The organism is Shewanella sp. UCD-FRSSP16_17 (assembly GCF_001675935.1).
GTDB lineage: Bacteria > Pseudomonadota > Gammaproteobacteria > Enterobacterales > Shewanellaceae > Shewanella > Shewanella japonica.
This window is the reverse complement of record NZ_LZFV01000049.1, coordinates 57,672-115,342: the sequence shown is the minus strand read 5'-3', so window position 1 is coordinate 115,342 and position 57,671 is coordinate 57,672. Positions and strand designations below refer to the sequence as shown.

The window sequence follows — 57,671 nt, the reverse complement described above, 5'->3', positions numbered from 1 at the left end:
CCATGCAGATATTGTATTTGAAGGTTCACAATTTACGAGTATGGCCTCATTAGCCTATGAAAATAGCTTAACAATTATTGGTTCACCCGCTAAAAACTTTGGCTTAAATAGTATTTCTAACGGATATATTTATAGTGATAATCCGTCGTTACGTGAAATAATTAAAGCAACATCAGCTTCAATGTCTCTTGATCATGGCAATGCGTTTACCACCCATGCGACGATTGCAGCTTATCAGCATGGCAAAGATTGGTTTGATGCTTTTCTTACTTATACACAAACGACCCGTAATTGGATTGTTGATTTTATGGCCACAGAGCTGCCGCAAGTTATCACCTTTGTGCCAGAAGGCACTAACCAGATTTGGTTTGATTTTACCGGGTTAAATCTAACCGCTGAGCAATTAAAAGCGTTATTGACTAAACAAGCTAAAATGGCACTAACCCCTGGCACTTGGTTTGGTGAAAAGGATGAAAACTTTTATCGAATGAATTTTGCCTCACCATTAGAGCAAGTACAGGCTTCATTTGAGCAGCTTAAAAAAGGTATAGCAGATAGTAAACCTGCTAAATGATTAAAACCTCAAGAGTTAATCTACAAAAAAGCACTGCCTAAGCAGTGCTTTTTTTGTTTAAGCATTAACACAATCTGTGTTTACTGCTCATTCTGTGCCGCTTGAATAGCTGTTAAAGCAATGGTGTAGACAATGTCATCAACGAGTGCGCCACGAGATAAATCGTTGACTGGCTTGCGCATACCTTGAAGCATTGGGCCAATACTGATTAAGTCTGCACTACGTTGAACTGCTTTATATGTCGTGTTACCCGTGTTCAAGTCTGGGAATACGAATACTGTCGCTTTACCGGCAACAGGGCTATCTGGTGCTTTAGAGCGTGCTACATTTTCCATGACTGCAGCATCGTATTGCAGTGGTCCATCAATCACCAGATCTGGGCGTTTTTCTTTGGCGATTTTGGTCGCTTCACGCACTTTATCAACATCGGAACCTGTACCAGATGTACCTGTTGAGTAACTGATCATAGCCACACGAGGCTCAATACCAAAAGCAGCGGCAGATTCAGCTGATTGAATGGCAATATCTGCTAATTGTTCAGGATTTGGATCTGGGTTAATCGCACAATCACCGTAGACTAAAACCTGATCTGGCATCAACATAAAGAAGATAGAAGATACTAAGCTTGACCCTGGCGCAGTCTTAATTAACTGCAGTGGAGGACGAATGGTGTTAGCTGTAGTATTGACTGCCCCAGATACAATACCATCGACTTCATCTTGAGCAAGCATCATGGTACCTAATACCATATTGTCTTCAAGTTGCTCTTTAGCCACGACTTCAGTCAGCCCTTTGTGACGACGTAAATCTAGCATGCCTTCAACATAGCGCTCACGAGCTTGTAGAGGATCAATAATTTGAACACCTTCGCCTAGTACCACATCTTGTGATGAAGCAATACGCAGAATTTCTTCTTCGTTGCCTAAGAGTACGCAGCGAGCAATACCACGTTCAGCACAAATGGCGGCTGCCTTAATGGTTCTTGGCTCTTCACCTTCAGGCAGTACGATGGTTTTCTTAGCCGCACGAGCAAGTTCAGTTAATTTGTATCTGAATGCTGGTGGCGATAAACGATGCTCACGAGGTGAGTTTTGCGTTACGCTTTCAATCCAGCTTTGATCGATATGACTGGCGACATACTCTTGTACTCGGTCAATTCGTACAGCATCATCAACAGGGACTTCATGGTCAAAACGTTGAATATTTAACGAGGTTTGCCATGTATTTGTATTAATCAAAAATACTGGCAAGCCTGTTTCAAAAGCACGTTCACACAGTGCCATGATTTCAGGTTCTGGCTCGTATCCACCCGTCAGCAATAGGGCACCAATCTTGACCCCATTCATTGCCGCTAAACAAGCAGACACAATCACATCAGAGCGATCGCCCGATGTCACTAGCAATGAGTTGGTTCGGATATGAGTAACCATGTTAGGAATACTGCGGGCACAGAAAGTAACTTTACGTAAGCGTCGCGTATTCATTTCACCAGCATTGATGATTTTAGCATTGAGGTGTTTTGCTAAATCAGAAGCTCGAGGTGAAACAAGGTCTAAGTTATATGGCACACTACCTAAGATGCGCAGCGGGCTTTTACCCGGTAGCTGGAACATTGCTGAGGTATCCGTTGTTGATACTTCTGCATGGTCAAAGACTTCAGATAAATCAGGGCGTGCACGACCTTCATCGTCCACTGGAGCGCCAATTTTATTGATGATTGAGCCGATAAGACGTTTGTTTTTAACGCCGCCCCAAGAATTATAAGCAATCTCTAGGCGATTCATTAAGCCATTGGGTGTGTCATTTCCTGGTGTTGCAATGAAAATCACATCAGCATCTAATGCTTTAGCAATTTCAAAGTTAATGTCATCAGAAAATGGGTGATTACGAGTTGGTACTAGACCTTCAATCACGATCGTTTCGGTATTGTCGGCACATTCGCTGGCTCGAGCAATAATTTGCTCCATAAGCACATCGATTTGTTCTGAACGAATTAAGTTTTCAGCATGTTCCATAGTGAATGGTTCAAGCGGGTTAACAGTCGGCGAATGACTTAAAATGGTGGTTGAACGTTCTGGACCATTGTCGCCATTACGGATTTGTGCAATTGGCTTGAAGAATTGAACTTTAACACCTTTGCGCTCTAGCGCACGAACCATCCCAAGGCTTAGTGACGTTAGACCTACACCTGTACCAATCGGGATTAACATAATATTACGAGACATATTTACCTCTAAACTGAGCGTGAATAAAGCCTGAGTTAACAGGCTTCATATCGGGCAAGGGGATTAAGCGCTAATGAGTTTGATAGCGTCTTCTGCGATGACCCACTCTTCGTTAGTCGGGATAACCATTGCCACAGTGCTGTTTTCTTCGGTAATGATGCCATCTTTACCAAAACGCGCGGCTAGGTTTTTCTCTTCGTTTACTTTGAAATTAAAGATAGCCAGCATTTCAAGCACTTTTGCTCGGATAATATCTGAGTTTTCACCGATACCACCAGTAAATACAACGGCATCTAAACGGCCTAATGGCACAGTGTAAGAGGCAATGTATTTCGCTAAACGGTAGCAGAAAATTTCCAGTGCTAAGGTTGCGCCTTTATGGCCATCTTTGTAACCGTCTTCAATGCCACGACAATCGTTGGTTAACTCAGAAATACCTAATAAGCCGCTTTGCTTATTCAATAAGTTATTGACTTCATCAATGGTATAACCAAGTTGGTTAACTAAATGGTAAATGATTGATGGGTCCATATCTCCGCAACGTGTGCCCATAACTAAACCTTCTAGTGGTGTTAATCCCATTGAAGTGTCGACACTTTTGCCGCCTTTTATGGCCGTAACTGAAGCGCCGTTACCTAAATGTGCAACAATCACATTCGTATCAGTGGTGTCTTTATTTAACACTTTTGCCGCTTCACGGCTTACAAATAAGTGGCTGGTGCCATGCATGCCGTAGCGGCGGATACCATGTTCACGATACAACTTATAAGGAAGGGCATAGATATAAGCTTGCTCAGGCATGGTTTGGTGGAATGCGGTATCAAAAACAGCAACTTGTGGCAGAGCAGGGAATGAAGCCATAGCAGCTCGGATACCAATTAAATGTGCTGGGTTATGAAGTGGCGCTAGTGAAGCACAATCTTCAATACCACTGATCACATCTTCATTAATGATCACTGAGCGAGAATATTTTTCGCCACCATGAACGATACGATGACCGATAGCTTGAATTTGAGCGGCAAGCTCTGGCTGATCAGCAAGGATATTATTAACGATAAATTCAACTGCTTCACGGTGAGCAGTAAATGCGCCTAATTTAGCTTCATTTTTAGCGCCGTTAACTTTCCACTTTATGCGTGAATCTTCTAAACCGAAGCATTCAGCAAGTCCTGATATGTGATCATCACCTGAAACAGCATCAATAACAGCAAATTTTAAAGAAGAGCTACCGCAGTTGAGTACCAGTACGAGTTTTTCTGACATGTTGAGACCTTATTAGTCTGATCGAGCAAAATTAAAATTGATGTGAAATGTGTTATTTCAACTATCAATCATAGTTAATGATTTACTAAACAGCCGATAAATTTACCGTAAATTTGGGGCTCAATATCGCTGTGTGCTATGGTGCATATATATTTCTAACTTGTAGGGCATACCGTTGAACGTAAACGTGTTCAAAATCATAGGTGACGGTCGACGTTACATGAAGACGTGGCCTATGGTTCGGCAACTTGGGTTTTATTTCCCTGAATATCGTGTTGTCAGAGCAACCCATCTTGGCATTTTATTGATGCCGTTATTTGCTATCTTGGCTGCTTGTAGCCAAGTGTATGTTAATGGCTGGGCGTTTTTACCCCAAGCTATTGCCTTAATGCTATTTTTTATCAGTTTGCCTATCCAAGGTTTACTCTGGCTGGGCTGGCGTGCCCGACACCCTTTGCCGATAACCTTATTTGATTGGACAAATCAGTTAACCGCCAAAATGAGTTCAATGGGCATATCTTGCCAACCCCTTGGGGCTAAAGCGTGTTATTTAGATATGGCGTTGATACTCAAAATGGCATTTGAACGTTTAGATAAAAGTTATTGGGAGCAACTGTAAGTCTTTGCTCGCCAACGATTAATAATCTGCTTTAATTCCACGCTCAGTAAAGACGGCTTTTATGGCTTCCATAGTCTCTTTGCTGGGTGGCTTAATGTCTGTTAACGAATAGCTTTCACCAAATGCTTCCCACTTGTGCGTGCCAAGTTGGTGATAAGGCAATAATTCTACCTTTTCAACATTTTCCATAGGCTGTATGAAGTCTGCCAAAGCTTTAGCTGAGTCAATATCCTCAGTAAAACCATCAACTACCACATATCTCACCCAGGTTTTTTGATTGCGCTTCGCTAAATGTTTTGCAAACTGTAATGTTCGTTGATTACTCACCTTGGTTAAATCGATGTGCTTAGCATCATCCATTTGTTTTATATCAAGTAACACTAAGTCGGTATTGTCGAGTAATTCATCAATGACGGGCGTGTATTTACGCACAAAACCATTGGTATCAAGACAGGTATGCAGATCATTAGCTTTGCATGCTTTGAAAAGTTCGTTAACGAATTCAGCTTGAAGGATAGCTTCACCACCAGTGGCAGTTACTCCACCAGATTGTAGGAAAGGTTTGTAACTAATGATTTGGCTCATTAGTTCATCAACAGTGACTTCTTTGCCGCCGTCTAAATCCCACGTATCGCGATTGTGACAGTATTGGCATTTCATTAGGCAGCCTTGCATAAAGGCGACATAACGAATGCCTGGACCATCAACGGTACCAAATGATTCTATAGAGTGGATACGACCTGTGGTCATGATGTCTCCAAACAAGCAAAAAAAGAGGTTGTACTCGTTTTTATTAATGAAACACTAATAAAGTTAAGTACAACCAATTTTAAGAATTATTACAAGCCTTTAGTGAAAGTACGTGTAATTACATCTTGCTGTTGTTCAGGTGTTAGAGCGTTAAAGCGAACAGCGTAGCCTGAAACTCGAATAGTTAATTGAGGGTATTTCTCAGGGTTAACGATGGCATCTTCTAACATTTCACGGTTCATCACGTTAACGTTTAAATGCTGACCACCTTCGCTATTGGCGTTACTCATAAAGTAGCCGTCCATTAATGATGCTAAGTTGGCGCGGCGACCTAATTCATCTTTACCTAACGCATTTGGTACGATAGAGAAAGTATAAGAAATACCGTCTTGTGCATGAGCAAAAGGCAGTTTCGCTACTGATGTAAGTGATGCAATCGCACCGTTTTCATCACGGCCATGCATAGGGTTTGCACCTGGAGCAAATGGCGCGCCAGCAGGACGTCCATCAGGTGTCGTACCTGTTTTCTTACCATAAACCACGTTAGAGGTAATGGTTAAGATTGATTGCGTTGGAATAGCGTTACGGTACATTTTCTTAGTACGGATTTTCGCCATGAAACGTTCAACTAAATCACAAGCTATGTCATCTACGCGTGGGTCGTTGTTACCAAACTTCGGATATTCACCAGAAATATCAAAGTCGATAGCAATTCCATCTTCATCACGAATAGGCTTAACAGTGCCAAACTTAATTGCAGATAAAGAATCCGCTGCAATAGAAAGACCTGCAATACCACATGCCATAGTACGACGTACATCACGGTCATGAAGCGCCATTAATGCAGACTCGTAAGAGTATTTGTCGTGCATGTAATGTATAGAATTAAGCGCTGTCACGTATTGTGTTGCTAACCAATCCATTAAGCCGTCTAAACGGTTCATTACATCATCAAAGTCAAGTACATCTGAAGTGATGGCATCTGCTTTAGGTGCAACTTGGATTTTTAACTTTTCATCCACGCCGCCATTGATGGCGTAAAGCATGGTTTTTGCTAAGTTAGCGCGAGCACCAAAGAACTGCATGTGTTTACCCACAATCATCGGGCTAACACAACATGCAATAGCATAATCGTCAGATTCAAAATCTGGACGCATTAGGTCGTCATTTTCGTACTGGATAGAGCTAGTATCGATAGATACTTTTGCACAGTAGTTTTTAAACCCTTGTGGTAACGCATTCGACCATAAAACAGTAATGTTTGGTTCAGGGCTTGGGCCCATGTTGTATAGGGTATGTAAGAAACGGAAGCTGTTCTTAGTGACTAAAGTGCGGCCGTCTAGACCCATACCTGCAACTGATTCAGTTGCCCAAATTGGGTCGCCTGAGAATAATTCATCATATTCTGGAGTACGTAAGAAACGCACCATACGCAATTTCATCACAAAATGGTCAACCATTTCTTGCGCTTGTTCTTCAGTTAATACGCCGTTAGCAATATCGCGCTCAATGAAGATATCAAGGAATGAAGAAGTACGGCCTAAAGACATTGCTGCGCCATTTTGGCTTTTCACTGCGGCAAGGTAACCAAAGTAAGTCCATTGGATGGCCTCTTTAGCATTGGTCGCAGGTAATGAAATATCACAGCCGTATTTTGCAGCCATTTTTTTCATTTGGCCTAAGGCGCGGTGTTGCTCTGCAATTTCTTCACGTAATTGCATCGTGTTTGATAAATCCTCACCCGCTTCAAAACCAGCTTGAAGTGAAGAGAATTGAGCAAACTTATCTTGCATTAGGTAGTCGATACCGTAAAGCGCGATACGACGGTAATCACCAATGATACGACCACGGCCGTATGCATCTGGCAAGCCAGTCAATACACCTGATTTACGACATGCCATGATTTCTGGCGTGTAAATATCGAAAACACCTTGGTTATGTGTTTTACGTAGTTCTGAATAGGTGTACTTGATGTCTTCGTTTAGTACGCGGTCATAAGCTTTGCAAGAACCTTCAACCATACGAATACCACCGTTAGGTAGCATGGCACGCTTTAAAGGAGCATCAGTTTGCAAACCAACAATGGTTTCTAACTCTTTGTTAATGTAACCAGCGTCATGAGAGGTAATGGTTGATACCATTTCAGTATCGAAATCAACAGGGGCATGTGTGCTGTTCTCTTGCTTGATCCCTTCCATCACTTTGTCCCAAAGTGTGGTAGTTGCTTGAGTAGCACCAGCTAGAAAAGACTCGTCGCCTTCATAAGGAGTGTAGTTTTTCTGAATAAAATCGCGAACGTTAACTTCAGTTTTCCAATCACCAGCTTCAAAACCTTGCCAAGCGTTTGCAAATAATTCTGTTTTATCGGTCATGGTATTTTACCTTCTCGTCAATTAACTGTTGATCTGCCATTTAATGGTAATGGGTAACTGTTACAACCAAGCTGGCAGTTCAAAAAATTGAGACCCCTATTAATGGATAATTGCAAGGGCATCTAATCTGTGTGCTAGCACCATAATATTTTTACAATGTCAGCGAAAATTTGTTAAACTATAAATTGGTAAGACCAATTTACCTAATGAATATTATCATAGCTTCTATGCAACATCACTTAATTAAATCAAAATTGAGTAAGATATCGACAAAAATGTTAGCTGGGTAACACTTTTTGAGCAAACAGTTTTCTATTTAGCCAAGAGTGACTACCCTTGCGACACTCCAAATGCACACTTTGTCATGCTTTCTTGTTGTGATGATGATTTGCTATACTGATATATAGCATTTTTTAGATAAGCTGATAGTTTATTAGCGATGTTTAATTGTAAATTTGTCAAAAGTGATTGAGTTTTGATACTGGTAATCTTGGTCTTACCAATTTACTTTTGTGTATCTTGTTAAGAGTGATGCGTGTTTGTTTTTGGTTTCAATAATGGTTATCACAACACTCGTTGCTTGATATTGATACGCTTAAAGTGTGCATGGTAAGTGTTGTTTATTTTTAAAAAGCGATTTGAGGTTTTTATGCAAAAATTAACTGGGCAAGATCAACAGCAAGACGCTGAAATTGCCGATGAGATAACCCCAACATCGCATGAGCAGGTTAATTGCCCGCCGAAAACAGTGAATACCTCCCCAGCGCCGTCAAATTCGACCTATCAGCAAGCTGAATCATTTGGCTTAGCCAAAATAGCCAAAAGCCCTTGGCAATCTTTTACTTTATCGATTTTTGCTGGTGCTTTTATTGCCATTGCCTTTGTATTTTATGTCACGGTGACGACAGGAAGCACCAGTGATTGGGGAATGACTCGTTTTATTGGCGGTCTGGCTTTCAGCTTAGGGCTAATTTTAGTAGTAGTGTGTGGAGCTGAGTTGTTCACCAGTACGGTATTAACCTCAATTCCTTGGGCACAAAAACAAGTGAAAACATCAACCCAATTGCAATGCTGGGCGAGAGTTTATGCAGGCAACTTAGTTGGCGCCTTATTGATGGTGCTTCTGATTATGATGTCACGCATGTTCGAGTTAAATGGCGGGCAATGGGGGCTAAATGCACTTAATATTGCCCAACATAAAATACACCATACTTGGGTACAAGCTTTCACTTTAGGCATTTTATGTAACATGCTTGTATGTCTAGCGGTTTGGATGACTTTTGCGACAAAAGATTTACTGACCAAATCATTATTAATGATGCTGCCTGTTGCAATGTTTGTCAGTAGTGGTTTTGAACATAGCATTGCGAATATGTTTATGGTGCCATTAGGGGTTGCGATTCATGCTTTTGCTCCTGAAAGTTTTTATGTTGCGCTTAATATCAGCCCAGAACAATATGCTGACTTAACTTTATTAAGCTTTGTGTTTAATAACCTTATCCCTGTGACACTAGGTAATATTGTTGGTGGTGGGGTCTTTATTGGACTTGGTTTTTGGTTAGTACAACAAGGGCAGTTAACTATTGGTTCGCAGGGCGCGAGTCATGGGTCCTTAGTGACTAAAGCGGAACAAAAAGATTCGCTAAGATAAACGTTATCAAATAACCCTCTTTTAAAAAGCTCAGCAAATGCTGGGCTTTTTGTATTGATTCATTCAAAACCAATTTAAATCAGCTAAGAGTGATCGATGTTAGCATCGCCAGTTACAACGCTATTTACAGCTAAGTGATTTACATTTAGACAATTTATAATTAGGCGATCTACCATTAATCCTCTTACAAACTTATGGCACATTAATTAATCGCTTGCTGCTTTACTGCCTGTTTAACAGTGCTTTTTAGATGATGCATAAAGTTTTTAAAATGTGGCATAAACTCGGCGAATAGTGGATGCTTGCGGTTTTGCATCATTATCGGGCCCAATAATCTTAATCCCAATGCCACTTTAGTGGCTTCTTGAGGCTCAAGGCCGCTACCTTTTTGCAGTTTTTCAACGACATTCAGTACATCTTCTCTATCTTGAAATTCAAAATCTAACGTTTGACCGGTTTGGTTATCAGCGAGATTGATTTCTTCAATCGTAATACGGTACTGATGACCTTTGTGTAAAATCGTATTCATAATTAATACCTTTATATGTAGTGTGATACTGGATTTATCACGATAAAAAATGACTGATGATGTTTTGAATAACCTGGCTAAAATCAAGGTTAGCTTTTAAGAATGGCTTCGACTTTAGGCTTTATCGTTAATGAGACGGTTATCATCATGACAAGAGCAACGGGTAAGGCTGCCAGCACGGTTTGCGACCATGCAGAAAGCAGGATAGACATATCATTGATTCCGATACTGTTAATGACAGTTGATAAGGCAATGCCCGATTCCATAAGACAGGCCATCGTGAGACCGATTAATACATTGCGTACTTTTTCACTTGCATGAGGCAGGTATTTCTCGGTGAGTTTGGTCAGTACCACCATTAATGTAAAACCGATTGGCATGATAGTGACCGCAGCTAAAGCAAAAGCAGAAAACTAGTCTGCAAAAAAGGTGTCACTCAAGCCAAGATTCATATAAGTCATGAAGCCTGTTAATGTGCCGCCCATAAGTGACATCATTCCCATAACCGTAAGTATTTTTACGATAATCGAGGCTTTTTGTTGACCCACTTTAGGCTCATTAATTTGTTCAATTTGCGAAGAGGTCATTACGGCTTGTGGATTCATTGTTATCCTCTTGTCTTGTGATTTGGTTTAACTTGGTTGATAATGTCAACTATATTCCTTTTTGGTTGACAATGTCAACTAGTTTTTGGTGAGGGTGAATTATGCAAGATCGAAAATCCTTAGAAGGTTTGTTTCAATTAGTACATGTATTGAAAAGGCAACTACATGATAATATTGAACAACTTGATATAGATGTGGCGCCAATGCATGTCAGAGTGCTTAAAATAATTAATAAAAAATCACCGTGTACAGCGATAGACATTGCTAACTTTTTAAATCGAGATAAAGCCCAGGTAACAAGGTTACTGAACACGTTAATCACTCAGGGCTTGATTGTGAAAGAGCCGAACCCAGAAGATAAGCGCAGTCAATGTTTGCGTTTAACCGAAGAAAGTCAGCTTATCATGGGTAAGATTAATCAGATTGATAAACAGATATATCAACAAATGACGCAAGGGCTAGCTGATGATGAATTAACTCTTTTTCAAACAGTGGCGCAAAAAATGGTGGTTAATTTAAATACAAAGTGAATATGAATCGCTGCTTAAATCTCACTGAAAAACAGACTGTCACTCGACAGCTAATGCTGTGGTTCAATAACTCAATTACGGTTTATTTTCGGTGCGATTTCAAAGCATATGGGAATTTTTTATTAGCTATTGTAGTATGCCAGTGTCATAAAAATGCCTAATGCGTTGGCATTAATCCATATAACAATAACTTAAAAATGGACTGTAAATGAATTCGCCACATCAAGAACCAGTAACTTCCGACTCATCCCAAGGCAATTCGCCTCAAGCACATTCCACCAACTTGACAGGTAACACCACAAGGCAGATGCCAGATACCTTGGTGATTATCTTTTTTGTTGCTCTTGCTGCTGCGTTGCTGACCTATATTATCCCTATCGGTTCTTTTTCAACTCTAGATGCTCATTATGTTATCGACGGAGCAGAAAAAACACGCACGGTAATCGACCCTAATTCGTTTCAATATGCTTTAGATGACGCTGGCGAGCCTAAAGTTGAGCCTATCTCGTTGTTTAAAGGCCATGGCGAGGTTGGCTTTTTTAATTTTGCCTTTGAAGGTATGGTGTCTGGCTCTAAATGGGGCAGCGCCATCGGGGTGATTATGTTCATGCTCGTCATTGGAGGCTCCTTTGGTGTCGTGATGGCAACGGGCACCATAGATAACGGTATTTTGCGGTTAATTGATAAAACTCAAGGCAATGAAAAACTCTTTATTCCGGTGATATTCAGTTTGTTTTCATTGGGCGGCGCAGTATTTGGAATGGGCGAGGAGGCCATTGCATTTGCGATTATTATTTGCCCGTTAATGATTCGATTAGGTTACGACTCCACCTGTACTGTGATGGTGACTTATGTTGCAACTCAAATTGGTTTTGCCAGCTCTTGGATGAACCCATTTAGTGTGGCAATTGCACAAGGCATTGCTGGGGTGCCTGTACTTTCTGGTGCAGGTGTTCGTGCCATAATGTGGTTTGGTTTCACGCTAATTGGTATTGCTTTTACCATGCGTTATGCCAGTAAAATTCAACAAACGCCAACAGCATCTTTTAGTTACGAGTCGGATCAATTTTTCCGTGATAACCAGCAAGGTCATGTCAAAGACAGTCGTTTTAATCTTGGTGATATTTTAGTGCTACTGACTATAGTTGGCACAATTGCCTGGGTGATATGGGGCGTGATTGCACATGCTTGGTTTATTCCAGAAATTGCTAGCCAGTTCTTTACGATGGGAATTATCGTGGGGGTGATTGGGGTTGTATTTAACCTAAATGGTTTAAATATGAATAAGGTTGCAGTGAGTTTTAAGCAAGGTGCAGGCACGATGCTTGAGCCTGCAGTATTGGTAGGTTGTGCTTCTGGTATCTTGTTATTACTCGGCGGTGCTGGCGCAGCTGAACCGAGTGTGCTGAACACTATTTTGCACAGTGCAGGGAATGTCATTGGCCAATTACCTACAGCACTTTCAGCTTGGTTTATGTTGTTGTTTCAGTCGGTGTTTAATTTCTTTGTGACTTCAGGCTCTGGTCAAGCTGCGTTAACTATGCCCTTAATGGCGCCTCTTGCTGATCTTGTCGGAGTGACCCGTCAAGTTGCGGTGTTAGCGTTTCAATTAGGTGATGGCTTTACCAATGTATTGGTGCCAACGTCTGCTTCTTTAATGGCGACGTTAGGGGTATGTCGTGTGGATTGGGGCAATTGGTTTAAGTTTATTTGGCGCTTTATGGTGGGCTTATTTGTATTATCTAGTATGACGGTTGTTGCTGCTCATTACTTTGGGTTTAGTTAATCTTTTAGCTAATCTTTTAGCTAATCTTTTTATCTAATCTTAAACATAAAAAAACGGCATCAGATACTTTTGATGCCGTTAGAGTCGGGAGACACTTAAAGTTGTATTACATTAACGCTAGAACTTAACTTCACCTTCAACAAACCATTCACGTCCGCGAGCGTTGTAGACGCTACGAGGGTAGTGAGGCCATGATGTGTTGGTTGGGTCAAAGTTAGGACCTACGTCAAATAGGTTGACGATACCAGCCGTTAACTTCATGTTATCTGTGAAGTTATAAGCCGATGTTAGATTCCACTTAGTCTGTGATGCGACTTCTAAATCTTCTTCGCTGAACTCGTCATCATCAATGAATGAGCTGTAAGACACACCGTGCATACGTGCTGTATGGTAAGCACCTAGCGTGGTTTCAAAGTCATTAATGAAGTAGGTGAAGATCATGTTGGCACGGTACTGAGGTAATCCGCCGTCTTCAATGTCGTCATCAACATCTGAAGTTGGGTTTAACTGACCTTCAGATAACAAAATGTAAGTACCATTAAAGTTAACTCGTAATTCACCCATATCATTGAAGTCCCAGCTGTAACCAGCTGTTAAATCAATACCACGCACTTTTTGATACGCTAAGTTTTGAGCCACAGTGTTGATGTGAGTGATTGTGCCACTTGCATCACGAGTGATCATATCTTCATAGGTGTCGTATTCTTGAGCGGCAGTCGAAGCGCTAATATCGCTTACCATGTCGTCAAGTTTCCATTCCCATAAGTCAATCGATGCTTCTAAGCTATCGCCACCCCAAACTGCACCGATGTTAGCTGTGTAGCCTGTTTCTGCTTCTAGATCTTTGTTTGCACCCGTTGTGGTGTCAATGTGAAGCTCATTACAGATTTCATTGATGGTTGGATCTGGGTTAGTAACGCCAGGTTGTCCGCCCATTGCTTGACACTGTTTAAAGTCGATAACTGTAGTGAAGCCGTTTGTCGCATCACCATATACACGGTGCATATCAGGGGCTCGGAATACGCTACTCCAAGAACCACGAACCAATAACTCGTCAACAGGACGGTATTCTACGGTTACTTGTGGTGATAAATTACCACCAAAGTCGCTGTAGTGATCGTAACGAAGCGCCGCAGCGATTGTTAATTCGTCCATTAATGGGACACTTAATTCTGCATAAGTTGCCCAGAAATCACGTTCGCCAGCACCAGATGAACCACCTGTTGTTAGCACTGAACCATTTTGGGTTTCAGAATCAGATTCTGTTTCATAGTCTTGTTCTGTGTATTCAGCACCAAATGCAAACATGGCATCGCCATCAGGCATTTCAAACGCCATACCAGTGATGTTTGCTTGAACGTTCTTTTGAGTTGACTGAGCACGCTCAAATGGAGAGTAAGACGCTGCTTCAACATCTTCGTCAGACATATTTTCAAGTAATGAATTACCGTTTTCACCTGCAGTGATGTAATCGAACATGCCACCAACAGTTGCAAAACCGCTGCGGTAAACATCGACGTTGGTACGGCCGTAGTTTACAGACATATCCCAGTCGTACTCATCAGCTAAAACGCCTTGAAGACCTGCTGAGAAAAAGTAGTTATTGGTGTTCGTTTCGCCACTACGGTTATCAAATTCGTGTAGACGTCGAACATAGTAGTAATCGCCATCAGTAGCATTAGCGAAGTCACCACCAAGCCCGGTTGATTTGCTGAATGTCTTGCTCATCAAATCGCCGTAGCTCACGGTTAAGTCATCACCTGAAACATTGATATCGTAATCATCAATTGCCATTGGTTCAAAGTTGGTGGTTGATTTAGCGTTAGCAAAATCAAGACGACCTAAGAAAGTGATATCGTCAGATAGTTCATAGTTAAAGTTAGTTGTACTGATAAAGCGATAGCTTTCTGGCTCTAAGTCACGCCATTCTGAGCGGTCAAAACCACAAATGCTGCGTGCATCATCCCAGAAGAAGCCGCCATCAGTACATTCTTGAGGCGACAGTGAACGAGCCCCTGTGCCTGTACCAGCAATACGCGCACCATAAGAGCTGTATTGTGAGTAGTCACTGTGTGGCACTTTATCTGTGTGTAGACCGAAGTTTTCACGATCTGTGGCTTGTAATGCTTCATTGCTACTGAATTCAATGAAGGTTGATACGTTGCCTTTCTCGTTTGAAGAACCTAATGAAAGCGCGATACGATCATTCATTCCGCCGCCTTCCATAGTATCGCCATGACGATATTTAAGGGCTGCACCGTCAAAATCTTTTTTCAAGATAATGTTAATTACACCGCCAACAGCATCTGCGCCGTAAACTGCAGAACCACCAGATTGAAGAACCTCAATTCTTTCAACTGCTTCCATTGGTAAATTAGCTGTATCTACGAAGTTATCCGTTCCGCCTGCTGGTTTTGGGTACTGATTTAAGCGCTTACCATCAATAAGCGTTAATGTACGGCTTGCACCTGCGTTACGTAAACTGATTGAAGATGCAGCAGGCGTGAAACCATGGACTTCTTGAGTTGTCATGGCTCCTGTGGTCGACGTTAAGTTTTGCAGTGCATCTTGGATAGTGGTAAAGCCTTGCTTTGCCATATCGTCTGCACTAAGAACAGTGACAGGCGTCGCTGTTTCTAAGTCGGTACGTTTAATACGTGAACCAGTAATTTGAATGCGTTCTACATCTGCACCTTCTTCAGCAGCTAGCACTACTGGAGAACTTATCGCTGCGGTGAATGCTCCGCCAACCAATGCTATGCGAATTGCATTGGCTACTTTTGAATTAAGCTGCATCTCATCTCTTCCTATATTGATTTTATCAAAGCCGCGTTTTTAATTAGTAAATCTCTTTGTTGACTTGTAAATGGGGTTAACAGGTCTTTGCGGAAGATGGATAAAATCATACTTAAATAACATTGGCAACATGACTGTTACAGGGGTAAGTTGTTATTTTTGTTATAATTATGTCTTGTTTTTGTTTTTAAAATTAACATAGACTTTTGGTGTCACATATTGTTACGAACGCTAAGAGGGTGTAACTGAATAGATAAAGCTTGGATGGGTTGTTTTTTGAGCGCAAATGTGGATTTTTTGTGTAACTACGGTAAAGAAATGTCGTGCATGATTAGCTTCAACTAAAGTGGTGACGTTTGAAGATGTTGCAAAATGTATTAGCAAAAAGGCGTTAATTTTAATGTTGCTAAATTGATTTTGTGAGGTTAATCACGATTTAACAAGTGCTGTATGGCAGATGTTTACTGGATTTGTAGGCAATACCGCTTGAATGTAAATGTTAAATTTAATTCAAGCGCTTGCCAATATGGAGAGATTTTAACGTAATTACTCAATGGTGTTACAGTTTGATAAGTGTAAACAATGAGGAGTTTTAGCCTATGGTTTTACCTTACAGCGTAATAAGGTGTGCCCTAAGCCAATATTGTCGATGTCTTCATCAACGTAAAGACCTGCTTCACTGATCATCTTTAACATATCTTTACTGTGATACATGCGGCTATAGCCATTCGCTATTGCGGTAAAATAAAGTGATGTGGCGTTTACGCAATATGCTCCCGCCTCGTAAGGTTGCCTGTCCCAGTAGGTTTCTAAAATACACAGTTCACTGTTAGGTTTCATTGCGGCAACTGTGCGTTTTAAAATGGTGATAATTTGCTGCTTTGAAAAACAGTCCAAGAACTGACTCATCCAGTATAAATCACCGCCTTCAAAAAATGGTTTGTTTGGGTCTAATAGGTCTGTTTCAAATGGAAACACTCTATCATCGACCATATTGTTGCGTGCGTTTTCCATCGCTACGGCTAGTTGCCCTGGTAGATCCATGATGGTGACGTTGACGTTTGCATCATAGCCAGTACAAGCGAATGCCCATTTACCAGTATTGCCACCGACATCGACTATATGTTGTGGCTGAGATTTGAAAATCATCGGCAGTAAACTGTCAAATGCGTGGTCTGAATAATAATGGTCAAATTCAAACCAACTACGTTTTGTCTGTTCTGGCAGTTGGCTTAATCCTGGGTAAATGGTGTCCCATTCTCCTAAGTGTTTTAATCCCGCTGCGTTGCCTTGTTTAAGCGATGCTTCTAGCTCAAATAAACCTTGATAACAAACATCATGGATAAAATTCAGGTTCTTGGATGCCATATCGTCATGCAGTAAGAAATATCCTGTTTTATCTAATCGATATAACTCATCTTTACACCAAAATATCCCCATGCTTAATCCCATATCCAGTAACACGTGAATGGCATATTCAGAAAGGTCATTGTTGTTAGTTAATTCCGTAAGGCTGATACCCGTTTCTCCAGCATTATCGATTTGTGCAAGTAAGCCAAACTGGCTTAAACAACGGGCCACTTGGAAACTAACAGGAGCGAAGGCAATTTTTTGGGCTTCAAACTTAGCGTCATAAGCGGATATAGATTTAGGGGATTGGTAAAAAGACATATAAGGAGACAATCTGGAGTGAATGTTAAAGTGCGCCAATGTTAACAAACGATATTAGATAAGAATTTGATCCAGCTCTATTCCTTCAACTATATTTACTTTAGTTAGCACTAAATAATAGTGTATTTTTCAATGATTAAGTGTTGCATAGATAATTGATATTCGATTGTTTGGTGATTGTTAGTTATTGCCCAGTAAGTGTTATTTAAATGGCTTTAAAGAATTAAAAGGAGAGATTTTTATGAATCTAACATTGAGGTTTCTAACTGTTCTTATGCTAAGCATGTTGGCGAGTAGCTTTTCTACAGCACAAGATTATGATTTAGTGATCACAAATGGACGAGTGATGGATCCTGAAACTCAGTTTGACGCTGTTGCGAATGTAGGTATTAAAGGCAATAAAATTATAATCATTACAGATAAAGCCATAAAAGGTCATGAGGAAATCGATGCTAAAGGTTTAGTTGTTGCTCCAGGTTTTATCGATACTCATTTTCATTGGACACGTCCTATTGGTTATAAATTGGCTTTGCGAGATGGTGTCACTACTGCAATGGATTTAGAAGCTGGCGTTTATGGCCCTAGAGTAAGTGATTGGTATCAGATGCACGAAAATAATAGTCAAGTCAATTATGGCACGGGATCAGGCCATGAATTTGCCCGTACTAAAGTGATGCAAAATTTACCCGATGAGGATTTATTAGATGCATCATGGTCAGTGGTCAAAGGAAGGTCCTCAGGTACTGCTTGGTTTGAAAAGGTAGCTAACCTTGATGAAGGTAATCATATGTTGACCATCATTGATGAAGGGCTGAGACAGGGTGCCCTTGGTGTAGCATCAACAGTTGGTTACATGCCTGGCGCCACAGCAAGAGAAATGTTTGAGATTCAGCGAGTTGGTGCTAATTACGGCCGCCCAACAGCTGTGCATCTAAGGTATACACCCGGAACAGTCACTACTGAAGCAAATGGTGCTCAAGAAATTCTAACCAATGCGATTGCATTAAACTCGCCAGCTATTATCAATCACTATAACAATCCAGGTTGGGAGTTAGTACAAGAACTGTTGGTAAAATTAAGAGCGCAAGGACATAACGTGTGGGGTGAGATTTATCCATACGCTGCAGGGCAAACCACCATAAATGCAGCATTTATCAAACCCGAAACCTGGGTTGAAAAACTTGGTAATAAATATGAAAACACCATGCAAGACCCATTAACTGGTGATTTTTATACTATGGAAACATACCAAGAAGTATTAGCAAAGGCGCCAGCTACACAAGTAGTACTTTATAAAATGGATCCTAAAGCGATACCTGATTGGTGCCGCCTTCCTGGCGTAACATTCGCCAGTGATGCAATGATGTTACCTGGTGGGTGGGATGAAGAACCTGTATGGGAAACCCCTTATGAAGACATTCCGAATACTCATCCCAGATTAGCTGGTACGCATGGGACTTGTTTACGTATTGCACGTGAAGAGGGCATACCATTAATGCAAATTTTAGCTGCGTCGAGTTATAACCAAGCTAAATACCTAGGTAAAACAGGTCTTGAAGCAATGAAGGTTAGAGGGCGTATGCAGCAAGGAATGATTGCAGATATCACCATCCTTGATCCAAAAACAGTCAAAGACAATGCGACTTATGCAAAAGGTACTTTGCCAACCACAGGCATTCCTTTCGTTATTGTAAATGGCACCATCGTGGTTAAAGATTCAAAGGTGTTGAAAGGAGTTAACCCTGGTCAACCTATTCGGTTCCCAATAGAAGATAAAGGACGATTTGAGCCATTATCGATCGAAAACTGGAAAAATGATTATTTAGTCGGTGATGAGTTTCTTCAAGGAGGCTTAGATCATGGTCATGTTCATTAACGATGAATGGTTTGAATCATGAAGCTTTGAGTGGAACAACATCCCTTGCCATATAACTGGATATAGTTGAGATTCACTTTGTATTTTAATGACTAAATTGATTTGTATTAATTTAGACTGTTCTATCTTTGAAGTTTGTTCATATGATTTCTGTTAGAAACAACAAATAGAGATTGTTTAATCATTCACATAATGCGATTGGCTTTTAGAGGCTTTATTTCATTGTTATCTCAACATGTGGCTAAAGACTATGTATTAGATTTAGCGAAAACGCTAATGAATTAGCTTAGTCATTTTTAGTGCCAATTATAAGAATTACAAATCTCAATGATTCAGTGTCAATTAGTATATTTTAATGTTGGGTTGAGTGGGGCAACAATCCATTTTTGTAGACAGAATTGCAGTAATTAAAACTGTTTCCGAGTAGCCGATAATAAACCAAGTTTTGGTTGATTCTATTTGTTAAATCTTATTTTGAGTATAAAAAAGCCCAGCAATTGCTGGGCTTTTATTAAAACAATCTTTGACTGTGTATTACTGTACGTTTTCGCTGTCACCAAATGCGCCAGCAAATAGTGCAGATGACAGGTAACGTTCTGCTGCTGATGGCAGGATTACAACAATGTTCTTACCTGCAAATTCTGGCTTTTCAGCAATGCGGTTTGCAGCTACAACGGCAGCACCTGAAGAAATACCCACTAAGATACCTTCTTCTTCCATTAGGCGACGAGCCATAGCAATAGCATCTTCGTTGCTGACGGCTTCTACTAAATCAACCATCTCTAAATCTAGGTTACCAGGGATAAAACCTGCGCCAATACCTTGGATTTTATGTGGTCCAGGTTGAAGTGGTTGGCCTGCTTTTGCTTGTGCGATAACAGGAGAGTCAACAGGCTCTACTGCAACAGAAACAATATCTTTGTTCTGTGCTTTAAGGTAACGACTTACACCTGTAATAGTACCACCAGTACCAACACCTGCTACAAATGCTGCAACGTCACCGTCAGTATCGTTCCAGATCTCTGGACCCGTTGTTTTCTCGTGGATCTCTGGGTTAGCTGGGTTACTGAATTGACCAAGAATTAAGTACTTAGCAGGATCTGATTGACGAATTTCTTCGGCTTTATCAATCGCACCTTTCATACCTTTAGCGCCTTCAGTTAACACAAGGTTAGCACCAAGTGCTTTAAGCAACTTACGACGCTCAAGACTCATTGTGTTTGGCATAGTAAGGGTAAGTTTGTAACCACGAGCAGCTGCAACATATGCAAGTGCAATACCTGTGTTACCAGAAGTTGGCTCTACTAATTCTACTTCTTTTGTTAGGGTGCCTTTTTTCTCAGCATCCCAAATCATGTTCGCACCAATACGGCACTTAACACTGAAACTTGGATTACGTGCTTCAACTTTGGCTAACACTTTACCATTGCTTACTCGATTAAGGCGCACTAGTGGGGTATTACCTAGCGTATATGAATTGTCTTCGTAAATGTTGCTCATGGTTTGCTCCTATGTTGGCATTGTCTAATGATAATCGGTTTAAGAGGCTTTAACAGTGATACTTTGTTATTCGTTATTCCTTTTAGTTATTAAAGTTAACTCAATTATAATAATAAAGCATCTGCTTATATAACAATGTCTTAGTTAAGCACGCTTCAATGAGCTCGATGGTCTGACCATCGCTAAATCAGCATTTTGTGCTTAGCGATTACTAAAGATAGTAATAGACTGACATTACAAAAGCGCAATTCATCCTTTCTTATTGGGCGTAATGAACAAAGTCATTACTTGTTCAACACGTAAGCTTCAGCTCAAGGTTCAACACCGAGATGAATTGTTGTTTTCACCAAATTGATACGGCAGATCTAATATGAACAAAGTGGTTATTTCAGGTAGCGGCCTTTACACACCGCCATTTAGCGTAAGTAACGAAGAGTTAGTGTTAAGTTTTAATACCTATGTAGACGAATTTAATGCGCAGCACAGTACCGAAATTGAATCTGGTGAGCTTGCCGCTTTATCACATTCTTCAGCTGAGTTTATTGAAAAAGCATCAGGGATTAAAAGCCGCTATGTGATGGTCAAAGATGGGATTTTAGATCCTAAAGTGATGATGCCATTAATTGCCGATAAACCATCAGATGCGCTTTCAATGCAGGCTGAAATTGGCATTAAAGCTGCTCAACAAGCATTAGAGCAAGCTCAGCTTAATGCAGAAGATATTGATTTGGTGATTGTGGCATGCGCTTACACGCAACGTTCTTATCCTGCTATTGCGATTGAAATTCAACAAGCTATGGGCACTAAAGGTTTTGCCTATGACATGCTGGTGGCGTGTTCATCGGCGACCTTTGCGATTGTTAATGCTGTAAATGCAGTCCAATCAGGTACTGCATCAAGAGTATTAGTCATTAATCCTGAGATTTGCTCACCGCAAGTGAATTATCGGGATAGGGACAGCCACTTCATTTTTGGCGACGTGGCAACAGCTGTTGTGGTTGAACGTGCATCGCTTGCTCAATCTGAACATGCATTTAATGTACTTTCTAGCCAATGTTTTACCGACTTTTCTAATAATATCCGCAGTAATTTTGGCCATATTAACCGCTGCGATCCGAACAATGCTGAAAAACCAGATAAATTATTCCATCAGCAAGGTCGAAAAGTATTCAAAGAATTATTGCCAATGATCTACCAACATTTAGATAAACAGCTGGCAGAAGAGCAGATCCAAGCCAATGAATTTAAGAGGTTATGGCTCCACCAAGCAAATATTAATATGAATATGTTTGTAGTTCGTAAACTTCTCGGTGATAATGTTACAAAATTGAAAGCCCCAGTGGTGTTGGATGAATATGCTAATACTGCTTCAGCCGGGTCGATTATTGCATTTCATAAATATAATCAAGATTTTACGACTGGTGATTTAGGGCTGCTTTGTTCATTTGGTGCTGGCTATTCTATTGGGAGCATCATTTTAGAAAAGACCTAATAATAAATAGGTGAATTAATTGCGTATATTGATTGTTGAAGATAACGAAGCTGTATCTAAAGTACTTCGGCATTTGTTAATGCAAGAGCTGCATTGTGAAGTTGATATTGCGGCAGATGTTTCATCAGCGAATGCCTTACTAGAACAACATTCCTATTTTGTTGTGGTTGCCGAATTGAACCTACCAGATGCACCAGATGGCGAAATTGCCCAGCTGGTGCTGATGTCTTATCAAACTCCTTGTATTGTTTTATCTTCAAACCTTGATGCTCGTCAGCGTAAAAAATTGCTTAAATTGGGTATTGCTGACTACGTGTTAAAAGAAAATCGATTCAGTTATGAGTACGTGGTTAAGCTTGTGGCGAGGTTGGATCAAAATCAACATGTCAAAGTGTTGGTGGCAGACGACTCAGTAGTGAGTCGTAAGTTCGTTAAGGTTTTACTTGAGCAGCAACTTTTTACTGTGCTAGAAGCCTGTGATGGCGCAGAGGCAATCACGGTATTAAATGAAACTCCTGATATTCAATTGCTGATCACTGATTACAACATGCCTAATGTTGATGGCTTCGAGTTAATTCTAAAAGTACGCGAAAAGTTTAGCCGTGAAGATTTAGCCATTATTGGTCTTTCAAATGATACGGATGAAAGTCTGTCTGCACGTTTCATCAAGAATGGCGCTAATGACTTTTTGCAAAAGCCGTTTGTCCACGAAGAGTTTCATTGCCGTGTGTTAAATACGCTTGACTCGTTAGACATGATCCGTAGCTTATGGGAACAAGCTAACCGTGATTATTTAACTAAGGCCTATACTCGACGTTACTTTTTTACCCAACATGAAAAAGATGTCTCTGATTCTGGTCAATTTGCATTGGGCTTAATTGATATCGACTTTTTTAAAAAGGTCAATGACACTCACGGACATGATGTGGGCGATCAAGTGTTGTTTGAGTTTGCTAAACGACTTAAAAATGCTTTCGGACAACACTTTACTGTTGCAAGGTTTGGCGGTGAAGAGTTTGTCGTGGCTTTTAAAGGACTTGATGGTGACCGTGCATTCACAGTGATGGATAAATTTAGACAACAAGTTAATTCTCAGCCTTTTATCACTGACGCGGGTGAGCTAACGATTAGCTTTAGTTGCGGTATTGCCAAAGCGGAGTCGACCGATACTAACTTAGATACTTTATTACATCGTGCTGATTTGTGTTTGTATGAAGCAAAAGAAGCTGGACGAAATAAAGTGGTGTTATAAGCTCGCTTTATTGTTTATATGGTTATAAAAAAGGACTGCTTCGGCAGTCCTTTTTGATTCATTAACCTAAGGTTTGACTAGAGCAACCAAGCGTAACTGACTTTCATAAAGTAGGTTTTATCTTTTTGAGTTAATGAGTCAATGTCATCGGTAGAAATTAATCCATCAGAGTAACCTAAATAGAATACCGACTGAGGATTGAGTTTATAGCCGTATAAAATCTCGTTGCCTAAATTTTGATATTGTTCATTGGGTGATTGATATTGATATAAGTCTGGGTCGCGCTCAATATCAGTATAAACACTCGATAAACGTAAGAAACTGTTTAAGGTTATTTGCCAATTTAAGCGTAAATCAGTTAGGTTAGCGGTAAATAATCGACCTTCATCCACATCAAGCGCTTGGTATTTATGGTCTATATCTAAAATAATTGAATCGGTAATTTTCCATTCAAACGCAGGGTTGAACATCGTCACTGTTGCAGGGCGATCATTGGCGTAATCAATATCGTCACCATAGTTGCTATCGAACTCAATTTTTAACGAGTCGAATGGCACAAAGTTAGTGTAAAACCACATTAGGTCGATGGTATACATGCTTGTATTGCCATCAATAGCAAGTGAAGAACTATCAAGACGACGACCAACACGATCTTTGTGGACAATACCTGTAGCAATATAACTTTGCCAACCACCTTCAAAGCTCACTGATAGTTCGGCTTCTTGTTCAATTTTTTCATTATTTTGATTATGAGTAATATCCCAATCACCACCAAACTGGATCTTGCTAAAGAAGTTGTCCGTTGGGTACCAATAGTAATTGCCACCTGCAACAAACTTACTGGCGTCAATGCGTTCAATAAAACCTAAGTCAGCTCGAAAGTCTTCGCCAGTGGATTCATAGCGTGAAAATGCACGCCAATTTCGGCGTTCATGGTCATAACTGATGCGATACATGCTGTCAGAAAAGTTACCTTGCTTTTTGGTTCGCAGTACGCGTTCGTTATAATCACAATTGCCAATTTCACAGCCTTGTGGGGGAGTTGAGCAGTCATCGCCGTTACAAAACTGCTGAAAGAAATCTTCAGGATATTCGGTATCAGAAAAGACATATTGTGCAGTAAATGTATCTTGTTTTGTCGGTTGCCATTTGGTGTCAACACTGGCGACATAGTTATGGTAGTTATCTGATTGTTTTGCGGTAACTAAGCCACCAAAAGAAAGCTCACTGCTTGGATCAAAGCGATATCGTGCTGCAAGGTTATAGCTTTCTTCATCTATGGTGGCGACGTCTGAGCTTAAGTTTCCAGGTACTAGAAACTGGGTTTGTTCATCGTTTGCCGCTAATACAGCAATGGTATGGTCGTCAGTTTTACTCGTTAATTTAAGTCCATAATCTGGCGAACTAATATTTCGAGTGTGTAATAAGCTTAATTGAGTATCGAAATAGTCTTTGTTATCTAAAAAAAATGCCCGTTTTTCAGGGTAAAACAATGCGAAATTATTATTCACATCGAGTTGACCTGAATCTGCCTCGACTTGAGAAAAATCAGGATTAATTGTGGCATTAAGCAAGGTTGTCGGGGTAATACCCCAACGTAAATCTAATCCAACCTCAATATCATCTTCATCTTGCCATGGCTGATTTGGATTCAATTCTCGTTGGCTATTTCTCGCTGCAACAATAGATGGGGTAATTTGAATATCTTGGCCTTGCTGCGCGCCAGCTAATCCTGTTGCAGTGCCTAATTGACATAGTTGACATGATACGTTTCTATCAATTTTGTTGGTTGATAAACGGTGAGTTTCATTGCGAGGGTAAAATCTGACTAATTCTATTCCCCAAGTTTGAATGTCTTTTTTATCATCAAAGTTAAATAATCTAAGAGGCAGTTCGATTTCTACTTGGTAGCCTTGCTCGGTTAATTTACCCGCGCTATACCAAATCCCATCCCATGCATCACTTTCTTGGCCAGTGAGCTCATTTTCAATAGAGTCATTTTGAACGCCATAGGGGTTGACGAAAAATTGATAAGCCAGACGGGCATTATTGAATGTATCTAGCTTAATCCCGACTTGATCATCACCCCATGAATTATCACGATCACGTAAATTAGCGCGAATTTGAGAAGGGTTATTGTCATGGGCTGTAAAGGCAACAAATAGGCTGGTTTCAGTTGCGAATATTTTGGCATCTGTTGTTACTAATGCGGCAATGTTCTCACCCGGAGAGGTTTCGTATTTAAGTTGAATATTGGCGGCTTGTTGCCACTGTGGCTCATTGAATTCACCATCTATCTCAGCGTGTTGAGTTAATGTCGGAATCGTGACATTGAATTGCTGAGGATCGCCAGCATTTACTGGGGCACTTAAACTGAGGGATGTGGCAAAGAAGCCTGATAAAAGAGTATGAAAATAAACAGTTTTATTCACAATATACGTAAGAATTATGATGAGTTTGAGCAATTGTCGCAAAATCCATCGATAAGGTCGTTAACTATTTGTGTTTAAATGGTTTCAAATTGTAACTAAAATGTTTTGGTTGGGTGTGGGTCGTTGTCGTGTTGCTAGATTAGGTAAGTTTTAGCGTTGTTTGTTTTGTATCGATTCGTTTGATTAAGGGGGATTAATCAAGCTTAGACTTTAGACCTGTATATATTAGTCCTGTAAATAAAAATGCCCTAAGCAAGCTTGGGCATTTTTATTAGGATAGGGGGCGAATAGGTTATTCGGGAGCGATTTCTGGATGTTTATACGCTTCACGGTATTTATCGACCCACATGGCTGTTGCACCACAAATCGCCACAGGCATCACGATAAAGTTAACGATAGGTATCATTGAAAATAAAGTCACCGCTGCGCCAAAACTGTAGCTGGTACCTTTAGTTTGAGCTAAAGCAAATTTCATATCATTAAAAGGGACTTTGTGATTATCAAAAGGAAAATCACAATATTGAATCGCCATCATCCAAGCACTAAACAAGAACCAAAGGATAGGCGCTGCAGTTTGACCAACAACAGGTACAATAAATAGCACTAAAAAAAGTAATGCTCTGGGTAGATAGTATTTAAGCTTAATCCATTCTCGCCCTAGGATCCGCGGTAAGTCTTTTATAAGATCAACTGTGGTCCCAGAATTGAGTGGTTTACCCGTTAGATGCATTTCAACTTTTTCGGCAAGCAGTCCATTAAAAGGGGCTGCAATCCAGTTCATCACAGAGCTAAATACAAATGACATCACCACTAATAAGCTGACGATTGCGAGCGGCCACAAGAAAAAGTTAAGCCAAGTCAGGTATTCAGGTATTTGGCTGTTCATCCAACCAAATAATTCATCTAGTTTGCCGACAGCAAAATAAATTGCTGTTGAAAATAAGACTAAGTTGACCATTAAGGGAATAAACACAAAAGTACGTAGCCCTGGCTGTTTTATCAGCTTAAAGCCATCAATAAAATAATTTACACCACTTTTAACGGGTTTGATTGCCATTCATTACATCCTTGAAAAAACTACTTATTACTGATTGTGGTGACGCATTGCTCGGAAAACAAGCCTTAAAGTGTGTTTAAGTCATAAAAATCGTTACAAAATGCAGCGCGATTGGTAAAGTTAGCTGTATATCTGATTCATACTTTTATATCACTTACTTATCCTAACGGAACGACGACTTAAGCAACATGCGATTAAAACAAATAAAACTTGCTGGCTTTAAGTCGTTCGTTGACGCAACCAAAATTCCTTTTAATCAACCATTGACTGCCATTATTGGTCCAAACGGCTGTGGTAAATCCAATGTGATTGATGCTGTACGTTGGGTGCTGGGTGAAAGTAGCGCCAAGCATTTACGTGGCGACTCGATGATGGACGTTATATTTAACGGTTCAAGCGCCCGTAAACCTGTATCAGTGGCCAGTATTGAGCTGAGTTTTGAAAATATAGATGGCCGACTTGCAGGTCAATATGCCAGTTATCAAGAGATCACTGTTAAACGTCAGGTGAGCCGTGATGGCGACTCTAATTATTTCCTTAATGGTCAAAAGTGTCGCCGTAAAGATATTACTGACTTATTTATGGGTACAGGTCTTGGTCCCCGCAGTTACGCCATTATTGAGCAAGGCACCATTTCACGGCTTATTGAATCAAAACCCCAAGAGCTTAGAGTATTTATTGAAGAAGCGGCGGGAATATCTCGTTACAAAGAGCGTCGCCGTGAAACTGAAAATCGGATCCGCCATACCCGTGAAAATCTTGAGCGGCTGAGCGATATTCGCTTAGAGCTTGGCACTCAGTTAGAAAAACTTGACCAACAGGCTCAAGCGGCCAAACAATATCGTGAACTTAAGCAGCAGGAGCGTGACTTTCATGCTCAATTGCTGGTGATGCGATATCAAGAACTGCAAAGCCAAAGTGATAATATTGCGACTGAAATTAATCAGCTTGAGTTATCTATTGCGGCAGAAAAAGCCCAAGGTGAAACCACCGAACTTACGCTAACTCAGCTAAAGGCCCAACTCACTGACTTATCAGATAGTGAACAAAAGCTCGTTGAGCAGTATTATCAAGCGGGGACAGAAATTGCCAAGCTTGAGCAGCAATTGAAGCATCAACAGCAACAAGACTCCCAGCTTGAGCAGCAATTAGCTGATGTGACGAAACAACATCAAGAAGCCAGCAATGAGTTGCGAACATTATCAGTACAAGAACAGCAACTGACATCAGAAATTGAGTCTTTAACGCCACAGCTTAGTAGTGCAAATGAAGAATTAGCTATCATTGATGAACAACTGCAAGAAGTTGATGAAAAAGCTGCAGGGCTGCAGCAGCACCTGAGTATTCTGTCTGATACGGTGTCAAATGCCAAAATGGAAGCGGCGTTAACTCAAAACAAATTGCAGCATCAGCAGCAAAGTTTATCTGTGTTGCAGCAACAGCTGATTTCGTTAAAAGCTGAGCAACAACACAACACTGATGAAAATAATCATGCAGAGCTAGCGGCGTTAGATGAACAGATTACATCACTAACCCAAGAGTTAGCACTAGAAGATGACATAAAACATCAGTTAACTGAACAGCTAGAAGATAAGCAACAATCACTGCAGCAAGTATCTGAACAGTATCAGCAAAATAAGCAACATTTAACCTCGCTGACTGCTCGCCATGAGTTGATTGATCAATGGTTGAGTAACAATCAGCCTGAGCATCAACAAGCCTTATGGCAGGTGATTAATGTCACTCCAGGTTGGGAGCAAGCAGTAGACTTGCTTTTGCAGGGCATTTTACAGACAGAAGTCAACACGCTTGATAATTGGGATGAACGAGGGTTTGTCAGCTGCGATAAAGGTTGGAGTCAGACGCAAATTCAAGCGCCGGTGAATCTTGCTCCTTGGCTTGAACAGGTGGTTTGGGTTGATTCCATTGCCGAGGCAAAGTTAATACTCGAACACCCAAATACTAATACTGAGTTTGGTGACAACTCTTTATCTCGTGGCAATTCTGTATCTCGTGAGAATAGAATGTCCCGTAACACCATTATTGCTACCAAAGACGGCTATCTCGTCGGTCAAGGTTTTGTGATTAGTAAATCAGAAGGTCAGCAATCTGAGCTTGCACTTAAAAATGAAGCTGTGCAACTCGACACAGAAATAACTGAACTGCAGCAAACGCTGCTCGCTGAACAAATTGCAGTGAGCGAGCTTACTCAGCAAGTGGCGGATGTTCACGGACAAATGGCAGCGTCTCAAGCTAAGTGCCATCAGTTGCAGCTTCATTGCAGTAAATTTGAGGCACAGAGTCTTAGCTTACAAAAACAGCAAAAAGAAACACAGCGACGCAAAAGCAATTTAGATCAGCAAGTCGTCAATTGTCAGCAACAAATAGAGCAAGGGCAGTTAACTGTCGCACAGCTATCCAGTGAAGTTGAACAGTTAACCGGTCAGCACCAGCAGCAGTTGGCTCATCAGCAACAAGCAAATCAAGACTGGCAGACAGCGAATCATCAATTGCGTGAATGCAAATCGAAACGTAGCCAGCAGGAACGTGAAGTTAATCAGTTACAACAAAAGTCACAGGCGTTACAAACTCAATCAGCGGTGACTTCTGCGCAATTAAGCAAGCAACAGCAAGTTTGCCAAGGACTTGCTAAAAAAACGGAACAGTTGCGATTGCTGCAAAAACAAACAAATGAAACCTTGGGCGATCAGCAGTTAGCCCAGTTACAAAATCAACTATCGCAGCAATTAGATAGCCAACAAACAAAGCAACAATTGTTAAATTCCAACAGGACGCAACAAGCTGAGTTGCAAACACGTGTCGATAGTGCGGTATTGATTCAAAAACAACAGCTTGGTGCACTTCAAAACTTGACTCAATCGCTCAGCGGGTTAAAGTTACGGCGTGAAGGTTTAAAAGGTCAAGCTAACGGTCAATACCAATTACTCGAAGAGCAACAAATTACTATTCAGGCGGTACTCAAAGAGATACCTGAAGGGGCTAAAGTTGGCGCTTGGCAAAAGAGTTTAGATAAAGTCAGGGCGCGAATAAGTCACTTAGGGGCAATTAACTTAGCCGCTATTGAAGAGTTTGAGCAGCAAAGCGAGCGAAAAGCCTACTTAGATAATCAAGATAATGATTTAAACAAAGGCTTAGCCAGTCTTGAAGAAGCAATAAGAAAAATTGATAAAGAAACACGTAGTCGTTTTAAAGTGACATTTGATGCGGTGAATGCGGATTTATCGAGGTTGTTTCCTAAAGTTTTTGGTGGTGGTAAAGCGTATTTAGCATTGACCGACGATGACTTACTTGAAACTGGAGTGACCATTATGGCGCAACCTCCAGGTAAGAAGAATAGTACGATTCACCTTCTTAGTGGTGGAGAAAAAGCGTTAACCGCTTTATCATTAGTATTTGCCATATTTAGACTTAATCCTGCACCATTTTGTATGCTCGATGAAGTCGATGCACCACTTGATGACGCCAATGTTGAGCGATTTTGTCGTTTACTCAAAGAGATGTCACAGAGTGTGCAGTTTGTTTATATCAGTCATAATAAAATAACCATGGAAATGGCTGATCAATTAATAGGTGTCACTATGCATGAACCGGGAGTTTCACGTATAGTCGCAGTAGATATCGATGAAGCGGTGGCACTAGCCGACGCGGATTAAACAGGATTACAGGGTTACCAATGGAAGATTTTCAACTGGTTTTGTTTGTACTGGGTGCAATAGCGATAATTGCAGTACTGGTTCATGGTTTTTGGTCTATTCGTAAACAACAACCAAAAAGCCTAAAAGACAACCCAATGACGGGTTTTTATAAAGACCAAGCTCAGCAGCGAGATTCTCAAGGGTTTGATGCTGACGGTATTGGCGAAGTTCGTCGAGTTAAAGTGGACAGTGATACAAGTGAAGGCGCTAAAGTAGAACCAAGCCCAACCCCTACACCTTCAGGCCATCAACCCGACAATAATGATGTTGAAATCAATGAAGTGGGATCTAAAAAAGGCATTGGTTTACAAAATCAATCTGCGGTTAATACTCAAGCGCCAAGTTATCATCCTGAGCGTAAAGAGCCTGTACTGAAAGTAAGCGAGCCAGTTCAAGAAACTATTGCAGAAATTCAACCAGCAGTTGAAGAGCACGTGCCAACTCAGCAAGCGTTGTTTGCAGAAGACTCTTATTCTCAACCACAATCGAGCCAAGTGGAAACCATGACGACCGCTGACGTTGAGCCTGCAGAGAGTAAGCAAGACGCGAGTGTCGCTCAAGCGGCAGTAAATGAGACAGTTAAACCAACATTGCAAGAGACGACTTCACAAGATGCTGTGATAGACACAGCAGAACCAGAAGAGCCGTTAGGTGAGCCTCAAGATGTATTAGTGCTTCATGTGGTTGCTCGTGAAGGTGAACAAATGCATGGTGCTGAGCTATTACCAAGCTTGCTGTCATTAAACTTCAAATTTGGCGACATGGATATTTTCCACCGTCACTTAGATAATGCTGGCAACGGCAAAGTACTATTCTCGATGGCAAACATGCTTAAACCGGGCGTATTTGACCCAGATAACATGGAGCAATTTGTCACCCAAGGTGTGGTGTTGTTTATGACTCTGCCTTGTCACGGCGATCCATTAATGAACTTCTCAATCATGCTTAATTCTGCTCAGCAGTTGGCTGATGATTTAGGTGCAGAAGTCTTAGATGGCCAACGTCAACCTTGGACGGATAGCACCAAACAAGAGTATTTAGGCCGTATCAGAGTTGTAGCGTAAGCGGCGACAATTTAATATTAAATGATAATAGAATGAGGCCGCACTTGCGGCCTTATTTGTCTTTAGATGAGTAATTTTTATGCAAGACATTAAAACAGAAATTCAGCAAATTAGCAGTGAACTGCATAGCCATAATATTCGTTATTACGTTGACGATGCTCCTAGTATTCCAGATGCTGAGTATGACCGTTTAATGCAACGTTTAATCGCACTTGAAACAGCTCACCCTGAACTAATGAGTGCGGACTCTCCGACGCAACGTGTAGGCGGCGTTCCTCTGGCCAAATTTGATCAAATTACCCATTTAAAGCCAATGTTGAGCCTTGATAATGCTTTTGAACAAGCTGATTTTGAGGCATTTAATAAACGTATTAGCGATAAAGTCGATACGGTTCATTATTGTTGTGAGCCTAAATTAGATGGTCTAGCTGTCAGTATTCTATACCGTAACGGTATATTAGAACGGGCAGCAACACGTGGTGACGGAGCGGTGGGCGAAGATATTACCGATAATGTTAAAACCATTAAGTCAGTGCCACTCAAATTACGTGGAGAACACTTTCCTGAGTTATTAGAGGTGCGTGGTGAAGTCATCATGCCAAAAGCGGCTTTTGATGCATTAAATGAACGTCAATTGAGTAAAGGCGAAAAGGTCTTTGTTAATCCACGTAATGCGGCCGCAGGTAGTTTAAGACAGCTAGATAGTAAAATTACTGCAACACGTGCACTAGGCTTCTATGCCTATGCATTAGGGGTGGTCGAAGGTGAAGTGACTCCATTAGCTGATACCCATTTTGGGCAACTAAACCAGCTTAAAGAATGGGGACTACCGTTAAGCCAAGAAGTGAAAGTCTGCGAGTCTTTACCAGAAGTGTTCGCTTATTATGCCGATATTATGGCTCGCAGAAGTGAGTTATCTTATGAAATTGATGGCGTCGTCATAAAAGTTAACGATATTGCTAAACAACAAGTGCTTGGTTTTGTTGCGCGTGCGCCGCGCTGGGCTATCGCGTATAAGTTTCCAGCTCAAGAAGAAATGACCTTACTAGAAGATGTGGATTTTCAAGTCGGTCGTACAGGTGCGGTAACGCCAGTTGCACGTTTAAAACCTGTCTTCGTGGGCGGTGTTACTGTATCAAATGCCACGTTACACAATGCCGATGAAATAGCGCGTTTAGGCGTCAAAGTTGGTGATACCGTAATTATTCGCCGCGCGGGTGATGTTATTCCACAAATCGTGGCCATTGTGCCTGAAAAACGCCCTGATAATGCGACTGAGATTACTTTCCCGTCAGAGTGTCCCGTATGTCAAAGTTTAGTGGAACGTCTTGAGGGCGAAGCGGTTGCTCGATGCAGCGGTGGTTTGTTTTGTGAGGCTCAACGTAAAGAAGCGATTAAGCATTTTGCTTCACGAAAAGCGTTAAATATTGATGGTATGGGCGATAAAGTCGTTGAGCAGCTGATTGACAAGGAGCTTGTACAAAGCCCTGCTGAACTGTTTACCTTAACTGCATCAATGGTGACCATGCTTGAACGTATGGCAATGAAGTCAGCGACAAAGTTAATTGCTGCGATAGATGATGCGAAGACCACGACGTTAGCTCGTTTCATTTATGCTTTGGGGATCCGTGAAGTGGGCGAGGCAACAGCCGCTAACTTAGCAAGTCACTATAAAACGCTGGATGCAATTAAAGCGGCAGATATTGATGCCTTAATTGAAGTGGATGATGTCGGGACAATTGTGGCAAAGCATATTGCGCACTTTTTTGCTCAACCTCATAACCTTGAAGTCATTGATAAGTTAATTGAAGCAGGCGTGAATTGGCCTGCGATTGAAGCGGTTGATGAGGCTGAATTAAGTCTTAAAGGCCAAACGTGGGTGTTAACAGGCACCTTAACTCAGCTAAATCGAAATGATGCTAAAGCTCAATTACAAGCCTTGGGAGCGAAAGTAGCGGGTAGTGTATCAAAAAATACTGACTGCTTAGTGGCGGGTGAGGCCGCTGGTTCTAAACTGGCTAAAGCGCAGGATTTAGGGGTTAAAGTGATTAATGAAGACGAGCTATTAACTTTATTAAAGGCATAATCCATACACACAAATCAGTTTGTAGATAAGAATGTATCACTTGGGTGCTTGTTTTATGAGATTTAACCCTTATCTCTTTAACAAGCASTGCTTTACACTGATGTTGTCGGTTTAAACAGTAAAGCAGGTTAACCAAGTTGATATAGGTTCAACTATAAGCATGTTGATAGGTAAGTTGTGAATTTTAGTAATATCACTTGGCTCGATGAAAAAGGGCACATAAAACCCCCCATTTTTTTATATCTGATACTGGTCTTTCTGGCTCGTGGTTGGTGTGTTTTTATCGCATCACTCACACAGTTTAATGATCGTGCAGGCTTAGTACGATTATTTTATCCCGAGAAATCTGACTTCCTAATGGCATTAATGGCTGGCGTCGGCGCTGTTATCATATACGGGCTGATTATAGCGGAAAGAAAACGGGCGCCTCAGCTCGCAAGGCCTTTTTTTAATAAGATTAAATATGGACTTTGGTTATTATTGATTGTCGATGCCATCATATTGAATCAGCGACTTGTTCATGATGACTTTTTGTTTCGTGTGAGCTTTGCGCTTGATGCGTTATTTATTTTCTGGTCTGCAATTTATTTATTAAAATCAAAACGGTTACATTACTATTTTAAAGATTGGCAAAATGAAACTGACTATCTTAATGCTGAGCAACATCATCAAAAAGACAGTAATACCGAATTGATTGAAAAGACGCTCGATGCGCATCAAGCAAAACAATATAATCGACCGAAAAATCCGTCCGCAATTGAGCAAACTCACGAAAAAAACTAGCGGTTTTATCAACTTGTTAGATAAGCTGCAATATTTTTGACGTTATTTATAGTATATTTGATGCAATACGTTACATTTATCATAATGTGAATTAACGATTATTGAATTTCGCATTAATATGAACTGTATGGATTGCAAAGGTAGCTAATAGTGTCAAAAACGGAACCTATCAATATTCCCTTGTCGCAAATTGTTGTCGGGCTAACGGTAAAGCTGCCTTTGTCGTGGTTTAACAATCCATTTTTTCGCAATAAAGTCCCTGTTACCTCGCAAGCTGAAATCGAATTAATTAACAGTTTGGATATTAGCTACGTTACCGTTATTAGCGGGATGCATTTATTAGCTGATGATAAGCCTGAAGAAGTGGTTGAGGCTGTCGAGCAAGTCGTTGAGTTTGATATTCAGGGCGCCATCAGAAAATCAATACGTTCAAGCCAACAGCGCTTTAATAAAGCCGCCAGCGATTTGAGACCCGCTTTCAGTAAAGTCGTCAGTGACGCCGAAGTGTCTTATCGTGAATCTGCGTCTGTGGTTGAACAGTTAATGACGCACCTTACTGAAACTCAGCATCCTGAGTTTGTGCTTGTAACCAGTGTGGATAAAGAGCCTAGTATGACCCAGCACAGCGTATCTGTTGCTGTATTGTCTATGATGATGGCAAAAAGCCTTGGGCTAACACCTACTGAGCTTAGAGATATTGCATTGGGTTGTGTGTTTCATGATATAGGCAAATTAAAAATCCCTGATGCAATTCGACGTAAGCGCACGGATCTAACTTCTGTAGAAATAAATTACCAAAAAACACACCCTAATTTGGGGTATGAGATGCTCAATCGCAGTGGGTTATTTCCTGCGCCTATGCTGAATATTGTTTTGCATCATCACGAATTCATTGATGGCAGCGGTTACCCTGACAAATTGTCTGGGAAAAAAATTCCAGCATTAACTCAAATTGTTGCGCTAGCTAATGATTATGCGGGGTTATTACTGAAAACTGGTTCGCCTCAAGTGGCATTAGGAACCTTGTTCAAAACCCGAGTCGGTAAGCATGCAAAGGAATACATTGAAATATTGGTCAAAGTGTTAGGCATTTATCCACCAGGCTCTGTCGTAAAGTTATCTGATGGCCATTTTGCAAAAGTTATTATGACATCTCGCCAATCAAAATTGCCCCAAGTTTATAGCTGTAATGAACGAGGAGGCCAATCTGCCATCCGCTGTTTAACAGATGAAGGTGTGAACATCGTTGAAACTGTTAAGATAGATACATTACCTGAAAAAGTCATCGATACGCTTCAAGCTAAAAGTCCTGTTTGTTTTTATGTGAGCCATATTGAAGATTAAACAAGTCACAAATTTATTCAGTAACTGCAGTACCCCCATCACTCTACAGGTAATTCATCGTCAAAACCGAAACTGAGTAAGCCCTAATAGAATTGTTTTAACATTGCATAAATTGTTGAAAGCCCTGTTCAATATTACTAAACACGCTTTATACTCGCTCATTCTATAAGTTAATCTCCCACCTAAGAATCATTGAATACGGAAGTGAAAGTATGAACGATATTGCGATTGTTGGTTGCGGCTGGTTCGGATTACCTCTGGCAAAACTACTTGTCGAGCAAGGCTTTAATGTTTCAGGAACAAAGCGGACTGCTGAAGGATGTGCGTCGCTGTTATCGCATAAAATTAATCCTTTTGAACTCGATTTAAGTACCATCAATGATAATGAACTCGAGTCAAAGGCAATGACGTATGCGGGGCTTTTCGATGCAGACATGTTAATTGTGAATATTCCGCCGGGACTCAGACGTGGAGAAAGTGAGTACCTGACGCATGTTGAGCGATTAATGTCATTGATTGGTGATCGTCAATACCAGCGAGTAATCTTTATTAGTACCACTGGGGTTTATCCTGCCATTGATAAAAATATGACAGAAAATGATGCACAGGTTTATGATGATAAAAGTGCCATATTACTTAAGGCTGAATCGCAATTTACCGCTATGAACAACAGCTGTATTCTTCGTTTCTCTGGTTTAATTGGTCCCAAAAGGCATCCTGGTAAGTTCTTTGCTGGTAGAGAGAATATTGCAGGGGGTAATGTTGCGGTAAACCTAGTTCACCTTGATGATTGTATTCAAGCGGTGACGTCAATTGTGAAGGCAACAAGCGCTCACCAAGCTGTTAGTGAGACCTATAACCTTGCCGCGCCTAAGCATCCGACTCGCAGCGAATTTTATCGGTATGCTGCTAAGCATTTGGGGTTAGCCGAGCCAAGCTTTAATGACGATAAACAACCCAGCAAAGTGATTGTTGGTGATTTAATTTGCCAGCAACTCGCATTTAACTATATTCACAGCGACCCGATGTTGATGCTAGATGCATGCTAAGGCTTTAATGAAGACAAGCAACGCAGTAAGCTTGCATGATTCAATGCGTTTTAAGATTGGTATTAATCCCTGATCAGGTATAATACGCAGTATATTTATGATTAAAGGCCAATATTGAATGAGCAGCGACGTTGCAGAGTTTCCACTATTGAGTGGCGATGAGTTTGTAGAGTTATATAAAGTATTAAAAGTACAAGGTTTAGTAGATGGTGGTGGCGCAGCTAAGCACGTTATCTCTGAGGGTCTTGTAAAAGTAAACAACGACGTTGATACCCGCAAACGCAAGAAGTGTGTGGTTGGAGACGTAATCGAGTTTAATGGTGAACGTATTAAAATCGTTGCCAGCGTATAAGGATACAATCATGCAATTCCCTGATGATGATAATGGTAAAATGCTTGCGGCGATGGCCGAATCAGGTATTGATTTAAGCGTTGCACTAGATGTTGATTTCTTTTTGATTTTTGATGATCAACGTGATGCTGAATCAGCGCTTGAAGCGTTAACGCAAACAGATCTAAAAGGTGAGCTTGAGCTTAACTTTAGTGAAGAGATTGAAAAGTGGGAGCTGATTGTTTGTTTGAATATGGTTCCAGCATATGAAACTTTAGTCGCAAAAGAAATTGAACTAAATGATTTTGCTCAAGAGTTTGATGGCATGACAGATGGTTGGGGCGTGATGCAACACCAAGAGGGTGATGACGAATTTGCTGACGATGACCATGAATGTGATGATAACTGCTCGCATTCTCACTAGTCAGACATCACGTTAACGCTGTTAGCTCGATGAGCTCGCATTCATTGCTAATTATGGCTTGCTAAACCTAGATGAACTATGTCTTATGTCAGTGAGTAGTAAGCAAGAATAATATGATGTAATGACTGTTAATATTATGAAAACAAAAACCACCTTTAAGGTGGTTTTTTTGTGCCTTTCTATTATAGGATGTAGCCACATGCAGAAATAATAATTATTAGTGGAGTCGCATTCTCAATGGCAAGACATATTAGCTTTGGTACCCCAGTTAACGACGCCGAACGTTGGGCATTCTCTTTATTATCAGACGAACTTCCTGAAGATTATTTACTTCTCACAAACGTTGAAATTCCAACTCATACCGGCCAAGCCATGGAAGTTGATGCCTTAGTTGTGGGTGAATTTGGCGTTTATGTTGTCGATGTAAAAGGCTACATCGGTCGATTGAATGCAGGTCTCCATGCTTGGTCACTCGATGGACGCCATGTTGATAATAGCTTGTCTAAAGCTAACTATGTTGCTCGAGTCCTTGCGGGTAAGCTTAAAAATAAAATTCCAGTGGGAGTTTACGCTCCTTGGTGTCAAGGCATGGTGTTTGTTACTGGCCGAAAAGGGGAAGAAATTCTGGTCGAGAAAGACACCGGGAAACTAAGTATTTATACCCCAGCGAAAATCATTGAAGCATTGACAAAAGAGTGGGGCTTGACGGCGCCTCATATCCACCCTGTAACTGAAACGCAAAAAGAAATGGTGTTGGATACGATTGGCCAAGTGGCGTTAGTTGAGCAGCGTAATAATAAGATCCAAGATTTTATTAAGCTTAAATGTCTCTTTTTACAACAAGGTTTAGAGGTTTGGCAATCTGAGTACAATCCAGGTGGTTGGACAGCCCCTTGGCTGTTAAAAATTCTCGTGACAAGCCAGTTTGAGCACAGCATTGATGCAACTAACCATGAGCAAAAACTGAGAGATGAATTTAAGCGTATTCAGTCATTATCAGGCTGCAGTTGTGTTCCTTTTTGCGCGCCGTTAATTCAAGATGGTGAGCAAGTTGTGCTACCGATAAGAATGCCACGTGGTGTACCGCTTAATATTTTTGAAGTAGATAAACAAACCACCTATCAACTGCTTGAAATTCTAAGACGCAGCGTGACAGGGCTTCAACAGATCCATCGTCGAGGTTATACCATCGGTGGCTGGGCCGACAATTGTATCTTTATCTCAGAAGATGCTGATGTTGAATTTATTGATATTAAAGATTCACTTAACACCAGCGAAGATATTAAAGCCTATGCGCAAGCGTTTTTATCTTTAGCTGAAAAAACACTGCAACCTCGAATTTATCAATGGTACCGCGCTGCAGCCAATGGCAGTACGATAGATTTAGATGCCATTCGCTGTGATTTATCGGCGTTAATTGACTTGGGTGTATGTGATACCCTGCCGCAGAAGGTCGAAATAGAAAAAGGTGCTGTTATTGACCATCACTATCGGTTAGATCATTTTATCTCGGCCACTTCACGTAGTCAGTTGTGGCGAGCATTGCATATCCAAGGTAACTACCCTTGCTGTGTCAGTGTCTATCAAGATGTTGACAATCAATGGCACACGTTAAGTAATATGTATCGTAGTTTAGCGAAGATTTATCATCCTCATGTAGAACGAGTATTAGCGTTTGGACAGTTACCTCAATCTGATGACTTGTTTATCGCACGTGATTGGGTTCAGGGTGTTGGACTTGATGAAGTGCAAACTATCGAGGTAGGCCAACCTAGATTATGGTTTGTGCAACTATTAACTGCGCTGCAATATTTACATAGTCTAGATATACACCATGGAGCCATTTGCCCTAAAAACATCATTTGTCGTGATGAAAAAGCCACATTAGTGAACTTTGGTATTGGTTCTGATATTGCGGCAACTCATTATGCCGCGCAATATGCCGATCCGACACTTTGGTCGGTTGAAGGTGATGCAGAAAAAGACTTGTACGGTTTAGTGGCAAGTTTTATTGATGCGATGGCACCTGAGTCGATTAAACAGGGCTCTTCTGCTGATGCGATGCTGCGAGCACTAGAGCAATATGATAAGCAATGGCTTGGTGAAGCATTTTACGATGCTTGCTATAAAATTTTAAAATTTGAAATGCGCATAGTGCCTAATGTGAGTTACGCTAAGCAATTAGGTCTTGATGAACAAGAGCTTGAAAATTCAGGCTTATAAACAGTATTTTACAAGGGCGCAATTAAGGATGTTTGCACCCAATACTTGCTTTACCAGCAATAATAAATGAGGGAAATAATGATAATAAACCGTGTCACAATGTCAGACATTGACGATATCTTGCCGCTCTTTTCGCAATATATGTTTTTTTATGGTGTTGAGTTACCAAAAAATCAATATATCGAGTATTTAACCGCGCGTTTGCGTGAGCAAGAAGCTTTCATTTTTGCAGCGTACGACGAAGCAAGTAATCCCGTTGGTTTCGTATTAAATTATCAAAGCTTTTCAACAGTTGAGCTAGGTAAGATTTTGGTGCTTAACGACTTGTTCGTTGATCCTGACGCTCGAAATCAAGGCGTTGCCAATCGATTAATACAGTGCTCTATTGAGTTAGCAAGAGGCCTGAATGCGGTAAGAGTGGATTTAGGGACTGCAAAGGTTAACTTTCCAGCCCAATCGGTTTATGAAAAAATAGGCTTTGTTAAAGACACGCGATTTTTCTCTTACAGTTTATCTATTAACGACCATCAAGCTGTTTGTTAAGCTGCATTCGGTAATAAACCTGTTGGCATTAACGGATTATCTCAATCAGCAGGTTTACGCTTTTTACTGAGCAAAAAATAATAAATATAAAAGTAGGTCCTATATGCAACAAAGCGAAATGTATCACATTGGCCGTGAGGGTCAGAAGTGGACTGATGAAGATAAGCAGCAATGGTTTTCGCTGCAACAAATTAAACGCAGTTATCAGCAAGAGGTTGTGAGAAAAATAGAAGCATTAGCAACGTCTTTTACTGTTACTCAATATGGTGCGCTATCGTACGATGAAGCTAAATATCCTTTATTTCTTATCAAAGATGAGTGGGATGCCAATAAGCCTGTTGTGCTTGTGACTGGTGGCGTTCATGGCTATGAAACCAGTGGTGTTCAAGGGGCGATTCGTTTTGTCGAAACTAAAGCTAAAGCCTACGCAGAACATTTCAATTTAGTCATAGCACCATGTGTTAGCCCATGGGGTTATGAGACGATCAACCGTTGGAACCCTAACGCAGTCGATCCTAATCGCTCATTTTACCCTAATAGCCCAGCTGAAGAGTCTGCTTCATTGCTTAACGCTGTGTCAGATTTAGGTGTCGATTTTCTTGCTCATATTGATCTGCATGAAACCACAGATACTGATAATTCAGAATTTAGACCTGCACTTGCCGCTAGAGAAGGCACAGTTAATCATAACTGGAATATTCCAGATGGTTTTTATTTAGTTGGTGATTCTGAAAACCCACAGGATGAATTTCAAACAGCGATTATAAAAGGCGTTGCTGCAGTGACGCACATCGCGCCTGCAGATGATGATGGCAAATTGATTGGTGTTGAATTGTCACAGTTTGGAGTGATTAACTATCCGTGCAGTGAACTTGGCTTATGTGCAGGGTTAACCCAAGCTCAATTCAAAACCACGACCGAAGTTTATCCGGACAGTCCGCTATCAGATGACGAAAATTGTATTTTGGCTCAAGTGGCGGCGATTTGCAGTGGTTTAGATTATTTGCTGGCAAAGCGTTAGCAACATAAGCTGCTTGTTTATTGGCTAGCTAGCCAGTTGATATCACCAGCTTTTCGTTTTTAAAGATAAAACCTACCTATTGGTAGGTTTTTTTATGGTGTTTTCCGGTGATGCTGTGGCGATCTTGATCACGGAATCCGCCATAAGCATGCACTAAGCAGACTGTGATTTTTTTTGTTAGACACTGATCACACTTTTGGTTGCTCATAAACATTCTTTTTTAAGCGGTCTAGAACATAAAATGCGATAAATGAAACTTTATTACCACACATCGCTCATGGTTATTGTTCGTTGTAATCACAAAAAAGCTATTTGGTGAGCTGTTTGTCACATTGTTAACTTGTTGGGGTGTAATTAATTAACCATAAAACAAAGCTTTATCTTCTTTATGAGTGTGATTTACATTGTCCACATTAAAAAATAAGGGAGGGCGCTCTAATGGAAAACATACCCAATAAGTCACCGACAGAAGTGACCAATAAACGACATTTTATTATTTTGTTTAGCAACATCGCACTATTTGCGTTGTTGTATAACTTTCTGCCATTTGAACAAGGCATTAATACAGGGCTATCACTGCTTATTTTTGCTGCGATTTTGTGGCTGACTGAAGCGATTCATATCAGTATTACGGCGATATTAATTCCTATTTTGGCCGTGTTCTTGGGCGTATTTGATACCCAAACAGCAATGAGCAACTTTGCTAACCCTATTATTTATTTGTTCTTTGGTGGCTTTGTATTAGCTGCAGCATTAAATCATCAGGGTATTGATCGTTTAATTGCCCAAAAAGTGTTGTTGTTCTCTAAAGGTAAGTTAGGTATCGCGTGTCTATTGTTGTTTGTGGTTACTGCAGTATTGTCGATGTGGATCAGTAACACTGCCACCGCAGCCATGATGCTACCTCTAGCGCTTGGTATATTGCATCAATTAGATTTTAAAGAGCATAAAACCACTTATTTGTTTGTTTTACTTGGCATTGCTTATTCAGCAAACATTGGCGGTATTGGTACATTAGTCGGCAGCCCGCCAAATGCTATTGCGGCAGCGCAAGTTGGTTTAACGTTTAGTGACTGGTTAGCGTTTGGGTTACCTACAGTCGCGTTAATGCTACCTGCGATGCTGGTGGCGTTATATATCTTTCTGAAACCTAATTTATCAGCAAGGTGTGAACTGAAAGCTGAAGATACGTCACTTTCATTAAGTGGCAAGCTGACCTTAGTGATATTTCTTGCGACGGTTTGTTGTTGGATATTCAGTAAGCCGATTTCTCAGGCCTTAGGTGGAATTAGCAAATTCGACACGATTGTCGCTTTAGGTGCTGTCGTGGTGCTTGCGAGCTTAAAACTGGTTGATTGGAAGAAAATTGAATCAACGACAGATTGGGGCGTACTGATTCTATTCGGAGGTGGGTTAACCTTGAGTGCGGTGCTTAAAGCAACAGGCACCAGTGTATTCTTAGCACATTTTGTGACTGATATTTTCGGTAACGCGCACATGGCATTGTTTATTATTGCAGTGATTGCCTTTGTGGTCATGCTGACAGAGTTCGCCAGTAATACCGCAAGCGCCGCGTTATTAGTTCCAGTTTTTGCCGCAATTGCAGAACCATTAGGCTTGTCACCTGTAATGATTTCGGTGGTGATTGGTATAGCGGCTTCTTGTGCGTTTATGTTGCCTGTAGCAACTCCGCCTAACGCGATTGTGTTTGGTTCGGGCTATATTAAACAATCAGAAATGATGAGAGCAGGAGTCATTATTAACTTTATCAGTATGTTTGTGCTCTTTATGATCACTAACTTCTTTTGGGGTTTTTAAGCCATAGACAAAAATAGCGTTAACCAAAAAGCAGCTTAGGCTGCTTTTTTGCTATTTGCAGTTTAATTAACCGCCAAAAATGTAAATGAATTCTTGCAATTAGTTTTGTAAATTTACCAATTTTACGTTTGTAACAGATAGCTTTTGAATTTTGTATTTAAAGCAGGTCTAATGGCCTATTAATAATAATTTAAGATCAATTTCATGTTCGAACTCACCCTACAGATCGCAGTCATTTTATTCTTTGTTGCCATTTTAGCAGGCTTTATTGATGCCATTGCTGGTGGCGGTGGTTTACTGACTATTCCTGCATTAATGTGGGCAGGTTTACCTCCTGCAGCGGCGCTTGGTACCAATAAACTACAAGCCTGTGGTGGTAGTTTTTTTGCCAGTTTGTATTTTATACGCAAAGGCATGGTTGATTTAAAGCAAGCTAAGTTGTCTATCGTCTGTGCTTTTGCTGGCGCAGCAGTGGGAACTATCATAGTTCAAATGATTGATGTGTCCGTGCTTGAGTTAGTCTTACCATTTTTGATTCTGGCTATCGGTTGTTATTTTCTATTTTCTAAAAAAATATCCGAAAACGATAAACAGCAAGTATTAACACCGACTGTATTCGCTTTTACAGCAGCGTTAGGGGTAGGGTTTTATGATGGTTTCTTTGGGCCTGGAACGGGCAGTTTTTTTGCATTAGCATTTGTTTCGTTAGCGGGCTATGGCCTTGCTAAAGCAACTGCTCACGCCAAAATCCTAAACTTTGCTACCAACATTTCATCATTGATTTTCTTCTTGATTGGTGGTCAAGTTGCGATTGTACTTGGTCTGATTATGTTGGTAGGCCAAGCCATAGGGGCAACGTTAGGCTCACGACTTGTGATGACGAAAGGGGTAAAAATTATTAAACCTTTAGTGGTTACTATGTCATTTTTGATGAGCTTTAAGTTACTGTGGTCTCAATACGGTTAGGCGTATCCTAACACTAAGGTATTCGCTTTCAGGTATATCCTGTTACTACACATTCAACAGTTATTGAAATAGGTCTTCATGCGCATTATTCACACTTCAGATTGGCACCTTGGGCAAAATTTTTATGGTAAAAGTCGTGCACATGAACATCAATTATTTATGCAGTGGCTACTTGAGCAGATTGGTGAACATGATGTCGATGCGCTAATTGTAGCGGGTGATATTTTTGATACTGGCACACCGCCAAGTTATGCCCGCAGTTTATATAATCAGTTTATTGTCGATATACAAAAAACTGGCTGCCAGCTTATTGTATTAGGCGGTAATCACGACTCAGTGGCAACACTTGGCGAATCAAAACAATTATTGGCTTGTCTCAATGCAAGTGTTATCCCCGGCGCGTTAGATGATGTTCGCGAACATGTATTGTTAGTGAAGGATAAAAGCCAGCAACCTTGTGCCATTGTTTGCGCCTTACCTTATTTGCGCCCTAGAGATATGGTATTAAGTCAATCAGGTGAATCTAGCTCAGATAAACAGCGCAAACTAGGTAACGAAATTGCTGCGCTTTATCAATCCTGCTTTGAATACGCACAAACATTGAATAGTGAACAATCACAAGCTTTACCTATCATTGCGACCGGCCACCTCACCACAGTTGGGGCAAGTACGAGTGAATCAGTACGAGATATCTATATCGGCAGTTTAGATGCGTTTAATGCATCGTTATTCCCTGCAGCCGATTATATTGCGCTTGGGCATATTCATCGACCTCAAAAAATTGCCAAAACGGAGCATATTCGTTATAGCGGTTCTCCGATTCCTTTAAGTTTTGATGAACTTGCAGGTCAAAAGAGTGTGTTTTTAGTGGATTTTGACAAGGATAAATTAGCTCAGGTTACACCACTTGAAGTGCCTCGCTTTCAACCTATGGCAAATATTAAAGGTAGCTTGACTGAAATTGAGCAGCAATTGTCTGAGTTTTCGCTAACACCAACAGATGGTTGTCATCAGGATATTGAGTTAACTTGGCTTAGCATTGAGGTGGCGCAACAAGACTTCTTGAGTGATTTACAAACACGTATTGCGGATATTACCGAGCCTTTAGCGGTTGAAGTTCTGCAATTAAAGCGTGCAAGGCAGCAACGTCATCAACAAATTGAACAACTTGAAAATGAAACGTTATCAGAGTTGTCTGTGAATGATGTATTTGAGCGACGTCTAGCACAAGAGGACTTTACTGAGGCTGAGCAACAACTGCGGCTTGAAAGAGTGAAGTCACAGTTTGCCCTAGTGGTATCTCAAGTTGCCGAGCAATCAACGCTGGAGGATAAATAATGAAAATCCTCAGCCTGAGATTTAAAAATATAAACTCATTAAAAAATGAATGGAAAATTGATTTTACTCAATCGCCATTTAAAGAAAATGGACTGTTTGCGATTACAGGGCCGACAGGTTCGGGTAAAACCACGATTTTAGATGCCATTTGCTTAGCGTTATATCATCGCACCCCCAGATTAAAAGTGATTTCAAAATCCACGAATGAATTGATGACCCGAGGTACCAGTGAGTGTTTAGCGGAGGTTGAGTTTGAAGTGAAAGGGAAAGGTTATCGTGCCTTTTGGAGTCAACGCCGCTCACGTGGTCAAATTGATGGCAATTTACAAGATGCACAGGTGGAATTAGCTGAACTTGATTCTGGTAAAATTATCGCTAGCCAGGTAAAGCAAAAGACCGAGCTAACTGAAGCTATAACCGGATTAGATTTTGCTCGTTTCACCAAGTCGATGATGTTATCGCAAGGTCAGTTTGCCGCATTTTTAAATGCGGATGCTAATGATAGGGCTGAGTTACTCGAAGAGTTAACGGGAACTGAAATTTATGGTCAGATTTCAGAGCAAGTGCATGTTAATTTTACACAAGCGAAACAAGCCTTAAGCTTACTTGAAGCCAAAACTGATAATGTAGAACTGTTATCTGATGTGGATATTGCTGAAAAAAACAAACAGCTAAGCGAAGGTGAGCTGCAATCTGCTAAGTTACAAAGCCTGTTAAATCATCAACAGCAGCAACTTAATTGGGCAAAACAGCTTGAACAAAACACCGCTAAACTGGCAGAAAGTGAACGTGAACTGGACGTTGCACAAAGCGAATTGACCGCCCAAGCAGAGTCACTCGCTAAACTAGAAGCAAGTGAGCCGGCTCAGATGCTTGCTCCATTATTTGAAAGCTTAACCAAACTCGAACAGCAGCAAACTCAACTGCAAACAGAGCAACTGACACTATCCCAAGCGCAGCAACAGTCGCAATTATCCCTTGAAGCCGCTAAGACAGAACATCTAAAACGACAAGAGCACTTTGATTCAGTAAAGCTGCAACACACTGAGTTGCTCACCTTGATTGAGGAGCAAGTTCAACCGCTTGATAATAAAATTGAGCAACTGAATTTTCAATGTGATCAACAGTCGAAAAATAAGCACCAACAAACAATTCAACAGCAAAAAATAACAGCGTCTCAGCTTGAGCTAACTCAAAACTTAAATCAGTTAAACCAGTCACTTTCAGATAATGACAAAGTGATTGCTCTGTATCCTCAAGGACCATTAATTCAAAGCAATATTGCAGCTTGGCAGCAGCAAGCAATTAATTTGTCAGGATTACGGCTGAAAAAAAATGAATTATCGCAGTTAATTTCAACGCTATCTCAGCAAGACATGTTTAACCAACAGCAGTTGGTGCAGCAAAATGAGGCTTTAGCGTCACTTAACGCTGAATTACAGACAAAGCAGTTAGCATTAACACATAGTGAGCAACAATTAACTCAGTGTTTAGGTACAAGCTCAGAAGCGGATTTACAAGCTCAGTACCAAAATTTGATTGAACAGCAAGTCTCCCGTACTAGATTACAGCAGTTACAAGTTGCACATACTGACTTAGTGACGCAAAGTCATAACGCGACTAATGAAAATCAGCATTTTGCTGCGCAGATCTCTGCGATTGCTCAAGAATTACAGCAAGTACGTAGTGCTTGGAGTGAAAAAAATCAGCAAGTTAAAGATTTACAAATGCTGCTTAAACAAGAGCAGCAAATCGTTAATTTAACCCAAGAGCGAGCTAAACTCATTCAAGGTGAGCCTTGTGCCTTGTGTGGTTCCAAAGAGCACCCTTTAGTTGAGCATTACCAAGCGCTTGATGTTTCTGATACCGAGGTACGCTTTGAAGCCAAGTCCGCAGAACTTGAATCAATTAAGCGTCAAGGTGAGCAATTAAAGCTGCAGCAAAGTAAGTTACAGCATCAACTTGAACTGTGCGCAGATAAACAATCGATGTTACATCAGCAGATTCAAGATTGTTTGATTGAGTACCAGCAATTAGCTGATCAATTATCTAAGCCAGAACTGATCGCCACAAAAGCTGATATTGATGGCGCACTATTGACTCATTTTGTTGAACAATCGGCTAGTCGCCAACAGTATTTACATCAGCAATTAACTGATATTCGAGAACTTACTCAGGTTAAACAATCCTGTGCTGAGCACTATCAGCAAACACTGACTTTACTAGAGCAGGAGCAACATCAATTACAACTTTTCACTCAGCAGCAGCAAAATCAGCAACAGCAATTAACTGAGTCAAAGCAGCAGCTTAGCCAAATACAGCAAAACATTACTGAGCTCGAATCTAGCTGCCAGCAACAATTTTATCAAGCTGGATTAGCTTTAGATGACTTTTCACAACTGGAAACCTGGTTAGCTGATTTACAAACCGATGTCGGTCAATGGACTTTGGCAGTAGAGCAGCAAGGACAATTAACTCAGCAGCAACAGTTATTAATGCAACAAGTTCAAACACTCACTCAGCAGCAGGATGAGTTAATTCAGCAAATATCACAACTTGATGAGTTATTGCAGAAAACGGATCTTGAGTTAACGAGTGTAAAGCAGCAACGATTCGCTGTTTTTGGCGATAAACAAATCAGTCAAGAAAAGCAGCGTAGTCAGCAAGCGTTGCAGCAATCAGAGTTGCAATTCACTCAACAGGCTCAAGTGCAAAGTAAGCTACAGCAAGAGTTCGATAAACTCGCTGCACAAGAGCAGGCCGTCACACAGCAGCTAGAACGCACAGTCAATGAAGTATCCGAAGCTAGAAACACTTTTACCTTGGCTTTATCAACCAGTCCATTTGCTGATCAAACTGAATTTGAACAAGCATTGATGCCTGTAGCGCAAAGACAAGCACTACAGCAACTTAAGCAAGGGCTAGATACTCGTATTTTGAAAGCTAGTACGGTTGTTGAGCAAACAAGGGCTCAACAGGCTGAGTTAGTTAAGCTGGGTGATGAATCTGAATATCATCAGGCAGATATTGCTGATGTTGCCATCATGCATGAGCAAACAGAAGCCCGTCTTTCAGCCATGAAAGAGCAGGTTTGGCAGTTAAAACACTTATTGAGTGAAGATGAGAAAAAGCGCACCACTCAACAAACCTTGGTGGCTGAGCTTACTCAAGCTAAACAGGACTTTGATGATATAGCTTATTTACACTCATTGATTGGATCGCAAAAGGGTGACAAATTCCGTAAGTTTGCTCAGGGACTCACTCTTGATCACCTTGTGGTGTTGGCGAATCGACAATTAGATAGGCTACAAGGTCGTTATTTATTAGAAAGAAAACAATCAGAAGCACTCGAGCTACAGGTACTGGATACTTGGCAGGGTGATGCTGTGCGTGATACGCGTACTTTGTCTGGCGGTGAAAGCTTTCTTGTAAGTCTTGCACTTGCGTTGGCATTATCGGATTTAGTCAGCCATAAAACCAGCATTGACTCGTTATTTTTAGATGAAGGTTTTGGTACGCTTGATAGTCAAACACTAGATACTGCCCTTGATGCGCTCGATAACCTAAATGCTTCTGGCAAAATGATTGGGGTTATCAGTCATATTGAAGCGATGAAAGAGCGGATAAGTGTGCAAATTAAAGTAAATAAGATGAATGGCCTTGGGGTGAGTCGATTACAGGCTGACTATAAGTTCGATTCAGCTGAGACATAATTTGTAGCTCAAGCCCGATTTATTATGACAATTGATTAGCTATTACGGCGAAAGCAAATCTCTCACTTACTGAAATATTCGTGCTGATTTCAGTAAGTTGAGGGTAATAATTCTACCTAGATTTCATTAATCGTCATTAAATATGCACGACTTATGCAGTCTTGATATGGTTGCAAACTTCTAGTAACAGTCCCTTCCCATGCCATTTACTTTCGCTTTAGAAGTGTTCATTTGAACTGTGCAGAGTTCAAATTTATGCAGTTCAAACGACAGTTTATATTTTTATTCGTCACTATTTTTGATATAACAGTTCGCTAATATATCTTCTAGTGCTTAAGTACCCATTTTTAATATTCTATCGGTTTAGCTAAAAGGTATTATTTTTTATTCAGTATTAAGGCGGATGCAAGATTGCTTTCAGCAAATAAAAGCAGGGGCCAAGCTCGATTTAATAAGGTGCAAGCCTTACCTGCAATACACAGAAAATTATTACTTGCCAGCGTATTCGTAGTGGCAGCAGCTTTGTTGTGGCCAACACCGCAAGAGTTCTCTTCTCAACGCATTCCTGTGGCTTTAGACATTGAATCATTGATCCCGAATTTATCTGATTCTGCACCAATAGATGTTATTGAGCCCGAAAAACCGAGTTTCGAACGTATTATTGAAAATGGCGACACATTAGGTCATTTATTCGAGCTTGCGGGCATTGGTCAGCAAACCATGTATAAAGTGCTTGAAGCTGATTTGAATGTACTTGCGTTAGATACCTTAGCAGTAGGTAATCGGATACAATTTTTTCAAGATGAGCAGCAACAACTGACTAAGTTAGAACTGTATTTTAATCCTGCTTATCAAGTTGTTTTTACTCGTTTTGACGATGGTAGTTTTAGTGTTGAAGAAATCAATATCGAAGGTATTTGGCAAAATAGGATTATTAGTGGTGAAATCAATGGCTCATTTTACCTCTCCGCTCAACGTGCGGGGTTAAATGCTCGTGAAATTCAAACCATTGAAAACCTATTGTCGAGCAAATTAGACTTCTCTCGTGATCTGCGTGCAGGAGACACCTTTAATGTACTAATGAATGATCAATACATCGAAGGTGAGTCAACAGGTGCGACACAGTTACAAGCTGTAAGAATTAACACTCGTCGTAATAATGTGAATGCGTTTCAGAACGTGGATGGAAATTATTATGATGAACGTGGACAAGGGTTAGCGAGTGCTTTCCAACGTATTCCATTAGAGCGTCAATACCGTTTATCTTCCCGCTTTAATCCGACGCGTAAACATCCAGTCACTGGACGTGTTTCGCCTCATAACGGTACAGACTTTGCGACCCCAATTGGAACTCGAGTCGTCGCTCCTGGTGATGGTGTTGTGTCTATGGTCACCAATCATAGATTTGCTGGAAAATATATCGTTATCGAGCATGATAACAATGTGAGAACACGCTACTTACATTTATCTAAGTTTCTTGTGCGCAAAGGCCAGCGGGTTAAACGTGGTCAAGTTATTGGTTTAACAGGCAATACAGGTCGAGTGACAGGGCCTCATTTACATTATGAGTTTCACGTGAACGGTCGACCAGCAGATCCAATGCGAGTGAGCATTGTTGAAGCATCGGTACTGCCAAAAAATCAAATGGACCAATTTAAACAATTGGTCAGCAGTAAAAAAATGATGATGGATCTAGGTTAATCTTTACAGGATTAAGACTCCTGTATTAATCCAATATAAACCACTTTTAATTCGATATTAAAAGTGGTTTTTTTATGTTCTCCAGTCTGTTTCAAACCTGTCGGATTTACCTGTATTACAGTGCTCGCAAAGAATTTGTAGGTTGTTTATGTCTAATTCGAGTTCTGGATGCTTTGATCGAGGTTTGATGTGGTCTACATGCATAATGACATTATGCTCAGGAGAGCGGCCGCAACAGGCACATTTATTTCCGTATCGCTCAAAAGCCTCAGCTTTTAAGTCATTCCATTTTTTGCTGTTATAAAACGAAAGTATTTTGGGTTCATCAAATGGTATCAGTTCCCACTCATGGTATTCAGTTGGGGAAATGTCAGGCCCCATTAACCCTACAGAATACCCCTGTTGGCTATGTATTTTTAACCAGGAACGGATAGACTTTAGTGCAGCCTTTTCTGATTTATAATGCTTGGTTCTGCGCCCTTCACCTCTATAGGTTGCTACATACATGATAACGCTCCAATACTTTATTATTTAATTAGATTAATACGGTGACTTGCCTAACTCAATACATGTCAATAATAATCGTAAATCTAACTCAAGTTGGTGATAATCCGCTGTCATATATTCACAGAGTTGGTAAAAGGCTTTGTTGTGCTCTTTTTCTCTTAGGTGTGCAAGTTCATGCACGACCACCATTCTCAATAATGGCTCAGGGATAAACTTAAGTTTTGATGAAATTCGAATTTCATTTTTAGCTTTAACTTTACTGCCCTGTACACGGTTAGCATAAGTATGAAGGCCTAACGCTTGATGGCTTAAACTGATTTTTTCATCAAAAATGACCTTTGACAAAGGATCTGATTGTTTTAGATAAGCCTGTTTATATCCCATCGCATAGTCATATAACGCTTTATCAGTGCGAATATCATGGATCGTGGGGTAGCGTTTTATTAAAAGCCTGCCGAGGGTATCGTTGGCAATATGTTGTTTAACTTGTTCAATTGTGTTGGCTGAATAGCCTTTGATGTATTTAAGCTGCGCCTGTTGTTGCTGTTTGGCTTTTACATCTTTACTGGTAACTAAGCTTGCCAGGGTATCTCTTGCGGCTGCCACTTTTGCAGAACTTACCTTAACGGGCATTTGGGGAGGTGCTTTTCGAGGCGATTTAGCTGATTTGTTTGAGCTCATTGAGTTAGCTCGCTTGATAGGGATGAATAGGGTGTTCTAATTATGAAGCCTACCCATTGATAATTAACGTGTTTGTTAAGTTAACAGGTAGGCTCGCAAATTTGTCTAGAGTTTAGACTTTACCGTACATACGACGATTTTGCTGTGCGTAAGCGGCTTCAAATGCTGGCAGCTGAACACGCTTTAGACCTAAAGTATCTAAATCTGCTTGAGGCGGGTTACGCTTAAGCTCTTCTTTGATAATAACAGGGCTAATTATGCCAACAGGCAAGTCAGTGATTTGAATAGCGGTTTCGAGTTTAAAACTGGTCGCAGAGCCGGCAAACTTACCTTTTTGCTCACGTTCAATGATGACAATTTCATCTACTTTGTAATCTTCCATTAATTTGTGGAAAGCAAAGTGAAACTCACGGATTGATTCTGTTTCAGCTGATTTTGAAATGCTGAAAGAAATTTGACGACACTCAGGTACGTTGAATGTTTCCACTTCGTAAGTTAATAAACTAATGATGGCTTCGCCACCTTTTAATTCCACACCACAAATTTTCATGTTTCACCTTACTGTTAATCTGGTTTAAATCTTTATCATGCCGATTTACTGTTAAAACAGCATGATGTTTTAATGAGGTTTACTCTTCGCCAAGCTCGTGTTCATTGTCTTCAACAATGCTGTTGTCGTTTTCAACAATTTTGGCTGGCTTGGCTTTACGACGCATTGGCGCATCACCAATATCGACGCCAGTAATAAAGCGTTTATCGCGTTTAGGTGCAATTTTAGGCTTTTTAGCCGTGTTACGCTTTTTATTGGCAGCTTTAGGGTCATTGGCCTTGGTATTTTTGTTACCCGTTTTGGGCTTATCTTTTAACCCTTTAAATTTTCCTTCAAGACCTTCTATGGTCGAAAAGTCGAAATTCTTGCGTAAAAATACTTGGATTTTCTTAAAGCTGTCCCAGTCTTTAGGACCGACTAAAGAAATCGCATCACCTTTTGCGCCTGCTCGACCTGTACGGCCAATGCGATGGACGTATTCTTCGGCAAATTTAGGCATGTCAAAGTTAATCACTAATGACACGTTTAATAAATCTAGGCCACGAGAGGCGACATCCGTTGTAACTAATATTTTCTGCTGACCACGGCTAAATTTGTCCATGATCTGATTACGAGCTGATTGGTTTAAGTCACCACTTAATGCGGCAGTTTCTAATCCTTGCTCAGCAAGTAATTTAGCTAATCGGTCGGTATCAGCACGCGTCGCTGTAAATATGATGACCTGTTTATGCTGCTCGGTTTTGAGAATGTGCTGCAATAGGGCTTGCTTGTGATCTAAGTGGTCAACTAAATACACACGTTGCTGAATGTCTTTATGCTCGTTATGAGATGCCCCAATGGCGACATGGCTCGGCGTTTTAAGTAATGTGGCAGCAATATCATTAATATGGTCATGATCTAACGTGGCTGAAAACATTAATGTTTGTCGACGTTTGTGATCAGCAGCTTCGTTAATGGCTTTTAATTGCGGCGCAAAACCTAAATCAAGCATTCGGTCGGCTTCATCAAGAATAAGGAGCTCTAAGCCATTTAAGTAAAGATGACGCTGCTCTAAGTGATCAGCGATACGTCCGGGTGTAGCCACAATAAAGTGAGGGTCACGAGATAAGGATTTAGCTTGATCATTAAAGTTTTCCCCTCCTAAAATACTGACCGCTTTATACTGGGTATTTGCCACTAATAAACGTAATTGACCGTATACTTGCTGAGCCAATTCCCTTGTCGGTAGTAATATCAACACACGAGGGTCTTTTTTAGAAAGCGCTTTTGTTGAAATAACACGCTGAAGTGCGGGTAACAAAAACGCCAAGGTTTTACCTGAACCGGTTTTTGAAGATGCCATTAAATCTTTACCTGCTAAGGCAATTGGCAGGGCTTGCTGTTGAATTTCGGTTGGCTCAGAAATGCCCATATGCTTTAGACTTTCAAGTAAGCGTTTGTCTAAAGAAAAATCGGTAAATAACAAAGGTAAATCCCCTAAAAAATGATAGCCAGATATTATAACGTGTATGCTAGGCGATAGCCAACAGCTAAAGGCTCAGTTATGCTGAGTTTATAAGATTAATTGAGTCAAATTAAGCGACAAGGGATGTAAAAGATGTCGGAGCATGAAAATGAGCCTGCGGTGAATAAACCATTAAGAGTCGGTGTGGCACTGGGTAGTGGCGCAGCTAAAGGTTGGGCCCATATCGGTGTGTTGAAAGAACTGGCTGAAATGGGAATACATCCAGATAAAATTGCAGGATGTTCAGTTGGTGCATTGGTAGGTGCAGCGTATGCCAATGATCATCTTGATGAGCTAGAAGCGTGGGTGCGTGGTTTTTCCAGTTGGGATGTTTTAGGTCTGATGGATTTAAGCTGGCGTAAAGGCGGGCTGATAAGCGGTGAAAAAGTTTTTGATGTGCTGGCTGGCCGAATTGGTGAGCTAAAAATTGAACAACTGAAAAAACCATTCTCAGCGGTGGCAACTGATTTATACTCCGGACAAGAAATTTGGTTTAAAGAAGGGGATTTACGACACGCTGTTAGAGCATCATGTTCAATGCCAGGGTTTTTACCACCTGTTCAACTAGAAGACAGATGGCTAGTCGACGGCGCTGTGGTGAATCCTGTTCCAGTATCAATGTGTCGTGCGATGGGAGTTGATGTGGTCATTGCTGTTGATTTAAACGGCCATCGCCGTAACAGTATGCATATGTTGCCACAACAGATGAAAAGCCGTGCTCCTACAGCGTTAGAAAAACAACAACAAGAAGCCAAAGAGCCAGACTCTGCTTTTATGGATATTCTGGGTAAAGGTAAAGAGTACATTGCTAGCTTTTCAGAGAAGTTTTCGATGTCGACTAAATCCCATCCAGGCATGATTGCAGTGATGTCTCAGTCAATGGATATTCTAGAGCAGCGCCATAAACGTGCCAGACTGATGGGCGATCCACCTGATGTTTGCTTAGTTCCTCAGCTTGCTGATATAGGCACCATGGAGTTTCATCGTGCGGCAGAAGCCATTGAAGCTGGCAGGCAGTCTGTGCGTCAAACTGCTCATTTAATCAACTCTGCTTTAGGGCGATAACGTTTTTCAATTACTCGGTCAAGCTCTGTTTTGCCAAATAGTGCAGAGCTTGGCAGTAATATTTTTCATTTCACTTCTCCTCATCAAACTATGATCCAGATCATAGATTTCTAGTCTTCGTTATAGCTTAATACACCATATCTAGTGTTTATTGGTTTTTTGTTGTGGATATATAGTGTTTATATCCTGTGCATAAATGGAGTAAAAGTAATGCCTGTAGTAATTAAAAGGGACGGTTGTCGGACTGTATTTGATGAGTCTAGAATTAGGGATGCCATCGTTGCTGCTATGGCGACGGCTACAGGTCATGCTGATGTTGATTACGCTGCTACCATTGCGGGTGTAATCCGAAATCAAGTCGCGAATGAAGAAGAAGTACAAATTCACCATTTACAAGATTTAGTGGAAAATCTATTAATGGAAGGGCCTCATAAAGAGGTTGCACGTCATTATATTGAATACCGTCACGATCGTGATATTTGCCGTGAAGCAAAAAGTAAACTTAACTGTGAAATTCGTGGGTTAGTTGAGCAAAGTGATAGCTCAATTTTGAACGAAAATGCCAATAAAGACGCTAAAGTTATTCCTACACAACGCGACTTACTCGCGGGTATTGTAGCCAAGCATTATGCTAAATCACACTTGTTACCAAAAGACATTGTAGCTGCTCATGAATCGGGTCAACTGCATTATCATGATTTAGATTATGCGCCTTTCTTCCCGATGTTTAACTGCATGTTAATTGATTTAGCAGGCATGATGACCCATGGCTTTAAAATGGGTAATGCCGAAATTGATACACCAAAATCAATTTCAACTGCCACAGCGGTCACTGCGCAGATTATTGCCCAAGTTGCTAGCCATATTTATGGCGGCACAACGATTAACCGTATCGATGAAGTGTTAGCGGAATTTGTGCAAAAGAGTTACCAGAAACAACTGGTGATTGGTAAAGAGTGGGGCGTGAGCGATGTGGAAGCATTTGCTATGGCGCAAACTGAAAAAGAATGTCATGACGCATTCCAGTCTTTAGAATATGAAGTGAACACTCTGCACACTGCTAATGGTCAGACTCCGTTTGTGACGTTTGGTTTTGGTCTAGGTACCAGCTGGGAGTCACGCTTAATTCAAAAGTCGATACTAACAGTACGTATGGCAGGCCTTGGTAAAAACCGTAAAACCGCGGTGTTCCCAAAACTTGTATTTGCTATTCGTGATGGCGTTAACCATAAAGCGGCTGACAGTAATTACGATATTAAAAAGTTGGCTTTAGAATGTGCCACGATGCGCATGTACCCTGATATTTTAAATTACGAGCAAGTTGAACGTGTTACTGGTTCGTTTAAAACGCCAATGGGCTGTCGCTCTTTCTTAGGTACATATGAAGAGAATGGCGAGTTAATTCATGAAGGCCGTAATAATTTAGGTGTGGTTAGCCTTAACTTACCTAGAATCGCAATCGAAGCTAAAGGCGATGAAAAAGCCTTCTTTGCATTACTTGATGAGAGAATGACTTTAGCGCGTAAAGCGTTAGATACTCGTATTGCTCGTCTTGTCGGTGTTAAAGCCCGCGTAGCGCCAATCTTATATATGGAAGGCGCATGTGGTGTTCGTTTAAAAGCTGATGATGATATTTCGGAAATCTTCAAAAATGGTCGTGCGTCTATTTCATTAGGTTATATCGGACTTCATGAGACAATTAATGCTCTTTACGGCACAGAAGAGCATGTATTTGATAGTGAGCTACTACGTACTAAAGCCGTTGAAATTATTAATGTCATGAAGCGTGCCACGGAGTCGTGGAAGGCTGAAACAGGTTATGGCTTTAGTTTATATAGCACGCCAAGCGAAAACCTATGCAGCCGTTTTTGCCAGTTGGATGCTAAACAGTTTGGTGTGGTTGAAGGTGTGACTGATAAAGGCTACTACACCAATAGTTTCCATTTAGATGTGGAAAAGAAAGTAAACCCATACGATAAAATTGACTTTGAATTGCCATATCCTGAGCTAACAAACGGTGGATTTATTTGTTATGGCGAGTTCCCTAATATGCAACATAACGTTGAAGCATTAGAAAACGTTTGGGATTACAGCTATAGCCGAGTGCCATACTACGGTACCAATACACCTATTGATGAATGTTATGATTGCGGCTTTGTTGGTGAGTTTAACTGTACAAGTAAAGGCTTTGTCTGTCCTAAATGTGGCAACCATGAGCCAAGTAGAGTGTCAGTAACTCGTCGAGTATGTGGTTACTTAGGTAG

The 57,671-nt window shown here is 40.8% G+C and carries 41 protein-coding genes and 1 pseudogene (2 of these 42 cut by a window edge); 26 read left to right on the top strand and 16 right to left on the bottom strand.

Features of this window, described 5'->3' with window-relative positions; all coding sequences use genetic code 11:
- Window positions 1-574: the end of a MalY/PatB family protein gene (locus A9267_RS20860; RefSeq protein WP_231919236.1), read on the top strand. It extends 656 nt beyond the left edge of the window; the window shows 574 of its 1,230 coding nt (coding positions 657-1,230); its start codon lies beyond the left edge, outside the window; it ends in the stop codon at window positions 572-574.
- Window positions 575-654: 80 nt separating this feature from the next.
- On the opposite strand, the gene pta is transcribed toward A9267_RS20860, so the two are convergent.
- Together pta and ackA are read right to left on the bottom strand one after the other, a co-directional pair.
- Window positions 655-2,799, bottom strand: a complete 2,145-nt coding sequence (pta, locus tag A9267_RS20855; protein ID WP_055024717.1) for a phosphate acetyltransferase — start codon at window positions 2,797-2,799, stop codon at window positions 655-657.
- 63 nt (window positions 2,800-2,862) lie between these two features.
- The gene (gene ackA / locus A9267_RS20850; RefSeq protein ID WP_065110606.1) at window positions 2,863-4,062 is read right to left on the bottom strand and encodes an acetate kinase; all 1,200 of its coding nucleotides are present in this window, start codon (window positions 4,060-4,062) and stop codon (window positions 2,863-2,865) included.
- Between the two features lie 175 nt (window positions 4,063-4,237).
- Between ackA and yfbV the strand changes: the two genes are divergently transcribed.
- The gene (gene yfbV / locus A9267_RS20845; protein WP_055024715.1) at window positions 4,238-4,681 is read left to right on the top strand and encodes a terminus macrodomain insulation protein YfbV; all 444 of its coding nucleotides are present in this window, start codon (window positions 4,238-4,240) and stop codon (window positions 4,679-4,681) included.
- A gap of 18 nt (window positions 4,682-4,699) precedes the next feature.
- Here yfbV and pflA read toward each other — a convergent pair whose 3' ends face one another.
- Together pflA and pflB are read right to left on the bottom strand one after the other, a co-directional pair.
- Window positions 4,700-5,434, bottom strand: a complete 735-nt coding sequence (pflA, locus tag A9267_RS20840; protein WP_119969429.1) for a pyruvate formate lyase 1-activating protein — start codon at window positions 5,432-5,434, stop codon at window positions 4,700-4,702.
- A gap of 86 nt (window positions 5,435-5,520) precedes the next feature.
- Window positions 5,521-7,803 carry a formate C-acetyltransferase gene (gene pflB, locus A9267_RS20835; RefSeq protein ID WP_055024713.1) on the bottom strand — a complete coding sequence of 761 codons (2,283 nt, stop codon included), beginning with the start codon at window positions 7,801-7,803 and terminating at the stop codon, window positions 5,521-5,523.
- Window positions 7,804-8,452: 649 nt separating this feature from the next.
- On the opposite strand from pflB, the gene focA reads away from it, so the two are divergent.
- On the top strand, window positions 8,453-9,454 hold the full coding sequence (focA, locus tag A9267_RS20830) for a formate transporter FocA (protein ID WP_065110605.1): 1,002 nt from the start codon (window positions 8,453-8,455) through the stop codon (window positions 9,452-9,454).
- A gap of 202 nt (window positions 9,455-9,656) precedes the next feature.
- Here focA and A9267_RS20825 read toward each other — a convergent pair whose 3' ends face one another.
- From A9267_RS20825 to A9267_RS21985, 3 genes are all read right to left on the bottom strand, one after another.
- Complete coding sequence (locus tag A9267_RS20825) at window positions 9,657-9,983, bottom strand: DUF3861 domain-containing protein (RefSeq protein ID WP_065110604.1); 327 nt, start codon at window positions 9,981-9,983, stop codon at window positions 9,657-9,659.
- An 89-nt stretch (window positions 9,984-10,072) separates the two neighbouring features.
- On the bottom strand, window positions 10,073-10,363 hold the full coding sequence (locus tag A9267_RS21990; RefSeq protein ID WP_197495576.1) for a DUF2798 domain-containing protein: 291 nt from the start codon (window positions 10,361-10,363) through the stop codon (window positions 10,073-10,075).
- 33 nt (window positions 10,364-10,396) lie between these two features.
- Entirely contained in the window at window positions 10,397-10,588 is a 192-nt protein-coding gene (locus tag A9267_RS21985) for a hypothetical protein (RefSeq protein ID WP_197495575.1), read from the bottom strand.
- A gap of 101 nt (window positions 10,589-10,689) precedes the next feature.
- Between A9267_RS21985 and A9267_RS20815 the strand changes: the two genes are divergently transcribed.
- Both A9267_RS20815 and yfcC read left to right on the top strand, forming a co-directional pair.
- Entirely contained in the window at window positions 10,690-11,118 is a 429-nt protein-coding gene (locus tag A9267_RS20815) for a MarR family winged helix-turn-helix transcriptional regulator (RefSeq protein ID WP_065110603.1), read from the top strand.
- Window positions 11,119-11,425: 307 nt separating this feature from the next.
- On the top strand, window positions 11,426-12,904 hold the full coding sequence (yfcC, locus tag A9267_RS20810) for a putative basic amino acid antiporter YfcC (protein WP_065110618.1): 1,479 nt from the start codon (window positions 11,426-11,428) through the stop codon (window positions 12,902-12,904).
- 117 nt (window positions 12,905-13,021) lie between these two features.
- Here the strand turns inward: yfcC and A9267_RS20805 are convergent, their stop codons facing one another.
- Together A9267_RS20805 and A9267_RS20800 are read right to left on the bottom strand one after the other, a co-directional pair.
- Window positions 13,022-15,700 (bottom strand): TonB-dependent receptor, encoded by a 2,679-nt coding sequence (locus A9267_RS20805; RefSeq protein WP_055024708.1) that lies wholly within the window; start codon window positions 15,698-15,700, stop codon window positions 13,022-13,024.
- Window positions 15,701-16,297: 597 nt separating this feature from the next.
- Complete coding sequence (locus A9267_RS20800) at window positions 16,298-17,371, bottom strand: methyltransferase (RefSeq protein WP_065110602.1); 1,074 nt, start codon at window positions 17,369-17,371, stop codon at window positions 16,298-16,300.
- Between the two features lie 241 nt (window positions 17,372-17,612).
- On the opposite strand from A9267_RS20800, the gene A9267_RS20795 reads away from it, so the two are divergent.
- Window positions 17,613-19,247 carry an amidohydrolase family protein gene (locus A9267_RS20795; RefSeq protein ID WP_065110601.1) on the top strand — a complete coding sequence of 545 codons (1,635 nt, stop codon included), beginning with the start codon at window positions 17,613-17,615 and terminating at the stop codon, window positions 19,245-19,247.
- Window positions 19,248-19,781: 534 nt separating this feature from the next.
- Here the strand turns inward: A9267_RS20795 and cysK are convergent.
- On the bottom strand, window positions 19,782-20,747 hold the full coding sequence (cysK, locus tag A9267_RS20790) for a cysteine synthase A (RefSeq protein WP_055024706.1): 966 nt from the start codon (window positions 20,745-20,747) through the stop codon (window positions 19,782-19,784).
- 370 nt (window positions 20,748-21,117) lie between these two features.
- On the opposite strand from cysK, the gene A9267_RS20785 reads away from it, so the two are divergent.
- Together A9267_RS20785 and A9267_RS20780 are read left to right on the top strand one after the other, a co-directional pair.
- The gene (locus A9267_RS20785) at window positions 21,118-22,239 is read left to right on the top strand and encodes a beta-ketoacyl-ACP synthase III (protein WP_055024705.1); all 1,122 of its coding nucleotides are present in this window, start codon (window positions 21,118-21,120) and stop codon (window positions 22,237-22,239) included.
- Between the two features lie 19 nt (window positions 22,240-22,258).
- Window positions 22,259-23,491, top strand: coding sequence for a response regulator (locus A9267_RS20780; protein WP_065110600.1), 1,233 nt, complete (start codon window positions 22,259-22,261; stop codon window positions 23,489-23,491).
- A 77-nt stretch (window positions 23,492-23,568) separates the two neighbouring features.
- On the opposite strand, the gene A9267_RS20775 is transcribed toward A9267_RS20780, so the two are convergent.
- Window positions 23,569-25,923, bottom strand: a complete 2,355-nt coding sequence (locus A9267_RS20775; protein ID WP_065110617.1) for a carbohydrate binding family 9 domain-containing protein — start codon at window positions 25,921-25,923, stop codon at window positions 23,569-23,571.
- A gap of 292 nt (window positions 25,924-26,215) precedes the next feature.
- On the bottom strand, window positions 26,216-26,980 hold the full coding sequence (gene cysZ, locus A9267_RS20770) for a sulfate transporter CysZ (RefSeq protein WP_055024702.1): 765 nt from the start codon (window positions 26,978-26,980) through the stop codon (window positions 26,216-26,218).
- A 188-nt stretch (window positions 26,981-27,168) separates the two neighbouring features.
- Here cysZ and smc point away from each other — a divergent pair, with 188 nt between their 5' ends.
- The 16 genes and pseudogenes from smc (at window position 27,169) to A9267_RS20690 (ending at window position 51,100) form a co-directional block, all read left to right on the top strand.
- A complete protein-coding gene (gene smc / locus A9267_RS20765; protein WP_065110599.1) occupies window positions 27,169-30,654 on the top strand; it encodes a chromosome segregation protein SMC in 3,486 nt (1,161 codons plus the stop codon).
- A 20-nt stretch (window positions 30,655-30,674) separates the two neighbouring features.
- Entirely contained in the window at window positions 30,675-31,760 is a 1,086-nt protein-coding gene (gene zipA, locus A9267_RS20760; RefSeq protein ID WP_065110598.1) for a cell division protein ZipA, read from the top strand.
- A gap of 79 nt (window positions 31,761-31,839) precedes the next feature.
- Complete coding sequence (gene ligA / locus A9267_RS20755) at window positions 31,840-33,846, top strand: NAD-dependent DNA ligase LigA (protein ID WP_065110597.1); 2,007 nt, start codon at window positions 31,840-31,842, stop codon at window positions 33,844-33,846.
- A 177-nt stretch (window positions 33,847-34,023) separates the two neighbouring features.
- Window positions 34,024-34,485 (top strand): annotated as a pseudogene (locus A9267_RS20750) (DUF2919 domain-containing protein); the annotation flags it as partial.
- A gap of 294 nt (window positions 34,486-34,779) precedes the next feature.
- Window positions 34,780-35,973, top strand: coding sequence for an HD-GYP domain-containing protein (locus tag A9267_RS20745; RefSeq protein ID WP_065110596.1), 1,194 nt, complete (start codon window positions 34,780-34,782; stop codon window positions 35,971-35,973).
- 212 nt (window positions 35,974-36,185) lie between these two features.
- The gene (locus A9267_RS20740; protein WP_082972486.1) at window positions 36,186-37,022 is read left to right on the top strand and encodes an SDR family oxidoreductase; all 837 of its coding nucleotides are present in this window, start codon (window positions 36,186-36,188) and stop codon (window positions 37,020-37,022) included.
- 118 nt (window positions 37,023-37,140) lie between these two features.
- Window positions 37,141-37,374 (top strand): RNA-binding S4 domain-containing protein, encoded by a 234-nt coding sequence (locus A9267_RS20735; protein WP_055024696.1) that lies wholly within the window; start codon window positions 37,141-37,143, stop codon window positions 37,372-37,374.
- A 10-nt stretch (window positions 37,375-37,384) separates the two neighbouring features.
- Complete coding sequence (locus A9267_RS20730) at window positions 37,385-37,777, top strand: ribonuclease E inhibitor RraB (protein ID WP_065110594.1); 393 nt, start codon at window positions 37,385-37,387, stop codon at window positions 37,775-37,777.
- 237 nt (window positions 37,778-38,014) lie between these two features.
- The gene (locus A9267_RS20725; protein ID WP_055024694.1) at window positions 38,015-40,000 is read left to right on the top strand and encodes an NERD domain-containing protein kinase family protein; all 1,986 of its coding nucleotides are present in this window, start codon (window positions 38,015-38,017) and stop codon (window positions 39,998-40,000) included.
- A gap of 78 nt (window positions 40,001-40,078) precedes the next feature.
- The gene (locus A9267_RS20720; RefSeq protein WP_055024693.1) at window positions 40,079-40,543 is read left to right on the top strand and encodes a GNAT family N-acetyltransferase; all 465 of its coding nucleotides are present in this window, start codon (window positions 40,079-40,081) and stop codon (window positions 40,541-40,543) included.
- Window positions 40,544-40,646: 103 nt separating this feature from the next.
- Window positions 40,647-41,564 carry a M14 family metallopeptidase gene (locus A9267_RS20715; protein ID WP_065110593.1) on the top strand — a complete coding sequence of 306 codons (918 nt, stop codon included), beginning with the start codon at window positions 40,647-40,649 and terminating at the stop codon, window positions 41,562-41,564.
- A gap of 438 nt (window positions 41,565-42,002) precedes the next feature.
- The gene (locus A9267_RS20710) at window positions 42,003-43,382 is read left to right on the top strand and encodes an SLC13 family permease (protein ID WP_065110592.1); all 1,380 of its coding nucleotides are present in this window, start codon (window positions 42,003-42,005) and stop codon (window positions 43,380-43,382) included.
- 204 nt (window positions 43,383-43,586) lie between these two features.
- The gene (locus A9267_RS20705) at window positions 43,587-44,348 is read left to right on the top strand and encodes a TSUP family transporter (RefSeq protein ID WP_055024690.1); all 762 of its coding nucleotides are present in this window, start codon (window positions 43,587-43,589) and stop codon (window positions 44,346-44,348) included.
- A gap of 78 nt (window positions 44,349-44,426) precedes the next feature.
- On the top strand, window positions 44,427-45,686 hold the full coding sequence (sbcD, locus tag A9267_RS20700) for an exonuclease subunit SbcD (protein ID WP_065110591.1): 1,260 nt from the start codon (window positions 44,427-44,429) through the stop codon (window positions 45,684-45,686).
- A complete protein-coding gene (locus tag A9267_RS20695) occupies window positions 45,686-49,399 on the top strand; it encodes an AAA family ATPase (RefSeq protein WP_065110590.1) in 3,714 nt (1,237 codons plus the stop codon). Before sbcD ends, A9267_RS20695 begins: the two co-directional genes overlap by 1 nt.
- Window positions 49,400-49,810: 411 nt before the next feature.
- Window positions 49,811-51,100, top strand: coding sequence for a peptidoglycan DD-metalloendopeptidase family protein (locus A9267_RS20690; protein WP_065110589.1), 1,290 nt, complete (start codon window positions 49,811-49,813; stop codon window positions 51,098-51,100).
- A gap of 72 nt (window positions 51,101-51,172) precedes the next feature.
- Here A9267_RS20690 and A9267_RS21685 read toward each other — a convergent pair whose 3' ends face one another.
- The 4 genes from A9267_RS21685 to A9267_RS20670 all read right to left on the bottom strand — a co-directional run bounded on the left by A9267_RS21685 (window position 51,173) and on the right by A9267_RS20670 (window position 54,303).
- Complete coding sequence (locus tag A9267_RS21685) at window positions 51,173-51,607, bottom strand: HNH endonuclease (RefSeq protein ID WP_082972485.1); 435 nt, start codon at window positions 51,605-51,607, stop codon at window positions 51,173-51,175.
- Between the two features lie 33 nt (window positions 51,608-51,640).
- The gene (locus A9267_RS20680) at window positions 51,641-52,240 is read right to left on the bottom strand and encodes a YgjP-like metallopeptidase domain-containing protein (protein ID WP_082972494.1); all 600 of its coding nucleotides are present in this window, start codon (window positions 52,238-52,240) and stop codon (window positions 51,641-51,643) included.
- Between the two features lie 160 nt (window positions 52,241-52,400).
- On the bottom strand, window positions 52,401-52,838 hold the full coding sequence (locus A9267_RS20675; protein WP_055024685.1) for a DUF3010 family protein: 438 nt from the start codon (window positions 52,836-52,838) through the stop codon (window positions 52,401-52,403).
- A gap of 79 nt (window positions 52,839-52,917) precedes the next feature.
- Entirely contained in the window at window positions 52,918-54,303 is a 1,386-nt protein-coding gene (locus A9267_RS20670) for a DEAD/DEAH box helicase (protein WP_055024684.1), read from the bottom strand.
- Between the two features lie 132 nt (window positions 54,304-54,435).
- On the opposite strand from A9267_RS20670, the gene rssA reads away from it, so the two are divergent.
- A complete protein-coding gene (gene rssA, locus A9267_RS20665) occupies window positions 54,436-55,407 on the top strand; it encodes a patatin-like phospholipase RssA (protein WP_065110588.1) in 972 nt (323 codons plus the stop codon).
- A gap of 210 nt (window positions 55,408-55,617) precedes the next feature.
- Window positions 55,618-57,671 carry the 5' portion of an anaerobic ribonucleoside-triphosphate reductase gene (nrdD, locus tag A9267_RS20660; protein ID WP_055024682.1) on the top strand. It continues 67 nt past the right edge of the window, so 2,054 of the gene's 2,121 nt are visible here — the first part of the coding sequence; the start codon lies at window positions 55,618-55,620; its stop codon lies beyond the right edge, outside the window.

What these genes read in the sequence shown, in the direction of transcription:
- pta (WP_055024717.1), bottom strand. Translation starts at nt 2,799, where the DNA reads ATGTCTCGTAATATTATGTTAATCCCGATTGGTACAGGTGTAGGTCTA.
- ackA (WP_065110606.1), bottom strand. Translation starts at nt 4,062, where the DNA reads ATGTCAGAAAAACTCGTACTGGTACTCAACTGCGGTAGCTCTTCTTTA.
- pflB (WP_055024713.1), bottom strand. Translation starts at nt 7,803, where the DNA reads ATGACCGATAAAACAGAATTATTTGCAAACGCTTGGCAAGGTTTTGAA.
- focA (WP_065110605.1), top strand. Translation starts at nt 8,453, where the DNA reads ATGCAAAAATTAACTGGGCAAGATCAACAGCAAGACGCTGAAATTGCC.
- A9267_RS20825 (WP_065110604.1), bottom strand. Translation starts at nt 9,983, where the DNA reads ATGAATACGATTTTACACAAAGGTCATCAGTACCGTATTACGATTGAA.
- A9267_RS21990 (WP_197495576.1), bottom strand. Translation starts at nt 10,363, where the DNA reads ATGCCAATCGGTTTTACATTAATGGTGGTACTGACCAAACTCACCGAG.
- A9267_RS21985 (WP_197495575.1), bottom strand. Translation starts at nt 10,588, where the DNA reads ATGAATCCACAAGCCGTAATGACCTCTTCGCAAATTGAACAAATTAAT.
- A9267_RS20815 (WP_065110603.1), top strand. Translation starts at nt 10,690, where the DNA reads ATGCAAGATCGAAAATCCTTAGAAGGTTTGTTTCAATTAGTACATGTA.
- yfcC (WP_065110618.1), top strand. Translation starts at nt 11,426, where the DNA reads ATGCCAGATACCTTGGTGATTATCTTTTTTGTTGCTCTTGCTGCTGCG.
- A9267_RS20805 (WP_055024708.1), bottom strand. Translation starts at nt 15,700, where the DNA reads ATGCAGCTTAATTCAAAAGTAGCCAATGCAATTCGCATAGCATTGGTT.
- A9267_RS20800 (WP_065110602.1), bottom strand. Translation starts at nt 17,371, where the DNA reads ATGTCTTTTTACCAATCCCCTAAATCTATATCCGCTTATGACGCTAAG.
- A9267_RS20795 (WP_065110601.1), top strand. Translation starts at nt 17,613, where the DNA reads ATGAATCTAACATTGAGGTTTCTAACTGTTCTTATGCTAAGCATGTTG.
- cysK (WP_055024706.1), bottom strand. Translation starts at nt 20,747, where the DNA reads ATGAGCAACATTTACGAAGACAATTCATATACGCTAGGTAATACCCCA.
- A9267_RS20785 (WP_055024705.1), top strand. Translation starts at nt 21,118, where the DNA reads ATGAACAAAGTGGTTATTTCAGGTAGCGGCCTTTACACACCGCCATTT.
- cysZ (WP_055024702.1), bottom strand. Translation starts at nt 26,980, where the DNA reads ATGGCAATCAAACCCGTTAAAAGTGGTGTAAATTATTTTATTGATGGC.
- smc (WP_065110599.1), top strand. Translation starts at nt 27,169, where the DNA reads ATGCGATTAAAACAAATAAAACTTGCTGGCTTTAAGTCGTTCGTTGAC.
- zipA (WP_065110598.1), top strand. Translation starts at nt 30,675, where the DNA reads ATGGAAGATTTTCAACTGGTTTTGTTTGTACTGGGTGCAATAGCGATA.
- ligA (WP_065110597.1), top strand. Translation starts at nt 31,840, where the DNA reads ATGCAAGACATTAAAACAGAAATTCAGCAAATTAGCAGTGAACTGCAT.
- A9267_RS20740 (WP_082972486.1), top strand. Translation starts at nt 36,186, where the DNA reads ATGAACGATATTGCGATTGTTGGTTGCGGCTGGTTCGGATTACCTCTG.
- A9267_RS20735 (WP_055024696.1), top strand. Translation starts at nt 37,141, where the DNA reads ATGAGCAGCGACGTTGCAGAGTTTCCACTATTGAGTGGCGATGAGTTT.
- A9267_RS20730 (WP_065110594.1), top strand. Translation starts at nt 37,385, where the DNA reads ATGCAATTCCCTGATGATGATAATGGTAAAATGCTTGCGGCGATGGCC.
- A9267_RS20725 (WP_055024694.1), top strand. Translation starts at nt 38,015, where the DNA reads ATGGCAAGACATATTAGCTTTGGTACCCCAGTTAACGACGCCGAACGT.
- A9267_RS20720 (WP_055024693.1), top strand. Translation starts at nt 40,079, where the DNA reads ATGATAATAAACCGTGTCACAATGTCAGACATTGACGATATCTTGCCG.
- A9267_RS20715 (WP_065110593.1), top strand. Translation starts at nt 40,647, where the DNA reads ATGCAACAAAGCGAAATGTATCACATTGGCCGTGAGGGTCAGAAGTGG.
- A9267_RS20710 (WP_065110592.1), top strand. Translation starts at nt 42,003, where the DNA reads ATGGAAAACATACCCAATAAGTCACCGACAGAAGTGACCAATAAACGA.
- A9267_RS20705 (WP_055024690.1), top strand. Translation starts at nt 43,587, where the DNA reads ATGTTCGAACTCACCCTACAGATCGCAGTCATTTTATTCTTTGTTGCC.
- sbcD (WP_065110591.1), top strand. Translation starts at nt 44,427, where the DNA reads ATGCGCATTATTCACACTTCAGATTGGCACCTTGGGCAAAATTTTTAT.
- A9267_RS20695 (WP_065110590.1), top strand. Translation starts at nt 45,686, where the DNA reads ATGAAAATCCTCAGCCTGAGATTTAAAAATATAAACTCATTAAAAAAT.
- A9267_RS21685 (WP_082972485.1), bottom strand. Translation starts at nt 51,607, where the DNA reads ATGTATGTAGCAACCTATAGAGGTGAAGGGCGCAGAACCAAGCATTAT.
- A9267_RS20680 (WP_082972494.1), bottom strand. Translation starts at nt 52,240, where the DNA reads ATGCCCGTTAAGGTAAGTTCTGCAAAAGTGGCAGCCGCAAGAGATACC.
- A9267_RS20675 (WP_055024685.1), bottom strand. Translation starts at nt 52,838, where the DNA reads ATGAAAATTTGTGGTGTGGAATTAAAAGGTGGCGAAGCCATCATTAGT.
- rssA (WP_065110588.1), top strand. Translation starts at nt 54,436, where the DNA reads ATGTCGGAGCATGAAAATGAGCCTGCGGTGAATAAACCATTAAGAGTC.